Raw genomic sequence first — 53,334 nt, forward strand, 5'->3', positions numbered from 1 at the left:
GCAATCGCATGTTATACAGGGTGGTTATGCTACCGTATGGCTGTAAAAAGGTATTGTGTGTTATTAAGCATACGGAACACACACATTACGCGCGCGCCAGCAAAAGGTTAACAAAGGACTCAAATTAAACGGAAATTTTTTGTAACAATTGATTTTGGCCGGAAACTAATATAAGTAAAAAATGGTTTGCGGTTCGGTATCTAACAATATCTGATAAAATTGCCTGGGGCCCTGATGCCAGATGCAGTATCTATATCATCAAGATAGGAATTCAAAGTATAATAAATCAATAATCTACTGGCCATGAAACGTAGAGCACAATATCAAAAAAACTGGGTGTATACATTGTTAATGGTGATACTATTCTGTGTTTTTTGTGCAGCTGTTCTGATTATCTGCTCTATACTTTTTAAAGGGATTTCGAAGCCTTTGGAGGATATTTTGATGGCAGGCATTGCATCTGTTCTGGTCTTTTTAATAACAATACCTTTTTCAAAGTGGGAAAAGTTGTCGCTTAGTAATATAGGTGTAATTCCTTTTAAGAGATCATTTTTTAAAGTTGTGCTGGGATTGATAATAGGATTGCTGATTTCTGGACTGCATATAACTACGGTTGTTTTTTTTAGCCATATATCATTAAACCGGTTTAACGGTACGTCATTTACCACCACAATAGCAATGCTTCTTTTGTATTTATTGACAGCCCTTCGTGAAGAACTTGCATTTAGAGGTTATCCGCTGCGCAGTCTTGCCTATTCCATTGGTAACTGGAAAGCGCAGGCTATTATCGCCGTATTTTTTGCTTTAGAACATTTGGCCGGGGGGTATACCTGGGGACAGGCAATTTTGGGCGCCGCAATAGGTGCTATATTATTTGGAATTGCCGCCCTTCGATCCGGGGGAATAGCACTGCCTCTGGGGATACATACAGCCTGGAATTTCAGTCAATGGTACGTGGGGTTTAAACTTGAAAAGGGTATGTACGACGCCATAGTTCCGGAAGCATTTCAATCTTCAAATCAAATGGTAATCCAGGTTTCATACATAGTAATTATGTTGGGAGCAATAGCAGCCTTTTATTTTTATAAATCGCCGCAACATACAGTTTGATCTACAGGTAAGGAATTCATTCCAGGTAGCAATGATCTAGGAGATTTTTGAGGCAGAGACGGTTTGAGGTACTAAAACAAATATAACTGAAAACATGTCGTTGCGGGTAACGAAACAGGAATGAGCCCAGGCGTGACGTGGCAATCGCATGCTATACAGGGTGGCTATGCTACCTTGCGATTGCTTCATTCCCCGCAATTACATGTTTTATTTATCACGAAGCTACCGGCGTTGCCGTAAAAATGCTTGCATAATACTTACGATAAGCAAAAAGCAAAAACACCTGTAAAACTATAACGGCCGACCCTACGGGAATACCCGCCGGCGCCAAAATGGCATGGAAAAGAAATATATTAAGCGAAATAGGCAACAGCACCAATACAAATAGCGCAGTAAAGCGATTAATGAGCAGGAAAAAACCGCTTGTTATTTCTATTACTTTCATATACTGAAAAAAATAGCCTGAGCCAAACAATCCGCCGCTAAAAGCCTGTGCTTTATCGGTCATGGGCGGTTGGGCCATGTGCAGGAACTGGAAAAAGAAATTTAAACCAAATACCACGAAGATGAGCCCCAGCAAAATGCGGGCAATTAGTACTGCAATTTTCATAATTAATAGGTTTAATACAAGGTTAAACACTAAGTTTAGTAATTTAATTGACATATTCAAATCGTCCTCATATCTAACCGTTTAAACAGGCATCACTTTTGATAAAACGGGGTATATGAACATTCAAAAAATAACTTTCGGCAACGGTTGCTTTTGGTGCACCGAAGCCGTTTTTCAATCGCTTAAAGGTGTAACATCAGTAACCTCGGGCTATATGGGGGGTAAGGTTTTAAACCCAACCTATGAGCAGGTTTGTACTGGTGCTACCGGCCATGCCGAAGTGATCCATTTGGAATATGATGCCGATGTGATCTCGTTTGATGAACTGCTGCTGGTTTTCTTTAAAACACATAACCCAACAACCCTTAACCGCCAGGGTGCTGATGTAGGCACACAATACAGGTCGGCAATATTTTATTATACTGATGAGCAGAAGCAGGCTTCGGAAGCCATGATCAAAACGCTTACTAACGAGCATGTTTATGACGATCCGATTGTTACCGAAATAACCCCGGCAAGTGAGTTTTACAGTGCTGAAGATTATCATCAAAACTATTTCAACGATAATCCTAACAAGTCGTACTGTGCGTTTGTTATCCAGCCAAAACTCAATAAATTTGCCAGGGAGTTTAAGGATAAAATAAAACCGGAGCTGTTGTAAAGAGGCTTGTCGTGCTGAGTTTGTCTAAGCATGGTGGACAAGCCCCTCCGCAGGGGGGCTTCGACAGGCTTTATATGACATAATAAAAAACGGGTGTCATGCTGAGCCAGTCGAAGCATAGCGGGTTGGGCCTCTGCGCGCGTCCTTCGACAAGCTCAGGATGACAATCCCTCCACACCGACAGCATTTTTAATCAACCATTATGAAAAAAAGCTATAGCTATCTACTATCAGGGCTGTTATTATTCAGCGCTTGTTCATCCGTTAAAAAAACTGCTACTTCAAGTACCAGCATTGCCAATGATGGTAAGATCTGGGCTTCCTTATGGCAGCAGCGGGCGGCCGAATACAAAGCGCTATGCTTTCAGGCCTATAACATAGCTAAGCTTAGGGTTGATGAAGGAATCAAGAGCCCCGGCGATAAACCGCTGGCCATTGTTACCGACATCGACGAAACCCTTCTGGATAATAGTCCTTACGACGCTCACCGTGCTTTACAAAATTTAGATTACAACGATGCCACTTGGAAACAGTGGACAGATAAAGCCATTGCTGATACCGTACCTGGAGCCCCTGCTTTTTTTAAATATGCGGCATCAAAAGGTATCACTATATTTTACATTACCAATCGTAACGAAAATGAGCGGGCAAGCACATTGAGAAATCTGCAGTTGTATAGTTTGCCTTTTGCTGATGATGAACATTTGCTGTTAAAAACCACAACGTCAAGCAAAGAGGCGCGTAGGCTTACCGTTTTAAAAACACATAACATCCTGCTGCTTTGCGGCGATAACCTGCCCGACTTTGACTTGTTATATGATAATCATCCGGCAGAGGAAAGCAGGGTTGCAACCACCCAAAAGCTCCAAAAGGAATTTGGCAGCAGATACATTGTTATTCCCAATCCCTCATACGGAGATTTTGAAGGTGCGTTATTCCAATATAATTACAAACTTACCCCGGCCCAAAAAGATTCGGTGATCAGGACTAAAATCAAAGCAGATCAGTAAGGTTTTCTATCGCTTAACAGTTGAGGGGAGACCGGCACTGGGGAGAAGATATGCAACTTAATTGCCTGTATTTGCGTATATTTACACAACAATACCTCCGCTGTTTTAATTATTTTAGGTGGCTAAAAGCTTTTTACTTAGTTTAATAAAATAATTAAATGTTTGGATGATGTCATAATGTTGTGGTAAAATGTGCATAAAACGCAAATAAATTGCAAATTTGCATACTGCATTATTCAGTTAACCCCTGTTTAACTATGAGTGATAGAACTATTCTGGTTTGGTTTAGAAATGACTTGCGTATTCATGATAACGAAATATTGTTAGAAGCTGTACGCAAGGCTGATAAAGTACTGCCGGTTTATTGTTTCGATCCTTATTATTTTCAGCATACCGAAGCGGGGGCTTCAAAAACCGGGAATTTCAGGGCGCGGTTTCTGTTAGAGGCTGTAGCTGATCTCCGCAAAAATTTACAGGGCTTTGGTGCCGAACTTATTATCAGAATAGGTAACCCGGCAGAGGTGATCCCTCAGCTTGCCGAAGAGTACCATGTAAATGAAGTGTATCATCACCGTGAGGTAGCCTATGAAGAAACCAATATTTCTGAAGAGGTTGAAGCCGCACTTTGGAAGATGAGGCTTAACCTCAAGCATTTCATCGGGCATACGATGTACCACAAGGAGGACCTTCCCTTCCCGATTAAAGATATTCCTGATAGTTTCGCCATTTTTAAAAAGAAAGTGGAACGCGACAGTAATGTCAGGCAATGCGTGCCAACACCTGATCATATCACTATTCCCGAAATTACTGATGCCGGCGAATTGCCAACTTTACAGCAGTTAGGTTTAAATGAACCTGTTGATGATATGCGTGCTACCGAATATTTTCAGGGCGGCGAAACCGCGGCTTTGGTGCAACTGCATAAGTGTTTTGCCAATATTGACCAGGTGACCAAGCAAAAAAGTGGACGTAATAGTGCTGACTGCTCATCAAAACTTTCTCCATGGATTTCGATTGGATGTATATCGCCAAGGCAGGTTTACTGGGAAATCCAAAAATATGGGAGCAACGGCAACTTGCTGAAACTTGAATTGCTTTGGCGCGATTATTTCAGGTTCATGTTTAAAAAACACGGACAAAAATTTATCAAGGCTAAAGATGAAGCTCAAAACACTGACCTTGCTCCGGATGCCGACCTGTTGCTCCAAAAATGGAAAAACGGCGAAACCGGGGTACCCCTGATAGATGCTGCTATGCATGAGCTTAATGCTACGGGCTTTATCAGCAATCAAAACCGACAAATCGTAGCGGGCTATTTGGTAAACACCCTTAAAGCCGACTGGACACAGGGTGCCGCTTATTTTGAAGAAAAGCTTATTGACTATTCACCTGCCAGTAACTGGGGTAATTGGGCCTTTATTGCCGGAGTTAATGATGCTAAAGAAAGTAAATACACTATAGCCACCAAGCTACCCAAAGAGCTGGAAGCCAAAACCGATTTTGTGAATACCTGGCAACCGTCATCCATTGATGAGGCCGGGGATTTGGTTAGCGCTTAAATATTATCTGTACCAAAATATTTTATATCCGTTTCAAAACAAGATGCCATAATTTGAGTTTTCACCCCAAAGGGTAAAATAAGCCTAATAATGGTTAAATTTCTTTACAATTAATTATGAAGTATATAGCGGTATATCATTACTTTTGTACCGTTTTAAAGATCAGTTTCACATGGATCGTCTCAATTATATAAATAGCGGAAACGCTGCCTACATATCTTCCCTATACGAACAGTACAAACAGGAACCGGAATCGGTTGATTACGGATGGCAAAAATTCTTTGAAGGATTTGATTTTGGTAAAGATACCGACGCTGCCGGAGCAATTGCGCCTGCTGCAGTTGGTGAAGCTACTCCTGAACATTTCTTAAAGGAGATCAACGTATTAAACATGATAGATGGTTACCGCTCGCGCGGGCACTTGTTTGCAAAAACAAACCCAGTTCGCGAACGCCGCCATTATTACCCAGGCAAGGAGCTTGAAACTTTTGGGTTGAGCGAAGCCGACCTTGATACCGTTTTTAACGCTGGTGTTGAAGTTGGTTTAGGCGCTGCCAAATTGCGCGATATCCGCCAGTTGCTTGAGGATACTTATTGCCGTTCGATAGGTACCGAATATAAATATATCCGTAACCCCATTAAAATAAAATGGTTTGAAGAGCGGATGGAAAGCCATCGCAATACACCTTCTTTTACAATTGATGAAAAGAAGGAGATGCTTAACAAACTGAACGAAGCAGTAACTTTCGAAAACTTTTTAGGTACCAAATTCCTTGGTCAAAAACGTTTCTCATTGGAAGGTGCCGAAGCCCTGATTCCATCAATGGATTCGGTAATAAAAAAAGGTGCTGATCTGGGTATCGAGGAGTTCATCATCGGTATGGCACACCGCGGTCGTTTGAACGTGTTGACCAACATCATGGAGAAAACCTATAAAGAGGTATTCTCTGAGTTTGAAGGTAAAAATTATGACTCTGAATCACCTTTTGGCGGCGACGTGAAATACCACTTAGGTTTTTCAACCGACGTGCATACCAAAAGCGGCAAAAAAGTTCACCTGAGCCTTTGCCCTAACCCATCGCACCTGGAGGCTGTTGACCCGGTTGTGGAAGGTATCACCCGTTCAAAAATCGACTTTAAATATGGTGGTGATCATTCAAAAATCGCTCCTATCCTGATCCACGGCGATGCTTCAATTGCTGGCCAGGGTATAGTATATGAAGTTTTACAAATGGAAAAACTGGATGGTTACCGCACAGGTGGCACCATTCACCTGGTTATCAACAACCAGATAGGTTTTACCACCAACTATAAGGATGCCCGTTCAAGTACTTATTGTACAGACGTTGCCAAAACTGTGCTTTCGCCGGTTTTCCACGTAAACGGTGATGATGTTGAAGCTTTGGCCTATGTAGTAAACCTGGCTATGGAATACAGGCAGGTATTTAATGAGGACGTATTTATCGATATCCTTTGCTACCGCCGCTATGGCCACAACGAGGCTGACGAACCTAAATTCACCCAGCCGCTGTTGTACAAAGCTATCGATGCACATCCAAACCCGCTTAAAATTTACAACCAGAAACTGATTGATGAAGGAAGCATTGATGCTGAATTCTTGAAATCTATAGAAAAAACCTTCAAAGATGAGTTACAGCAAAAGCTTGACGAAGTAAAATCTGAAGAAAGGTTTACCGATACCATTGCCATGTTTGAAGGTGCCTGGAGCGGATTGCACCTTGCGAGCCATAAAGAACTGGTAAAACCTATTGATACTTCAGTAGCCGAAGAAACCATATTAGAGATAGGTAATAAGATCACCGTTTTGCCGCCAAACAAAGAGTTCTTCAAGAAAATTGAGAAACTGTTTGAAGACCGCAGCGCCATGGTGAACAAAACCAAAGTGTTTGACTGGGCTATGGGCGAATTACTTGCTTACGGTACTTTGTTAAAAGAAGGCTATCCGATAAGGTTAAGCGGTGAGGACGTAAAACGTGGTACTTTCTCCCATCGTCATGCGGTATTAACACTGGTTGACTCAGAAGATGAATTTACACCACTTGCTGCTGTTAATCCCGAAGCTAAACTGAGCATCTATAACTCTTTATTATCTGAGTATGGTGTTTTAGGTTTTGAATATGGTTATGCCCTTGCAAATCCTAACGCTTTAACCATTTGGGAAGCCCAGTTTGGTGACTTCTTTAATGGTGCCCAGATCATTGTTGACCAGTACATAGCCAGTGCCGAAACTAAATGGCAGCGTGGTAACGGTTTGGTAATGTTATTGCCTCACGGTTATGAAGGCCAGGGTCCGGAGCATTCGTCTGCCCGTGTTGAGCGTTTTATGGAGCTTTGCGCCGATGACAACATCCAGGTTGCTAACTGTACTACCCCTGCCAACTTCTTCCATATTTTACGCAGGCAAATGCACCGCGATTTCCGCAAGCCATTGATCATCTTTACACCAAAAAGCTTGCTGCGCAGTCCTAAATGCGTATCGCCAATTGAAGATTTTACAAGCGGCAAGTTCCACGAGTTAATAGACGATACTTACGTTGATCCTAAAAAGGTAAAACGCGTATTGCTATGTACAGGTAAAGTTTATTACGACCTGCTTGATAAACAACAGGCTGATAACCGTAAGGATGTTGCAATCGTACGTGTAGAACAGCTTTACCCTACTCCGGTTACTCAAATCCTGAAGATTAAAGCTAAATACGAAAAAGCGGAATTTATCTGGGTTCAGGAAGAGCCTGAAAACATGGGTGCATGGCCTTACATTTGCCGCAAGTTCCATAACGATAAATTGATTAACCTGAGCGTTATATCAAGGATTGAGGGCAGTAGCACTGCAACCGGTTTTGCTAAACAGCACGCTGCTCAACAGTTATACATAGTTTCAAAAGCATTTGAAGCTCCTGCAGGTAAAGCGGTTAAAGAATCGGTTAAAAAAACAACAAAGAAAATGGCTGATGCCGGAGCCGATTGATCCGTCAATTTATATCCATTTATCATCCATTAAAAAATATTAAATCTACAATACTACAATATGAGCTTAGCGATTAAGGTGCCTACCGTAGGCGAATCAATTACTGAAGTAACCCTTTCGAGCTGGAAAAAGAAAGACGGCGACCACGTTGAAATGGACGAGGTTATTGCCGAACTTGAGTCAGACAAGGCTACTTTTGAGCTTACTGCCGAAAAAGCCGGTACTTTAAAAATCGTTGCCAGTGAAGGCGATGTACTATCAATTGGCGCTGTTGTTGCCAATATTGAAGATGGCGGCGCTGAAGCTGCTGCTCCTGCTGCACAGCCAGAAGTTGTAGCTAATGCTCCTGCTCCGGCCTCTGTTGCTGCTGCCCCGGCCGCTGCATCAGCATCTGTTGAAATTAAAGTACCGCCTGTAGGTGAATCTATTACCGAGGTTACTTTATCACGCTGGATCAAGAAAGATGGTGAAGCTGTTGCTATGGATGAAGCCATTGCCGAGCTGGAATCAGATAAAGCTACTTTTGAACTTACTGCCGAAAAAGCAGGTACATTAAAAACAATTGCTAAAGAAGGCGATGTATTAGCTATTGGTACTGTAGTTTGCACTATTGAAGGTGCCGGTGCTTCGCAGCCTGCTGTTACCCCGGTAACTCCGGCTGTAGTTAGTGCTGCCGATGAGTCGCCACGTGGTGGTGCAGCTGCCGAGAGTGCTAAAACTTATGCATCTGGTACACCATCACCCGCTGCTGCTAAAATATTAGCCGAAAAAGGCGTTGATCCAAAATCAGTATCAGGTTCAGGTGTTGATGGCCGTATCACTAAAGGTGATGCCCTTGGCGCTCAGGCTCCGGCAGCTAAACCTGTTGCGCCGGCTCCAGCTGCCCAGACTGCCGCTCCGGTAGCAGCTGCCGCAAACGGTGCCAGGGACGAGAAACGCGAAAAAATGACCTCATTGCGCAAAACCGTTGCTAAGCGTTTAGTATCGGTTAAAAATGAAACGGCTATGCTTACCACCTTTAACGAGGTAGATATGCAGCCGATCATGGAATTGCGCGCTAAATACAAAGATAAATTCAAAGAAAAACACAACGTTGGCTTAGGCTTTATGTCGTTCTTTACCAAAGCTGTTACTGAGGCTTTGAAAGATTGGCCGGCTGTTGGGGCTCGTATTGAAGGTGAAGAGATTGTTTACAGCAATTTTGCTGATATCTCTATCGCTGTATCTGCTCCTAAAGGTTTGGTTGTTCCGGTTATCCGCAATGCTGATAGCATGAGCCTTGCCGAAATTGAAAAGGCTATCGTAGTACTTGCCGGTAAAGCCCGCGAAAACAAGCTGACTATCCCTGAAATGACTGGCGGTACATTTACCATTACCAATGGTGGTGTATTTGGTTCGATGTTATCAACCCCGATCATTAATGCGCCTCAATCGGCCATTTTGGGTATGCACAACATTATAGAGCGCCCTGTTGCAGTAAACGGACAGGTTGTTATCCGCCCGATGATGTACCTTGCCCTGTCGTATGACCATCGTATCATTGACGGCCGCGAATCGGTAAGCTTCCTGGTAAGGGTTAAACAATTGCTTGAAGATCCTGCAAGGTTGTTGTTAGGTGTATAACCCTGCAAAAACTTTATAAAAGAGATCCCGGTTGGTTTTCCCTTCCGGGATTTTTTTATGATTAATATTTTATCCGGATATTGGAATCAAACCACAAATGGGAGTAATAACAAGCAGCAGAACTTGTTATACAGGCTTAATCTCTGACCTCCAACCTATAATCTCTAATACGAACTCTTCACCACCCTTTTAAGCACCAACAGGTTTTGCCCGTTGAGGCTGTAACCGCTGATGTTGTTTTGATATAGATTTACCAGTTTATCGTAATATAACACCACAACCGGCGATTGTTCCATCATCAGGTTATCCATTTGGCGGTAGATGGCAAATCGTTTTTCATCATCTTTTACCTGGTAGGTTTGTTCAAAAAGTTCATCAAACTTTTTATTGTTGAAGCCGGTGTAATTGGGGCCGAAGGGGATTTTGTTTTTAGAGTAAAACACCGAAAGGTAGTTTTCGGCATCAGGGTAGTCTGCAATCCAGGAGCCGTAAAAAAAGTTGATGCCGTTTTTGGAGATCAGCTCACGTAAGCTTGCTCCCTGGGTTATCTCCACATTTGTTTTTATGCCGATACGTTCCAGCTGGCCTTGTACATACTCAATTAAACTGCGGTAACCAATAGTTGTAGCCAACGTAATTTCGGGCATGTTTTTGCCATTGGGGTAGCCGGCATCACGAAGCAGGCAGCGGGCTTTTTCAGGATCATAAGTATAGCCTTTTACGCCTGTGCCGTTAAAGCCGGGCATGCCTTCGGGCACAAAACCTTCGTATCCCGGTGTGCCCATGCTGTTGCGCAGGTATTTGATCATCTTTTCGCGGTCGATAGCGTAATTGATGGCTTGCCTGATTTTTAATAGTTTTAAAGGGGATTTTTTTACGATGGGCAAAGTGGTATCCACCAGCATGCCCAGGTAAATGGTGTTTAGGTATGGTGCGGTATTCAGTACGAACTTTCCTTTATATTTTTGAGTTATTTTGCCCGCCTTGGTAAGGATATCATCGCGGTAGCTGCCATCGATATCATTTAAAAAATCGATATTCTTTTTTACAAACTCCAGAAATGAGGTTTGCTTGTCGGCAATAAAGGTAGAGCGAATAGCATCCAGGTAGGGGAGGCGGTTACCTTTTTCATCTTTCTCCCAGTAATGGTCGTTTTTTAAAAACACCAATACTTCGCCCTCTTTCCAGTATTTAAACCTGAAGGGGCCGGTGCCTATCGGATGACTCCTGAAATCCTTGCCGTAAAACTCAACCACTTCTTTGGGTACTACAGAGCAATATTGCGCCGTAAGCAGACTTAGAAATGGCGCGAAGGGCTGCTTTAACCTGACCTGAAAAGTACTGTCATTAGGGGCCATGAAGGCGCTTTTGTCCTTTACCTTATCGCTGAAGATCCATGAGCCGGATGATGCTACTTTAGGATCGATCAACCGGCCGAAACTGTAAACGAAATCAGATGCAACTGCCCTGCGACCTGTACCATTTGCAAAATGAGGGTCGTCATGAAAATAAACATCATTGCGCAGGTGAAAGGTATAAAGCAAACCATCTGCCGATGTTTCCCAGCTTTTGGCTATGCAGGGGATGGTTTTTAAGCTATCGTTGATTTGTACTAGCCCATTGTAAAGCTGGTTATCCATCCAAATGGTGTAATGGTTACGGCAAAAAGCGGGATCAAGCGAAGTAAGACCTTCTTCCAGGTTGATATTAAAAACTGTTTTATGCTGATTAGAAGAGGTATCGGTATGGCAGGAACAAAGCTGAATGGAGTATAGTACAAAAAGGTAAGTGATCAGCTTATTCATTCATGCTAATATATCAATTATTGAAGTAGCAGGATAATTGAATAGCTGATTATTGCGCAGGGATGATTGATTACCGGCTATAACTAAAATTAAAACAGGAAAGTAAAACCACTTCCTTTTGATGGTTTTTTCATTTCTTCAAATTTCCCAATTTCCTGGTTGAGTAAAAAAGCGTATTCGCCGGCCATGAACTCGCGGAATATTTTAATGTTTTCTTGTTCGCGGGTGTCAATTAAAGCTTGAATATAAGCTGCTTTATTTTCACTTCGTACAATTGCTAAGGGAAGATTGAAATAAGCCTGGATATAATTCATTAATAACCGTGACGTCCGGCCATTGCCATCATAGTACGGATGTATGCTGACAAGATTAAAGTGAGCATCAAAGGAGAGATTCAATTGCTCAGAAACAGATAGAGGAGAGTTAATAGACTCGTTCAGTTTTTTTACGAGTTCAGTCGTTAAGCGTTCTACCTTATCAAAGTTTGGAAAATAAGAGATCCCGGTAGAGACATTGCCTTTTCTAAATGCGCCGGTACTGGAATCTATGGTGCCAAGCATGGTATTGTATGCCTTACCCGTGTTTTTCATCACTAACGCGTTGATGTTTTGCAGCAGAGTTACAGATAATGTTTTTTTTTCTTTGGCGTTCGCAATTGTAAAAAGAAGAGCTGCATGATGATCTGTTACCATCAGGCTTTCCTCTAATGGTTTTCCGTTAGGGGTACGGCCTTCGTTGATCAATACCTGGGCTTCTACCTCTGTCAATGTCGATCCTTCTATCCGGGTTGAGTGATGGTCGATAGAGATCAGGTTAAACCGGTCGTGATCTATCACATCGGCTATGCCAAGATCATTATATTTTTCTATCAGGTTAAGTATTTCCATCGTTCCTACAACGCGAAAATACTTATAAGTTTTTATATAGTGATTCAGTTGCCCGAAGCTGATGAACCCGGGCAACTGAATTTAACTTTACTATGCATCACTACCAGTCAATCCTTTATAAAAGTGTTTGGCATATCCTGCTATTAAAACATCCTGGTCGTTACCATTAATGATGCGGCGGGCATTGATCCAGTCGGCATGTGTGTCGTCAAAATATTTGCCTAAGCCAACACCAGTAAACATGCCTTTGGTCATGCCGTCAATCATGATCTTTGCTGCTATATCGGGTTGCAAAGCCAGCTCCGGATGATTGAGGAGATCGACATTCAAATGTTTGCCAAAAGCTTCATAGTTCTCGTACCAGGTTAGTTGTACAAAACCGCGGCCATAATATAACTGATCGGGCGTAGTATAAGGTACCCGGTGACCGGGGCCTGCACCCATTTTGAACTTTTCGCCATAAGGATGGCCTTTGCCTTTGCCGTTCTCATTTACCGGCTGCATGGTTCCGGCACATTCATGGTAAACTGTGCCCAGCATATAGGCCACCTTGCGCTGATCGGTAATGCCGGCATCTGCTGCGGCTTTTAAAATAGTTTCGATGCCATCAATCTGGCTTTGTGAAATGTGACCTTTAAATATGGTGTCACGAATGGTGTCATAAAATTCTTTTGTACCTGGCATAACAGTAAAATTTAGGTTTTATTAATAAAAATTAATTGCTGTAAACGAACGTTTCAGATTAAATAGGTGTAGAAGAGTTGGATAAAGATAGATATTCGTATTTGGAATATCAACGAGCTAAGGTGCTCGTAATGAGAATTAAAAGCCCTTTATAAGCTAAAGGGCTTTTAATTTTTTATGAAAGAAGAATTACCAGCTTGAGCGGAATATTTTATGTGCACCAGATGCATTATAGGCACTGATATAGATCCATGAGCCTAATTCTATACCGCCTAAGGTGTAACCGGCGGGCAATGCAAAGCTTTTAAAAGTAGTGCCATCATTTGTTGATAAATTGAAAGTTCTGCTGCCATAAGCCACACGTAAGCCGGCTGTTTTTACAACATTACATGCTTCATTGCTCACCAGGGTCCAGAACTCACCTTGATACATAGATCTATACAAACGTTGATTGGCTATGCCTGGAGTTGATACAGGACTAAAAGCGCAATAAACACTATAGTCAGTTATCTTGAAGAAGTCTTTGTAACCTTCGTCGAAATGGTAGATCCCGGTAAAAGAACTGTTTGAAGGATACCAGGATGTCCCTTTATCAATTGACGTGTAAAATTTAGTAGCGTTGTGCGATGCGGTGTTTTTAGCAGTATCAATAGCGAACATATACTTGCTGCCGGGAAAACTAATAAAGTAATCCAATTGAGTGGGTTGGGAATTGGTTGTCGCGGTCCATACTCCCCCTGCATTTAATGAAGTGTACGCAGTTGAGCCGGAAACCAGCATAAGCCTTTCGCTGGTGCTTACAATGCCGGTGAAGCCTTTATCCGGATTGCTTTTATCCGGCTTAAGTTTTATCCAGTTTATACCGTCGGTTGATTTGGCTACACCAAGGTTGCTGGTTACATAGAATGCCGTTCCGTCCTGGCTTAATAAGTTAATCACCAGTTTTTTACTTTTGTTAAAAGGCAGGTTGTTATAAACGTTGGTGAATGTTTGGTTGTCACTACTGTAATAAAGATAGGCGGAGTTTAGACTGCCGGTGAATAATAAACCAGTCCTCAATGAGGCCATTTGATTAATGTTTTGAAGGCTTGAAGAAGAATAGATTTCCTGCCATTGAATATTAGGATATGGCTCGTTAACAGTAAACGGCGCATTATCAGTTGATGTTTTGCCGCTAACAGTTACTGTAACCCTGCCGGAAGTAACACCCTGGGGGACAATTACCTTTAGGTTAGTTCCTGTTGCGGTAAGTACATTTGCCTGTATTCCGTTAAATCTTACAATGTTGGCAGCTGGTGTACCGGCAAAATAATATCCTTGAATAATGATCGTGTCGCCGGTCCTTCCCTGGTAAGGCAAAAGGAATTGTACCTGCGGAGTGTTCAGGTAAGTAAATACCGGGCCTGTAACTGGAGCAGACGAACCTACGGCAACCGTTACGTTACCTGTTGAGCCATCCAACGCCGCTTTAACCTTAATTTTTGTTGGGGTTGCCGAAATTACAACAGCTCCTGCATTGTTAAAGCGAACTCTGTTGCCGTCAATTGAGCTGTTGAAATTGGTCCCGTTAATGGTAACAGTATCGCCGGCCCTGCCGCTGGTTGGGCTGATTGAAGTTATTGTTGCCGGCGATGAAATTGTAAATACCGGTCCGGTTATTACCTCATTGTCTTTTACTTTTAAGGTTACTACACCTGTTGTTGCCCCGGTGGGTACTATTACTTTAATAATGGTAGCTGTAGCCGATGCAACTCTTGCATCGGTGCCATTAAATTTTACAACATTGTCTGTTAAGATGGTACTGTAATTAGTACCGGTAATGGAAACCGTATCAGCAACGTATCCGCTTAGCGGACTTATATTTTCAATAGTTGGTTTGCTTACAACAGGTGTTGGATCGGTGATTTGTGATTTTGGTTTTGTATTGGTTGTGAAATCGTTTATGGTGTATGAGCCGGTGGCTGTGAATGATTTACCTGCAGCGTCCATAAAAGTAACATTGAATTTTATGGTAGCTGTATTACCGCTTAAAGAAACAGTGATACTCCCGGAAACAGCATAATAAGTATTGCCTCCGCTGATATATTGCACATAGCTTTGTACTACGGAGTTAGTAACAGCATTGACTTTTAAACGAGGGTTGCCGGGATTTGAAGACGTGCCGGTTTTTTTGTTGATAACAGCAGTCCCGGATTTAAAATCGTTAACAAAAAACATGATTTTGCTTCCATTGGTGTTTAACGTTGCCGTGGTGAGCAGGGCATTTATATCGTCGCCACTTGTGTTGTAGTAAATTGAAGAAAAATTAGTAGCATCAAATGCATAATCAGTGTCATCAATTTTTGCGGTAAAATCTGCTGTAGGCTTGGTTGTTATATCATCTTCTGGTTTTTTGTATTTGGAGCAGGATACGCCTAATACAACAAGTAAAAGCAAAAGACATGAAGCTTTGAAATAGGTTTGTAGAGATATATTCATATTTGTGATATTTCGATAACTAATAAGGGTTAGGTTGGCAATCTTTGGGAAGATTACCGCAACTATTTAAATACAAATAGCTGATATTGCTTATGATACGTAAAAGCGCGGACACATGTTACAAGAGCAAAGCGTACCGAAGGTGTATTGTACGCTTTGCTCTTGTGTTGGTAAGTATATTTTACAGAAATTTAATTAAGATATAATATTGATGTTAATCATCAAATCGCTCTTTTAAGAACTTGCCGGTGTAGCTATCCTTTTGTTTCAAAAGATCCTCGGGTACACCTTCAAATACAACTTTGCCACCACGGTCGCCACCTTCAGGGCCGATGTCTATCACCCAGTCGGCACACTTGATCACATCCATATTATGCTCAATAACAATAATTGTATTGCCATGATCAAGCAATGCATCAAATGATTTCAATAGTTTTTTAATATCAGCAAAGTGCAGGCCGGTAGTAGGCTCATCAAAAATAAACAGCGTTTTATTGGTGTTATTGCCTTTTACCAGGAATGATGCCAGCTTGATGCGCTGCGCCTCACCACCCGATAAGGTATTTGACGACTGTCCCAATTGTACATATCCCAGGCCAACATCAACCAGTGGTTTTATTTTAGCAATGATCTTAGGTTCTTTGGCAAAAAACTCAACAGCTTCATCAATGGTCATGTTCAGGATATCCGATACATTTTTTTCTTTGTACTGGATATCTAAAATATGCTGCTTGAAACGATGGCCTCCACAGGTTTCGCAGGTAAGGAAGATATCGGCCATAAACTGCATCTCTATCTTAACTTCACCTTCACCCTGGCAAACATCACAGCGACCGCCTTCAACGTTAAATGAAAACGCAGATGGTTTTAACCCCGCAGCTTTTGCTGCCGGTTGGCCGGCATACAGGTTACGGATTTCATCCCAGGCTTTAACATAGGTGACCGGGTTTGAGCGTGATGAGCGGCCTATCGGGTTTTGATCAACCAGTTCAACCTGTTCAATTTTGCCGTAATCGCCGTCAATGGCATCGTATGAACCTGTTTGCTCGCCCGAATAATTGCCCAATGCTTTTTGAACAGCAGGGGCAAGGATCCGTTTTACCAAACTGGTTTTACCTGAGCCAGATACACCGGTAACAACAGTTAGCACACCTAACGGGAACTTGGCATTTACATGCTTAAGATTGTTTTCGCGCGCGCCTTTTATTTCAATAAAATCATGCCATTTGCGGCGGCTTGCGGGGATGGCTATCTCCTCCCGGCCGCTCAGGTATTTGCCGGTTAAGCTTTTATCATCCTTTATAATTTCATTATAAGTGCCGGTGAAAACCAGTTCGCCACCATGGGTACCGGCTTCTGGGCCAATATCTATGATATGGTCTGCTGCTTTCATAATCTCTTCCTCGTGCTCAACAACCAATACAGTGTTGCCTACATCGCGGAGAGATTTTAATACGGTGATCAATCGTTGGGTATCGCGGGGGTGTAAACCGATACTTGGTTCATCCAATACATAAACCGAACCTACAAGGCTGCTGCCTAATGAGGTAGCCAGGTTAATACGCTGCGATTCGCCACCCGATAATGTGTTGGATAAACGGTTGAGCGTTAAATAGCTCAAACCTACATCATTTAAAAAGCCAAGGCGGTTAGTTATTTCCATCAGCAGGCGTTTGCCAATTTTGGCATCGGTTTCGCTCAGTTCAAGTGATTTAAAAAACTCGAATGCTTTATCCAATGGCATCAATACCACGTCGGTAATTGATTTTTCGCTGATCTTTACATAGGATGCATCTATCCGTAAACGGCTGCCCTTACATTCCGGGCAGGTGGTTTTGCCTCTGTATCGCGATAGCAAAACACGATACTGGATCTTGTATGTTTGCTCTTCCATCTCCTTGAAAAACTCATCAAGGCCACGGAAAAACTTATTACCAGTCCAAAGCAGTCGTTGTTCTTTTTCGGTTAGCTGGTTATATTGACGATGGATAGGGAAGTCGAACTTTAAGGCATGTCTTACCAGTGCATCGTTCCATTCGCGCATTTTTTCACCGCGCCATGGGGCAATAGCACCCTCGTAAATGGATTTGCTTTTATCTGGTATTACCAAATCTTCATCAATGCCAATTACCTTGCCGTAACCTTCGCATTTTTTGCAGGCACCGTAAGGGTTATTAAAGCTGAAGAAGTTTGGAGTTGGCTCCTCAAACTTAAGCCCGTCAAGCTCAAAACGGTCGCAAAAAAAGCGCTCGTGCTCGGTATCTTCGTCGGGGGCCTGGAAACGCACAAAGCAATCGCCTTTGCCTTCAAAAAAAGCAGTTTGTATGGAGTCGCCTAAACGGCTAACGGTTTCATCTTCTACATTTTTGGTAACACGGTCAACAACAATGCGTACAACAGTTTGCTGATCGGCCTCTGTAGTTTCTACTATAGCTTTTTTTGCTTTAGTCTTCTTGATTTCAACTACAGGCTCGGCGGCCATCAAAGGAACGTTTTCTACCGTTTCGTCCTCTAACAATGATTCGATGCGTGAAAGCTTACCATTATATTCAACACGCACAAAACCTTTTTGCATCAGCACCGCAAGCTCCTCTTTAAGGCTCCGGTTATTGTGCGGGTGCAATGGGGCAAGGATGGTTACCTGGGTTTCATTGGGCAACGAAAGCACAAAGTTCACCACATCGGTAACCGAATCTTTTTTTACAATGTTGCCCGAAATGGGCGAGATGGTTTTACCGATACGTGAAAAAAGCAACTTCAGGTAATCGTAAATTTCGGTTGATGTACCAACGGTTGAGCGTGGGTTTGAGGTAATTACCTTTTGCTCAATGGCTATGGCAGGTGCAATACCTTTAATATAATCAACATCAGGCTTATTCATACGGCCCAGGAACTGGCGGGCGTATGATGAAAGGCTTTCCACATAGCGGCGCTGGCCTTCGGCATATAAAGTATCGAAAGCGAGCGATGATTTGCCCGAGCCCGACATGCCTGTAACCACCACCAGTTTATTTTTGGGGATAGCCACATCAAGGTTTTTAAGGTTGTGTACCCTTGCGCCTTTTATGATAATATGTTTTTGCGGATCTTTTTCTGCTTCTTTACTCATTCTGTTGCATTAGTTCATCGTTCATGGTTGATAGATCATAGCTTGTTTGTGAGGTTTACAACAAATAAAATACCATGAACTATGATCCGTTATCCATGAACTTTTTGCGAATGCAAAAATCCTAAAAAATTTAGCAGAATCCAAATGAGTTTTGATTGTTTATTGGATTAAACTACGTGAGATATTGGAGTTTACAGTTGGCTGACTTTTGAAAGTTTAATGTTGTTTTAACAACTACTTTTTAAAAAATTTATTTTGGTGAATGATTAAACCTTCGGTATTAAAAGTCAGTCTAAAGAGAGCTAACCAAATAAATGATTGTTTATTCACTGGTTTTGCCGATTAAATAGTAAAGTTGAGCTTTTAAAAAAAAATTTATTTGTTTTTTTGCCAATAATTTATTTTATTTGGAGAAACAAATCTTTAACCCCTAAGGAGCACGCTATAGAATACACTTTACTTTAAAAGGTTTTAACTAAAAATTAAGTTTAAGTAGTACTTTCTATGGATTTTCAATTGAAAAGTGATCAGGATCTAATCCATCTTTACGTAGCCGGCGACGAAGCCGGTTTAGTAGAATTGATAAGGCGTTACCAATCAAAAATATATACCTCAATTTACCTGCTGGTAAAAGATGAATACCTTGCTGAAGATATTTTTCAGGATGCATTTATAAAGGTGATCAATACCCTTAAAGCCGGTAAATATAACGAAGAAGGTAAATTTTTGCCCTGGGTAACCCGTATTGCACATAACCTGGTGATTGACCATTTTCGCCGTGAAAAACGTGCGCCAATGATCAGCAATGGCGATGATTTTGACATTTTTGAAGTACTTGGCAACTACGATGAAAGTACCGAAGATAAAATGGTAAGGGATCAAACCCATAAAGACCTTAAAGCGCTGATTCAGTTGCTTCCGTCCGAACAGAAGGAGGTACTCATTATGCGCCACTTTGGTGATATGAGCTTTAAAGAGATTGCCGACATTACCGATGTAAGTATCAATACTGCACTTGGCCGTATGCGTTATGCGCTTAACAATCTGCGCAAAATGATGCAGAGCAAGGAGCTTAGTCTCAAAAATTAAGGTTAACCAAACCTATATAAAAGGTTAGCGTATTATTGTTTAGGTTAAATTGAACAATAATATGCTAACCTTATTTTTTGTCCCAAATTTTGATAAGTTTTCATTAACTGTTGATATAAAGTCGCTTACTGTTGCAAAAGCGTGATCCCGGCCTCTCAGGCCTGAATTTCTCGAAATAAAAATTTCATTTAATTTTCATTTAACAAAATATTATCTTTAAGCCACCGTTATAAACCATATAAAAATTATAGTAAAATAAGCTTATGGATGAAACCTTTACAAAAACGTTGAATGCATTAGCTAACGAAGCTGAAATGAACAGGAATGCACAAGAAAATTTGGACGCCGACGAAGTGATTTTTTACAATTCAATTCGTATTGATTTAGACCTGCTGATCAGGAAACCTAAAGTGCAAACCATACACCAGATCCTGGATTATTCAAAAAGCTTACGTTAGTATTTATTGCAGATTCCCCCACTGGTTCATAGATCATAATTGTTGAGAAGGTTGCCGATGCGAATCGTAAGAGCCGAAACCCAATGAATGATTTATGAACCTTTCTATTTTAAAAGCGGTTCAGTAGTTCACTGATTCATTCGTTCATTGGTGAAAAGTTTGATAATTTTGACGCTTAGTTTAGTATGGATCGTTCTATTCATAACAATAAGCAAGGCACCAATAAACTAATGAACAAATGAACCAGTGAACTATGTTAAAAGCCGAACGCTACCGCCATTTTGTTGATTATTTTTCTAAAAACCAGCCTAATCCGGTTACCGAACTTCATTATAATAATCCATTTCAGTTATTGGTGGCTGTGATACTTTCGGCACAGTGTACCGATAAGCGCATTAACCAGGTAACACCTGCACTATTTGAACGTTTCCCTACCGCGCAGGACCTGGCCGCGGCAACATCCGACGAGGTTTTCTCATACATCCGTTCTGTAAGTTATCCTAATAACAAGGCCAAACACCTGGTGGGTATGGGTAAAATGCTTATAGAGGTTTTTAACGGTGAAGTACCTGCTGGGATAGAAAATCTGCAGAAGCTTCCTGGTGTAGGCCGTAAAACAGCCAATGTTATTGCCTCGGTGATTTTTGAAGAACCCGCTATGGCAGTTGATACACATGTTTTTAGGGTGGCTAACCGCATTGGTTTAACCAATAATGCCCGTACGCCGCTGGCTGTTGAAAAGCAACTGGTTCAAAATATTCCCAAAGAGTATATAGCGGTGGCGCACCACTGGCTGATACTACATGGCCGGTACATTTGTTTGGCACGTAGCCCTAAGTGTGATGTTTGTCCGCTTACCTGGTTTTGCCGGTATTATGAGCGTAACAATACAGAAGCCGCGCTGCAAAGGGCAGAAGCTGCTAAAATTAAAAAAGCCAAAGAAGCTAAAAAGAAAAAAGAGCTTAATACTATAGCTAAGGAGTTAAAGAAGAGGAGTGTTAAGGAAGGTTGATTGGGTGAGTGGTTGATTAAGTGAATGGTTATTATATTTACTTAATACAACCTAATCAACTAATTCACCCAATCAACCACTCACTTAAATAATAATTACTAAAAAAATTAGTAATTATAAAAAATGTAATTATATTTGCTTAAGAAAATAAAACGATGGCTAATACAGATAAAAACAGCGATAAATTAAAGGCATTACAGCTTACGTTAGATAAGCTGGAAAAATCATACGGTAAGGGCACCATCATGAAACTGGGCGAATCCGTAGTGGAGCAAACTGAGGTTATATCAACAGGCTCATTAGGCCTTGATATTGCTTTAGGCGTTAATGGCTTACCTAAAGGCAGGATCATTGAGATCTACGGTCCGGAATCATCGGGTAAAACAACCCTGGCTATTCATGCTATTGCCGAATCGCAAAAAAATGGTGGTATTGCCGCGTTTATTGATGCAGAGCATGCTTTCGACCGCTTTTATGCCAAAAAATTAGGAGTAGATGTCGAAAACCTGCTGATCTCTCAACCGGATAATGGTGAGCAGGCACTGGAAATTGCTGATAACCTGATCCGCTCGGGTGCTATTGATATTTTAGTTATCGACTCTGTTGCGGCGTTGGTTCCTAAAGCCGAGATAGAAGGTGAAATGGGCGATTCAAAAATGGGCTTGCATGCACGTTTAATGTCACAGGCGCTACGTAAGTTAACCGGTACCATCAGCAAAACCGGATGCTGCTGTATTTTCATTAACCAGCTGCGCGATAAGATTGGTGTTATGTTTGGTAACCCTGAAACTACAACCGGTGGTAACGCATTGAAATTTTATGCTTCGGTACGTTTGGATGTACGCCGGATCTCACAGATTAAAGATACTGATGAGGTTTCTGGTAACCGTGTAAAAGTTAAGATAGTTAAAAATAAAGTTGCACCTCCGTTCCGAGTAGCCGAATTTGATATCATGTTTGGAGAAGGTATTTCAAAGGCTGGTGAGATCATTGACCTGGGTGTTGAATATAACATCATTAAAAAAGCAGGTTCATGGTTTAGCTATGGCGAAACCCGCTTAGGCCAGGGCCGCGATGCTGTTAAACAACTGATCCTGGATAACCCTGAACTACAGGAAGAATTGGAAAATAAGATCAAAGAAACAGTTACCGGCGAAAGCATGGAAGAAGTGTAAGCTGTATTGCTACAATTTTAAAAGTGATTTAAATCTATCTACCTATGAGAAGAGGCTCCCTGCAAGGGGAGCTTTTTTTATAAGTATCTGCCGCGGGTTTAGCGCAGCGTAACCCGCGGTGTAGCATCATTTAAGCTTCCAGCTTAAATAAATAATTAAATCTAAATCTGAAAATCCATGAGCCGCAATTACAAATTCCACAACCAGGAATTTCTTTATTTTGTAACTTTTACGGTTTACAATGGATAGATGTGTTTACCAGAACAGAATACAGGGATATCTTCGTCGAGAGCCTGAGATATTGCATAAAACACAAAGGTCTTAAATTATATGCCTGGGTAATAATGAGCAATCATGTGCATTTAATTATCGGTACCGCAGATAAACCTATGCAGGATATTTTAAGAGATATCAAAAGGCACACTTCTAAAACCATTATCAAAGCAATTGAGGAAAACTTGCAAGAGAGCAGGCGTGCATGGCTATTGTGGTTCTTTGAACGCGAGGGGCGTAAGAACCCCAGCAATGAACATTTTCAATTTTGGCAGGCGGGTAGCCATCCCGTAGAATTGTTTGGTAACAAGATGATAGATCAAAAGCTTGACTATCTGCATAATAATCCTGTTGTTGCTGGCTGGGTTGATAGGCCGGAGCATTTTCTGTATAGTAGTGCCAGGGGTTATGCAGGTGATAAAGGCTTAATTGATATTGAATTGATGTTTTAAGCTGAAAGCTTAAAACATAGTAAACCACAGGTTACGCTGCGCTAAACCTGCGGCAGTCACAGTAGTTTTTTTCCTGTTTTCGACAAAAAGAATATCTTTATCACCGCATAAAACCGAAAGATAAAAAACTATGGGATCATCAAAAGAGATTGTTACGAATACGTTTGCCGCAGGAGGTATTACCATGAATGGTACTAATCCCTGGGATGTACAGGTACACAATCCTAAATTGTATGATCGCCTGCTTGCCGGTGGCTCATTGGGCTTTGGCGAAGCTTATATGGAAGGCTGGTGGGATTGTGATGCGTTAGACGAATTCTTTTTCCGCGTGCAATATCATCGGGTTGATAAAGCAATTCCCCGCGATTTAAACACCCTTAAATATTTCCTAAAAGCAAAGTTTGGTAACCAGCAAACCAAATCGAAAGCTATGGAAGTTGCTTACAAACATTACGATATTGGTAATGATTTGTTTGAGCATATGCTTGATAAACGCATGATGTATTCTTGCGCCTATTGGGAAAACGCTGAAACTTTAGATGAAGCCCAGGAAGCCAAGCTTGATCTGATCTGTCGCAAATTAAAATTGGAGCCAGGCATGCGTATGCTGGAGATTGGATGTGGTTGGGGTGGTTTTGCCAAATATGCAGCCGAGAAATATGGAGTATCTGTGGTGGGCCTAACTATCTCTAAAGAACAGGCCGCGCTCGCGCGTGAAATCAATAAAGGCTTGCCTGTTGAAATCAGGTTGGAAGATTACAGGGATATTAATGAAAAGTTCGACCGGGTGGTATCCATTGCTATGCTGGAAGCCGTAGGGTATCGTAATTACAGAACCTATATGGAAACGGTCGCCAGGAACTTAACCGACGACGGCATTTTTCTGCTGCATACTATAGGTGGCAATTACTCTACCAAAGTTACCGATCCCTGGATTGATAAATATATTTTCCCTAACGGTATGTTACCATCTGCCGCGCAGCTTTCAACCGCCTGGCAGGGTTTGTTTGTACTTGAAGACTGGCATAACTTCGGCGTATATTACGACCGTACCTGTATGGAGTGGCGTAAAAAATTTGAGCAAAGCTGGCCGCAGCTTAGTGCTAAATACGGCGATACTTTTTATCGCATGTGGCGCTATTACCTCAGTGCCAGCGCAGCATCCTTCCGTTCAAGAAAAAACCATTTATGGCATATTGTTTTAACTAAACCCAAACATTTGGGATTATACAAATCAATAAGATAAAACTACTCTTCAAGTTGCCTTTAAAAATGGCGTAAAAATACGTATTCAATAAACGTGTTTTTACTTATTTGAAAATCAGGTATTTAGATTTACTTTATTTCTATTCAGTAAAATCCTAAATACTTGCCCTATGCTGCCATCATATCTGAAGCGGTCTTCACGCCTTTATATAAAATGCGTCCCCGTTTTATTGCTCTCATTATTATTAAGTAGTTGTTATACAGCCCGCGTTGAAACCAAAGCGCAGGCAGGTTCAGAGGTATCGTACCAAAATGTAAACTTTTTTTTCTGGGGGGCTATTCAAAGCCCTAAGCGCATAGTTACGCCAATATGTGATTCCCTTGGCTCCAATGGTATGGCCGAAGTAACGGTAAAGAATAATTTCGGTTATTCATTGCTTACGGTAGTAACCCTGGGTATCTGGAGCCCTGCGAGAGTTGAGTGGAAATGCGGTAAACCTTGTGCTAAAGAAGGCACCATAAAATAAGCAGCTATGAAAGTTATTAAAACAGGAGTTAGCAGTTGGGAAAACCGGCACGAAACTTTTATTGAACAAATAAAAGATTTGTATGAACTGGGTAATGAAGATAATCTCGACGCGCTTGAGGGTTATAATGATGCCACTAAAGGACTGCAAAACATCATCAAACAAGCGATAGAAACCGATACTCCACTACGATCGTTGGGAGCAGGCTGGTCATGGACAAAAATAGCCACCGTTAAAGATGGTGTAATGCTGGATACCAAGCCCCTTAATACAAGGTTCACTGTTGCTGATACTGCAGTAAACCCAGCCTACACAGGTAATAAAGAGCATTTACTTTTTGCACAAAGCGGCAATGGCATTTGGGAACTTGGCGCTTTCTTGAAAAACAGGGGTTTGTCGCTCAAAACTTCGGGAGCCAGTAACGGGCAAACTATAGCCGGGGCAGTTAGCACAGGAACCCATGGTTCGGCGTTTGATTTTGGCGCCACGCCGGATTTTGTTGTGGGGTTACATATTGTTGTGAGTCCCGACAGGCATATCTGGTTGGAAAGGGCTTCGGCACCGGTGGTGGCACAACGCTTTATAGATTTGTTGCAAACCGAGTTGGTGCAGGATGATGAGCTTTTCAATGCTGCTTTGGTAAGTTTTGGAAGTTTTGGCATTATCCATGGGATGTTGATGGAAACCGAGCCTTTATTTTTATTAGAAACTTATGTACAGCGATTGCCTTATGATACCGAGCTGCAAGGCATGATGGAAACATTGGATTTTAGTAATACTGATAAGCTGCCTTGTGGTAACGAACGCCCGTTTCATTTTTCGGTATTGCTTAACCCGTATGAGCTGGATAAGGGGGCCTTTGTAACCACTATGTATAAGCGGCCATATCGCACCAACTACCAGCCGCCGGTTGATAACGCGGCGGGGATTGGGCCGGGAGATGATGCTGCCAGTTTTATAGGTACTATTACTGATGCAGTGCCCGCCCTGGTTCCTATTGTAGTTACCAAGGTATTAAACACCAGTATGACCACGAATAGTGATCCGCATTTTGGTACGCTTGGCGAAATATTTAGCAACACTACTTTAAGAGGCAAATTGTTAAGTTCTGCCATAGGTTTTCCGGCCGAACTTTCACCAAAGGTTGCCGATCTGATGCTGAAGATCAATAAGGATATCGGGCCTTTCAGCGGCGTGTTTTCGTTCAGGTTTGTTAAGCAAACAAAAGCCACAATGGGCTTTACCAGGTTTGATCATACCTGTATCATGGAACTGGATGCGCCACTGTCCGACAAGTCTTACAACTTTTATACCCAGGTGTGGCTGATGCTTGAGCATGAAAATATCCCCTTTACTTTTCATTGGGGCAAGGCCAATGAAGTTACCCCGGAGCGCGTGCAAAGAATGTATGGCGACGCTGCTACCCGTTGGATCAATGCCCGTAAAACCCTGCTCAACGCCGATTGTCAAAAAGTTTTTACCAATCAAATTACACAGCAATGGGGGCTGGCCTGAAATATCGAAGTTGTTTGAAGGCAGTAATAATATGTTGCCTGTTTTTGTGCTGCGTAACAGCGGAGGTAAAAGCCCAAACTACGGCGCAGATCATCGATGAGATAAAGGCGATAAACAGTAAAGTAATCAATTGGCCTAATAGTAACGGGCAGGGAATGCTGATCTCTAACAAGGCGATGAATATTTTCCTGTCTAACAAAGTGAGTTCTTACCTCTCAGGTAACGAAGATCTCTCTTTATACAAAAACTATGTGAACATCAACGCGGCGGAAGGAATGATTAACATCAATCACAATTTTCATCAGCCGGTGGATAGTGACGATTGGGTGAGATCGTTTGTAATAGTAGGGGCAAGGGTAAATATTGCCAACGCTTATTCAGCAAAAATTGCCAACAGGTATTATGATAATCAGCTGGGTTTTACCATTCAAAAAACATGGATGGGAAAACCCAGAACTTACTATGCCGCTAATGGCAATTTTAAGAAAGAAATGGACGCTGCCCGTGCCTTGATAGTAAATACACTTGCCCAAAACATCAATAAGAAAGCTGAAGAGTTTGAGCAATCGCTCAACGGACTGAAGCAGGATGAAGTACCCGGGCAAAATTTAGCTGACGTTAAAAGCAAACTCCGAAAAGCCTTTTACGCCACGCTTCGGGCAGATTATCTGCAACAGTTTTCCGGGCAGCAGTCGGAACTTTTGGTTAATACGGCCAATTTTAATCTTGTTACAGATAACTGGACAAGTTTAGGCGTTTACATCCCGGTTATACCTCAAAAATTTATGGTGAGTGATGATGTTAACGCGCAGGTTAACAAACATTATAACTATCCGTTCGAATTATTTGTGACCCATACCCGCTTTTGGGAAAGCCCTAAACTTGGGCGGTTCTTTTTAACATTTGCAGGTAAAGGTTTTGTGAATAATGCGGTACAAAGCGGTTCCTTATTTAGTGCCGATGTAACAGGAGCACAGGGACTGGACGGAACAAATACGGTCACCATTAATAAAGGCGACCGTTACATTGGCCAGTATAAAAACTTTATAACCCCGGTTGCGGCGGGTAAGTTGGTGTATATCCCCTCAACATCGCATGTTGGTATTAGTTTCCGCATCGAAAAAAACTGGGGAAGTTATAAGGCGCTTAACTCCATTATAGGAATCCCCATTGTTTTGATCGATAAAAAAGGTGTGCCCGCCATAAACTTTGAAGCGCAGCTGTTACTTCAGGATATGAATAACTTCTTAAAAGATACCCACCTGCCTTATAATAAAACTGCTGTGGGTTTAACAGTTGGGATTCCGTTTAGTAAGATTGTTTATTAAACCGTCTTACCCATCTCTTCCAAAACTGCTCTTTTCAGAGCCATGATATAACCAACATGCAAGCCCTCATGAAAAGGTAGGAAACGGATACCTTCTTCAATATTGCTTAATGTAACGCCGTAGCGGGTGGTCATCGGTTGATAGTTTGCGAAAACGCCTGCATGGTAATCTTCCTCAAGCTTATCAATGGTTGAAATAAGCAGCTCTTTAACCTCGGCAATATCATCGGCATTAATAAAACCCTGGGGTTTGGTTTCGGGGCGATAAGGGGTATAGTATTTGTCTTCAACCACAATAGGCACACCCGCGCGGGTATAGCAAATGCCCTGCTGCCCCGAAATCATGTGCGCCAGGTTCCAGATCAGGTTGTTGACATATCCCGAAGGGATATAGTTAAGTTGTTCGGGAGTAAGTTCTTTAACAACATTAAGTAATGTCAGACGTGGTTTTTTAATAACCTCAAATTCTTGTTTCATTTTATATTGGAAGGGTTAAGGCTTTGCAGCATGCTAAATTATGAAGATTGTGGTATGTTTTTCGTCAAATTATCACATCGCTGCCGCCAACGTTTTATGGCTTATATCTTTTATCATACCTTTGGCAATTCATTTACTCATCCATTTTAATGCAGGATACCTCTTTAAATAGCGCGCCGGTAAAATATAACAAGCCAATAATTTATTTTTTACTGTTGTGGGCTTTGCTAAATGCTGTGCAGGCATTTACGCTCGAGATTCATGCAGATGAAGCTTATTACTGGGTTTACTCGCGTTTTTTAGATTGGGGGTATTACGATCACCCGCCTATGGTGGCCGTTTTTATTAAAGCCGGTTACAGCCTCATGCATAATGAGTTTGGCGTAAGGCTTTTTACGGTGATCAGTACTACGGCATCCCTGTACCTGATGTGGATGATGTTAAAGCGTTATAAGGTTGATGCTGTTAACTTTATACTGGTGGTTTCGGGCATCTTTGTATTCCATATTTACGGTTTTACCACCACTCCTGATGCTCCTTTGCTGTTTTTTACTGTGCTGTTCCTTTATTTTTATCAGCAGTATATTGAAGAGGACAGTTTAAAACTTGCCCTTATACTCGGTGTAGTGATTGCCTGCCTGCTGTATAGCAAGTATCATGGTATTTTACTGGTTGCTTTCACGCTTGCATCTAATATAAAATTACTCAGGCGCGGATCTTTTTATGGGATAGTGCTGCTGGCGCTGGTTTTGTATGCGCCGCATATCCTGTGGCAGGTAAACCACGACTATCCTTCGATAAGCTATCACCTTAGCGAGCGCTCGGCCGATGATTACCAGTTGGACAACACTTATCTATATCCATTGGGGCAGTTGATAATGGCCGGGCCGCTGATTGGCTGGTTTTTGTTTTATAAAGGGTTTACAACCAAAATACAGGATGTTTTCACCCGCACCCTGCTTGTGAACAGCGTGGGCATTTTAGCATTCTTTTTTCTTACTTCCTTTAAAGGCGAAGTACAGCTGCATTGGACGCTGATTGCCTATGTACCACTAAGCATGCTGGTACTTATCAGTTTTGCAAAGCCGGGAGGCAAACCTGCCTGGTTTAATCGTTTGGCTGTTATAAACGCAAGCCTGATTTTGCTTGTCCGCCTTTGTATTATCTGGGGGCCTCCATTCTTGCTAAAGATTGATGCCATGAAAAGCTTTTTTGGCTTTAAGGATTGGGCTCACCAGATCAAACAAAAGGCAGGCAATAATTATGTGATATTTTATGAAGGTTTTCAGGATCCGTCCAAGTACAATTTTTATAATAATACCACTCGCGGGCTGGCCTATGATTCACGCCATTATCGCCGTACGCAGTATGATATCTGGCCTATAGAAGACAGCCTTCAGCATAAAAAAACTTATTATGTACTGGATGTTTGGTTGCCTGGTGTAACAACCGACTCCATTAATGTATTTGCCGGTAAATGGTATGGAGGCTGGGTTGATGATACGCGCACCTATCAGCGGGTTGAATTTGAAACACTTGCCCCTAAAGAAGCCGTTAGTCCGGGGCAAAAAATCGATTTCGATCTTACGGTTAAAAACCCTTATCCATTCGCCATTAATTTCGGCAATAAAGATCAAAAGCATCCTGTATTTTTTGAGGCGTGTTTCTTTAAAAAAACCGATCAGATCACCAATCAAAAGGCAGATGAATCTTTTCATAATATTTCGTTGAAGCCGGGTGAGAGCACGCGTTTTAAATTTAACGTAAAGGTGCCCGATCAACCAGGTAGATATCAACTCATTTTTTCATTGCGTACCGAACCGTTTTTTGGCGGACGTAACAGCAAGAGCATCAACATTACAGTAAAATAATAATCAGCTATGTTTAAACGCATATACCTTTTAGTTCTTTTTTCGATCATAACCACTACCGCCGCACTTGCACAAGGCAGCCTTGATATCCATTTTAACGGTTTAGGTTTCATGGATAACCGCGAGTATAAGGACTTCGTGGCCCGCTCGCGTACCTATTCGGGCGTACGTACCGCACTTGACCTTGGCCTAAACGTTGACAGTCTGAACCACTTTATAGTAGGGGTTAACGGCATTCATGAGTTTGGCGCTAAACCGTATTTTTTAAAAGTGAACCCGGTTGTCTATTACAGTTTCACCGGCAAAAACTGGTTATTCAATGCCGGTGCTTTCCCGCGGGAAGGTTTGCTGGATGATTATCCACGGGCTTTACTGAATGATACTTTACGCTACTACCGCCCCAATGTTGAGGGTTTGCTTACACGTTTCCATAATGATCACTTGACAGAAACTGTTTGGATTGATTGGGTAAGCCGTCAAACGGTTACTGACCGTGAGCAGTTCCTGTTCGGCTTTTCGGGTAAGTACCGCCCAAGCTTAACCGGGCCATTTTATATATCACACTATTTTTTGCTGATGCACGATGCCGGTGCCGAAGTACTGTTGCCTAATGACCATATCCAGGATAATGGCGGCGGACAAATAAGATTAGGTTTAGACTTCAGTCATAAAACCATATTAGATTCGTTATCTATTGAGACTGGTGCCATGACATCATTTGAGCGGGTACGTGGTGTTGATGGTTTCAGGACACCGACCGGCTTCGTAGCTAACGCCTACTTAAGCTGGAAACGTTTTGCCTTGTTTGATGAATTTTACAAGGGCCAGGGCAGTCATATTATTTATGGTGATGCCTTTTTTGAAAAGAAAACCTACAACAGGCTTGATATCATTTACACGCCGTTTTTATACAAGCGTGTAAAAGGACAGTTTATATTGAGCCTGCACCAAACGCCGGGCTACAGCAGCAACCAGGAAGCCTTTAGGGTGACGGTTGACCTGGGCCGCCAGACATTGGTGAGGTTTAAGGATTAGTGAGTGGAGAGTAAGTTGAATAGGTGAATGGTTGCCTGTCTGCTACTACCTCTGAGTTTTTAAAGACAGATCCTGCAAATTTCTGTCTTTGAAAAAAACGCATGTAACGCGTCTCTATAATAAATGTTAACCTTTATAACACACATATATCATCCATGCAATTAAAAAAACAACTATTAATTTTTGTTGTACTGTTGCTTGCGGCACCTGCAAGGCTGCTGGCTCAGGACAACCAGTTTTCGGGTTGGGCGGCTATATTTCATAGCCATAAATTATCCGAACATTGGGGCTATTCGTTTGATGGGCAACTACGCTCACATGATGAAGTAAGTTACCTTAAGCATATCCTGCTTCGCCCGTCGGCTAATTATTATTTTGCCAAGAACAAGGTGGGGGCTTTAGGTTATGCCTACATTGCTACTTACGGCCGTACACCGAGCAACGAAACAACCTTTCGCCCGGAGCACCGGATCTGGCAGCAGTACACGTACACCCATAAACTAACCAAACATGTACAGCTGGCGCATCGCTTACGATTGGAGCAGCGCTTTTTAGGAAACACTGCCGATAATAAAAACGACCGTTATTTCGCCCAGCGTTTCAGGTATTTTGCCCGCGCAGTGATACCGATGAAACCGGATTCGGACGTATTTACAGAAGGTACTTTCCTCGCCCTGCAAAACGAGGCCTTTGTAAACGTGCAAAACAAGAATAAAGTAAACAAACACTTCTTTGATCAAAACCGTGCCTATGTGGCGGTAGGTTACCGTTTCAGCAAAGCATTTGATGCGGAGGCAGGATATCTTAATCAATACATTAAACAAGCTGATGCTTATGTGGTAAACCATGTGGCGCAATTAGCTTTTTATACGAGGTTTTAACCTCATCTAAATTCTCTCCAAGGGAGAGGACAAGAAAATCCCCTCTTGAGAGGGGGCGCGGAGGAATGTGTGGTAGCAGGGGTGTGTTTCTGCGATTGATTTGCAAAAGAGAAACACACCCCTCCACCCCTCTCAAGAGGGGAATCGCGCAGTCCCCGCTTTTTAAAATCTTGCTTACAACAAAAAAACCTTGCCAATATCATTGGCAAGGTTTTTTTGTTAAACGATGATAGGCGATTAAATCATCATTTCTTCGCCTGCGCAATTACCTCGTTATTTAAACGTACATACTCATCCGTTTTCATATCAGTGGCCATTTTCACGCCTTCCTGGGCTGTTGTTATGGCTGCAGCTTTGTCTCCTTTTCTTAATAAGATCCGCGCTTTCCATAGTTTAGGCACAAACGGAGGGAAGTTCTTGTCTTTTTCCAGTTCGGTTGCCCAGGCCAGGGCTTTGTCCATGTCTTTATTGTTGTTGTAGTAATATATCAGCGCTTCGTAGTATGGCTTTTTATCGGTTTTCATAGCCGAATCAATCCGCGCCATTACCTTGGCGTCAATATCGGTTGTCATGTGGATGGTGAAGCCGCTGTGCTCCCACATCATTTGTAAATCGCAGGTTGTTGTTGTTACGTTTGTAAAGGCGAGTGTCATTGTTTCTGTTAAAGTCTTAAGGTGCTCGGTTTTAACTTTGAAACGCAGAAAATCATCAGCTTCCTTATACATATAAGCGCCCCATTGCTTAGGTTGTTTGCTGATGATGATTGTCCACTCGTTTTCGCCGGGGATACTGAACAGGCCGTACTCGCCAGCCGGGATCTTGTTGCCTTCCATGCTTACCTCATCGGTAAATTTAATTACCGTGGCCGAATTAGCACCCGTACGCCAAACAGCTCCGTAAGGTTCCATGCCTCCAAATATTTTACGGCCTCTTACATCCGGACGGGAGTAAACAAGGCTTATTTTGCCGAGGCCAAGGTCCTGAACAATACTTTGGGTTGAGCTGGGTTGAGGGGTTAACTGCGCAAACGTATTCGCGGCAGTAAAGGTCATCATAGCGATGGCGCAGATCAGTAACTTTTTCATGATTTACGGTTTTAATAGTGGTGGAATATAAAACGCTGTGTTATAATTGGTGTGCTATTTTTTATCTGCAGTAAATGTACCCGCGTCAACGTCTTTTAAAAAGGCAATGAGGTTTTTGAAATAGTTCTGCTGATCATCATACATACTCATGTGACTACCATCCGGACACAGATAGGTACGACTGTTAGGTAGTAAATGTCCTTCTTTTTTCATGTCTTCGGGGTTCATTTCATCATGCATGCCGCCTAAAACCAGCGTTGGTACTTTGATATCCTGCAGTTTATCCCAAAATTCCCATCCCTTGAAATTACCGGTTACATGAAACTCGTCAACACCCTGCATTTGGATGTAAATGGTATGATTGGCTTTTTTAAAAGAACGCCAAATTGGTTCGGGCCAGTTTTCTAATGGAATCCGGCAGATTACCTGCGAATACAGCTTGTTCATCAGGAGGTCATTGTATTGCGGCGAGTCGTATTGCTTAAGCTTGTCTAAAGAATCAAACACTGCGATATCCCGTGGAGAGAAAAATTTCTTCTTCAACTCAGCGGCATAGGCAACATAGCCTTTCATACCCGCTGTCATGTTCGATAGCACTGCTCCTTTAACGTGCGATTGGTATTTATGCAAATATTCCATGGCCAGCATGCCGCCCCACGAATGGCCAAGTATATAAAAATTATCCAGGCCTAAACCCTTGCGCACTTCTTCAACCTCTTCAACATAACGCGGAATGCTCCATAATGAAGTATCGGCAGGAGCGTCAGAATTACCACAACCAAGCTGGTCATAATAGTAAATTTCCATTCCTTCCTTCGGCAGGAAATCATCAAAGCATTCCATATAGTCATGCGAAAAACCAGGACCTCCGTGTAGCAACAAAACTTTTATTTTACCGTCGCCAACTTTTTTGGTCCATACATTATACTTTCCGGCAACTTTAATGAGCCTGTTGCCGCCCGTTTTAACTTCGTAAGGCTTGTTTGACGGTTCGGCAGTGGTATCTGCCGCTGGTTTTGATGGATTATTGCATGCACAAACGCAGGCAGCAATCATGATAAAAAATAGCTTTTTCATGTGAGCGATAGGAATGGCTGATTGTTATCTTTTATATAAAGATACTAAGAAGCCGGTTAAATTTTTTTGTTAATAGTGTAAAAAAAAACGCTGTTGCTTTAAACTAAACAATCCCCAAATTACACAATTACCTGTGTAATTTGGGGATTGTTTAGCACATGATCGTGCTTGTATTTAACTTGAAAAGACTGTAGCTACAAGTGAGCTATTGGATTATATCCTCTCAATATCGCCACTACCAGCTTTTGAGCTTGAGATGTTTTTAGCGCCGCCGGTATAATGTACATCGCCCGAACCGCTTACTGAGGCATCAATTTTATTGCTGGCGTTGATGGTGGCATCGCCAGAGCCTGCTATATGAACTTCGGTATTAACTGTGATCAGGTCGCGGGCGGTGAAATCACCTGAGCCCACAACGTTCACTCTCGAATTATCGGCACGGCCCGAAAGCTTCATGTCGCCGGAGCCCGAAATGCTGCTATCCAGGTTTTTAGCATTTACTTTGCCCAGCATATCGCCAGAGCCAACTACTTTTAGTTTTAACGAGGTGGTGGTGATACCCTCTTTAAAATAAACATCGCCCGAACCGGCAACGTTAATACTGGTCATATCTTTAGCCACAACATGAACAATCATTTTACGGTTACGGCCAAAGCTCCAGCTGTCCCAGTTAGTACCTTTCTTACTATAGATCTTCAGTACACCGCCCTGAACCTCGGTAATGATCTTGTCGATCACATCTGAAGGCGCTTCAACTTTTACTGATTCGTTTGAGCCTTGTGTAAAGTAAACATCGAATGAGCCGGCCAGGTCAATAGCGCTAAAGCCCGATAAATGACGGTCTTGTGTGGTTTGATCGGCATGCTTAACAATAGGGTTTACTGGTTTTGCAGTGCTGTATGCTGTAGTTCCTGCTGCCAACACGGCGGCTAATAATATTTTTGAGATCGATTTCATGATGGTTGTTTTAGTTTCGTTTTCAAATTAGACGCCGGTAGGGAGAGGAAAGTTGCACCGGATTTGACTTTTTTTGTGGAGTTGGTTTTGGTGAGTGGTTGATTGGGTTGATTGAGTGAGTGGTTGTTTTGATTAAGTGAGTAGGCGAGTGGTTAAATAGGGTCTGTCAGTCTGAGCCTGTCGAAGACTCGGGCGTGGGGATCCTATGCACTATGCTTCGACGCGCTCAGCATGACACCCTTTTTAATTATGCTATGGGGCGAAAAGCAAAAGACTTACGAAGTTTTTAAAACTTCGTAAGTCTGGGTTCTAAAACTTGTCATTCCGGCAAATCAACTATTTACCCACTCGCCCTCAACCATCAATCAACCTTAATATAATAATTAAAGGTATCTACCTCCACATTGTCCTTAGTTATACCATCAATCTTAACCGGGGTAAACTGGGTGGTTGGTTTAATAAAGATATATCCGCCGCCTTTAACGCGTACCCTTACCGGCATGTTAAAACCTTCGGCATTGGCAATCCATTTAGAGTAAAGCTTACCATCTTTAACCACAAATTGCAGGGTTGGGATATCTTTATAATGCAGGTACTGGTCAAAAACAGGGGCCAGGTTCATGCCTGCCTGTTTGCAGATGTAGCCCACAATATCATCATAAGTAACGGTTTTATGGTAGAAGGTTTTGTTAAGTCCACGGAGGATGCTGCGCCATTTATCATCGTTGTTGATGATGGTGCGCACCATGTTTAACAGGTTGCCGCCTTTATAATACATATCGCCCGAGCCTTCCATGTTTACCCCGTAGGGGCCTACAATAGGTTTATCGTTACGGATGTTTTTGCGGGTGCCGTTCACATATTCCTGCCCGGCTTGTTTGCCGTAATAAGTTTCGATAAACAACGATTCGGAATAATTAGTAAAACTTTCGTGGATCCACATATCGGCCACATCTTTAGAAGTGATGTTATTGCCAAACCACTCGTGCCCACTTTCGTGTACTACAATGAAATCCCATTTCAAGCCCCAGCCGGTACCTGATAAATCGCGACCGAGATAGCCGTTTTTGTAGTGGTTACCATAGGCTGTACCGCTTTGGTGTTCCATTCCCAGGTGCGGGGTTTCAACCAGCTTGTAACCATCTTCATAAAAAGGATAGGGGCCAAACCAGTATTCGAACGATTTGAGCATTCGCGGCGCGTCAAGTTCCCATTGCTTTTTTGCCTTATCAACATTATAGCTTAATGGCCAGTAATCAAGCGTTAGCGGGCCTTTTTCGCCCTGATATGTGCCTTCAAAGTGGGTGTAATCACCAATATTAGCTTCTATGTCATAATTGTTAATAGGGTTAGCCACAAACCAATCGAACCGGGTGTAGCCGTTGTTCAGGTCGGTTACTTTGCGTAGCCTGCCGTTTGAAACATCTTTTAAACCATTAGGTGCGCTGATACTGATCAGGGCACTGTCCACCTCGTCATACTGATGATCTTTAGTCGGCCACCAAATGCTGGCGCCGATACCCTGACAGGCAGTTGCTACCCATGGTTTGCCTAAGGAATCGGTAGTGTAAACTACGCCGCCATCCCATGGAGCATGTTTGGCAATGGTTGGGTTACCGGAATAATAAACGGTAAACTCATCCTTGCTGCCTTTTTTTATACCTTTTGGAAAGGTTACAAACACGGCATTAAACTCGCGGGAGAAAGGTATTTCGGCTCCCTCGTAAACTACCTTCTCTATTTTTAAATTGGCAAACAGATCGAACTGGAGTTTGCTGAAGTTTTGAGTAGCAGTGAATTTAAACAGGTTGCTGCCGCTGATGAATTTTTTATCGATATCAAACTTCACATCAAGGTGATAATAGTTGATATCGTAGCAGGTACGCAGCGGAGTTAAGCTGCCCCGAAGCGAATCGGCACGGGTAAACGTTTCCTTATTGGTGCCTAATTGCGCCTGGGCTGTTGCCGCACCGGTTATTGTTAGCCATAAAGCAATTGCACAAATATTTAAGAACTTATTTTTCATTTATCTGGGGATTAATCCATGAGCGAACCCACGTAGTAGTTTAAATAATCAATTTCGATATTGTCTTTAGTAGCACCTGCGATTTCAACAGGACTCAGCTGTCTTGTAGGGGTAATGAATTTATATTCGCCGCCCTTTACGCGCACCCTGATGGGCATGTTGAAATCTTTAGCTTCGGCAATCCAGCGGCAGTAAAGCTTGTTTTCGTGACTGGTAAATTCAAGAACAGGAAGACTGCGGTAATGCAGGTACTGATCAAATATGGCCGAAAAGTTCATGCCCGATTGCGCATTGATGAAACCTACCACATCATCATAAGTAACCGTTTTATGGTAAAAAGTTTTGTTAAGCCCGCGCAGGATGCCACGCCATTTTTCATCATCGTTAATAATCGTACGGATCATATTAAGAAAAACAGCGCCCTTGGAATACATATCGCCCGAGCCTTCTTTGTTCACATTATAAACGCCAACTATCGGGCTGTCATTATTGATAGTAAGTCTTAAGCCGTAGTTATAATCCAGCCCTGCTTTTTTGCCCCAGTTATCCTCTATAAAAAGCGACTCGGAGTAGCAGGTAAAACTTTCATGGACCCACATATCGGCAAGATCTTTACCGGTAATGTTATTGCCAAACCATTCGTGCCCGCTTTCGTGTACAATGATATAATCCCATTTAGTACCCCATCCTGTGCCTGACATATCATAACCGAGGTAGCCATTTAAAAAACGGTTGCCGTAGGCCGTGGCGCTTTGATGCTCCATACCTAAGTGAGGTGTTTCAACCAGTTTGTAACCATCTTCATAAAAAGGGTAGGGGCCAAACCAGTGTTCAAATGCCTTCAGCATAGGTTTTACGTTGGCGGGGAAGTGCTTTTTTGCTTTTTCGAGGCTGGTTGGCAATACCCAGTAATCGAGGCTGAGTTTACCTTTTTCGCCCATGTAGGTATCTTCAAAATGTACATAATCGGCAATGTTGGCAACTACGTCATAATTATTAATGGGGTTGGCCACAAACCAATCGAACCGCGTGTACCCATCTTTAAGCTGGGTTACTTTACGCAGGCGACCGTTAGAAACATCTTTTAAACCTTTAGGCACACTGATGCTGATCATCATGCTGTCAACCTCATCGCTCAGGTGATCTTTAGTAGGCCACCAGATGCTGGCGCCTATGCCTTCGCAGGCTGTGGCTACAAATGGTTTACCTAACGAGTCTTTTTTGAAGACCACCCCTCCATCCCAGGGAGCGTTTACAGCTATTGTTGGGTTGCCCGAATAATAAACGGTAAACTCATCTTTACTGCCTTTAGTTATCGTTTGAGGGAAAGTAACAAATGCTGCATTACCATCGCGGGTAAAGGCAACCTCTTTACCTTTGTAAACAACCTTTTCAATTTTCAGGTTAGCAAACAGATCGAACTGGAGTTTGGTAAAATCCTGCGTGGCGGTAAATTTAAATTGATTACTGCCGCTGATGAATTTTTTATCGATATCAAATTTCACATCAAGGTGATAGTAATTGATGTCATAACAGGTGCGCAAAGGTGTGAGCATACCACGAAGCGAATCGGCATGGGTAAACTGCTCTTTTTCTTTCAATAGTTGTGCCTTTGCCTGCTGGTTAATTATTGCAGTGCTTAGTAAGGTAAGCGCTGCGAGATATAGTTGTTTTATTTTCATGTACTTAATTGTAACAGGTTAAAAGGTATCCATGATGTTTTTCTGCCAGGTATCGGCAGCATATTTCCGGAAAGCAGTTGGGGCGGCTTTAAAAGCTGCATCAAAAATATAAGTGCCACCTCCATAATCTTTACCAGATATTTTTACTTTGTTAGTGCCTCGAACGGCGTATTTTTTATCTCCCTCGTGCATAATAATTTTCATATCACAGGGACTTACATCACTACGGCAAACGGTACGATAAACCAACCATACTTCGGCTACGCCATTATTATCTGCGTCCGTAACTGTAAATGCTCCCGGAACATAATTTGCCGTTATATCAAAGGGACAATCAGCAACAAAATCATAAGTCTGCCAGCTCAGCTTAAACTGATCGGTACCCGTAATATTGTAATGGTAGGCATATAAAGCGGCATCGCGGCCGTCACTGTTTTCGCTGTTTTTTGCTTTGGTCTCCCCGGTTTCTGTGGTGATTACTATATGCTCGCCGGTTTTATCAGTGTATTTAACTGCGTCAATAATATGCCCCTTGTAACTAATGGATTTGGGAATATCAGCTTTGCTAAGTTTAAGTACTTTAATTTGAGCAAATGTGGCCTGCGCGATGAAGAGCGATATTATGAAAAACGGTAGTTTCATATTGCATTTATTATTTCCCGGTTTTGTGATGCCGTGTATATTTACTAAATATGTTAATGTATTCTGTATCAAAAGCAACCCTGGTAATTGATTGATAGTCGATGCTGGTTGGCGAATCGTCAAAGAAACCTTCAATATCGAAATCAGTGATATAAACGTATTTTTTGCCTGCTTTTGTTATGGGGCCAATAGTAAAAGTATCGATATCCTCTGCCTCACATTCCGTTATTACACTTAGGCCGAGCGTTTTTAGCGATTTGAAAACTGAATGCCAATCATCGAGATCGACCTGGTATTTTATCCCAACTTTTTCAATAGCTTTTTCCCATCGCATCATTTTATCAAAGTATTTATCTCCTTTGTTAAAACGTACTTTTTTTATCTGATCGATACGTATTATCGCATAACCTGCAAGTCTAAAGTCATCGGTTTCATTAAGCAGGAGTAACTTATCCGAAAAGCCAAGAATGTAACCGTTTCGCAGTTGAATTTTATTCTCCGAAACTTTACTGTAAATCCTTACCCGGTGATTTGCTTCTTTATGACTTCTTAATTTTTCTAACATTTACATGAAAGTTATGAATTTAATATTGTTTAAAGATTGCCCGGCGGATAGTTCAAGATGGTTGATGGCAAATTAAGGTTGAAAGTAAAAGGAAGCCATAACTAACCTCTTATCTCCAACCTCTAATCTCTAAATAACTACTTCAAAACCTGCACATCAATAAAACTATCGTTATAAACTGTTTCGGTAGCCTTGATGTAATCACTTTCATCAGCCTTATATGGGTTCTCCAGATATTTTTGTGGATTACGAGCCACTATCGGGAACCAGGTGCTTTGTACCTGGATCATGATGCGGTGACCTTTTTTGAAAGTATGCAGTACATCCTGCAGGCGAAAGTTCAAATCTGTTTTCTGATTAGCTACCAATGCCTCTGGTTTTTCAAAGCTGTTACGGAAACGTGCCGGCATCACCTCCGAACGTACCATTTGCCAGTAATTGCTCAGGATGATGTTTTTGTTGGGCATGTATGGATTGTTCGGTTCGTCGGCCGGATAAACGTCAATCAGCTTCACAACAAAATCGGCATCGGTACCTGTGGTTGCAATTTTAAGGTGTGCCATGATCTCGCCGCCAAGGGCTACGTCATCATTTAATACTTCGCTCTGGTAAACCAGTACATCCGGGCGGCGACCGGCAAAGCGCTGATCTTCGCTCATGTAATTGTGCGGTGTAAAGCCCATGGTGGTTGTATTATCCTCAGTATAAGGAACCGGTTTAAGCGGGTCGCTTACAAATGAAACCGAACCGGGAGATGCGGCTTGGGTGGTTGACAGTTTGCCATCGGCACCTAAAAACATTTTTTCGTGTACAGCATTTGGGGCGGGCCATTTATCAAATGTTGCCCATTCCTTTTTACCGGTATTAAACATGTAGGCATTTGGCAGACCAGAGTTTTTATCGCCATTACCTTTCAGGAAGTGGTTAAAGAATTTAGCCTCGATATTTTTTTGGTAGAAGGTAGCCACGCTATCGCCAAAGTAAACATTGCTGTGCATGGTATGCCCGGTTTCGCGCGACCAGCGGCCGTGGCCAAATGGCCCCATCACAATGGTATTGTAAGCGTTCGGATCGGTTTTGTTAATGGTTTTATAAATAGCCAGCGGACCGGTTAAGTCTTCGGCATCAAACCAGCCACCTACCAGCATTACGGCAGGTTTTACTTTGCCATAGTGTTTCAGCAGGCCGCGTTTTTGCCAAAACTCATCGTAATTAGGATGATTAATGGTTTCCTGCCAAAAGAAATTATCCTTGTAAAATTTATCGGCGTTTTTAAGCGGGCCCAAATCTAACAGGTATTGATAACCATCTTTGCTGTCGGGTTTAATCATGGTGTACCAGGCTTTGCTGGTTGTATCGGTTTTTTGCACACCAAATACGGGGAAGGTGAAAAAGTAGCCCTCAATAAAAGCACCATTATGGTGGAAATCGTCAAAAAAGAAATCGGAGATAGGTGCCTGCGGTGATGAGGCCTTTAGCGCCGGGTGGTTTGAAAGGATGCCCGCAGCGGTGTAAAATCCCGGGTAAGAGATGCCATACTGCCCAACTTTGCCATTGTTATTGGCTACGTTTTTAACCAGCCAGTCGATAGTGTCATACGTATCAGAACCTTCGTCAACATCTTTTTTGCTTTTTTTGTTGTCGATAACCGGGGTCATATTGGTCCAGGTGCCTTCGCTTTTCCAGCGGCCGCGTACGTCCTGGTAAATAAAAATATAGCCTTCTTTCATCATAATTTCAGATGGGCCAAGCCTTGCGGGGTATTTGTCCTCGCCGTAAGGGGCAATGCTGTAGCAGGTACGCTGCATCATCATCGGGTACTTATTTTGAGGCGAAGCATCCTTTGGAGTATAAATAGAGGTGAACAGTTTTACACCATCGCGCATGGTGATGTACACATCTTTTTTGGTAAAATGCTCCTTTACATAATTGCTTTGAGCATTAACGCTGGTGTATAGCAATACCAGCACAAAAAATAAGTTAGTTTTCTTCATGAGATCAGTCGTGTTAAATTGGGCTAATTTAATAAACAGTTCAGGATAAACCGATTTATCAACGGTTCTGTTACAAAACGGGATAAAATACAGGGTGTTTAGGGTAATTTGTTAAAGGTGAGAGAGAAGCTTGGAAGGCACGGAACAGGAAACGAATAAACTTGTCTATAACAGGAAATGTGTTAGGGATGGTAGCGAGCACCTTTTGACACCCTTTAATTATATTATATATTGCGTCTTTAAATCCTAAGACCATGCGCAAGTTTACTAAAGCCAATCTTGAGATCAGGCGTTTAAGTGTTACCGATATTTTGTGGCTATTTGTATACTTAGTTTTGGTTTCTTTCTCGTTATATTTTAATTTTTTAAAAGATAAAATGTCTTTTTTGATGGTATTGCTTACCTCGGCATTTTTTGCATTTATAATTCTTACTACTCCGTTTGGCTTGCGGTTCAGGAGCATTTATTTTTCCATTATATGGATGGTTTTTAGTTTGCTGTTTATGCTAAATATGGTGTCCGAAGCATTCGAACCTTTTCTTCTCTTTGTGCTGTACCATGTGATAAGATTGATTTTTTGGCGAACCTATGATAGGGAATTTATTCCTTTTACTGTTGCTAAAGGTCACATGTACCGTTATGTAAGTAAGATAGAGCATAAGGGCGGCACTGACATTGATAAATATTATATGAAACTGCTTGGGGTTGGAGGCCTGGTAATTACAATATTATGCTTTGTAAGGCTTATTGGGTAAGGTAGTGGTGATATCCTTTTATTTTGACTCATAAGCTATATATTATTACCTAATTACGCTTAACTTTGCCCTCCATAAAATACACACTACTATGCAATATGATGTTATAGTTATAGGTTCGGGCCCCGGTGGTTATGTAGCCGCTATCCGCTGCGCCCAGCTGGGTTTAAAAACCGCAATTGTTGAAAAGTATAACACCCTTGGTGGTACCTGCCTTAACGTAGGCTGTATCCCGTCAAAGGCGCTGTTGGATTCGTCTGAACATTACCACAATGCTGCCCATGCTTTTAAAACACATGGCATCAACCTGAAAGATCTTTCGATAGATTTTGGACAGATGATCAAACGCAAGCAGGAAGTTGTTGATGCCAATACCAGCGGTATCAGCTACCTGATGAAGAAAAATAAGATCGACACTCACTTTGGTGTAGGATCATTTAAAGATAAAAATACCATCATCGTTAAAAAGAGCGATGGTACTGTTACTGAGATCACCGGTAAAAATGTGATCATTGCTACAGGTTCAAAACCATCGGCACTGCCATTTTTGCCTATTGATAAAAAACGCATTATCACTTCAACCGAGGCTTTAAGCCTGAGCGAAGTGCCTAAACACCTGGTATTGATCGGTGGCGGCGTTATTGGTTTGGAGCTGGGGTCGGTTTATGCCCGTTTGGGTGCCAAAGTATCTGTAATTGAATTTATGGACGGCATTATCCCAACTATGGATAAAGGCCTTGGTCGCGAATTGCAGAAAGTATTGACCAAACTGGGTATGGAATTTTACCTGGGCCATAAAGTTACCGGCGCTGCTGTAAAAGGCAAAGAAGTAACCGTTAGTTTTGATACCCCTAAAGGCGAAAAGAAAGAATTGAAAGGCGATTACTGCCTGGTAGCTGTTGGCCGTATTGCTTATACCGATGGTTTAGGCTTGGAAAATATCGGAATTACTGTTGAAGAACGTGGCCGTAAAATCACGGTTGACGAGCACCTGGAAACCAAAGTTAAAGGTGTATACGCTATTGGCGATGTGATCAAAGGAGCTATGCTTGCCCACAAAGCCGAAGATGAAGGTACATTGGTTGCTGAAATTATTGCAGGCCAAAAACCGCATATTGACTACAACCTGATCCCGGGAGTAGTTTATACCTGGCCGGAAGTTGCTGCTGTTGGTCAAACAGAAGAGCAATTGAAAGCTGCAGGTGTTAAATATAAAACAGGTTCGTTCCCGTTCAAAGCCAGCGGCCGTGCCCGTGCCAGCGGTGACCTTGATGGTTTCGTAAAAGTATTGGCCGATGCCACTACCGATGAAATTTTAGGTGTACACATGATTGGTCCGCGTGCTGCCGATATGATAGCCGAGGCTGTTGTAGCTATGGAGTACCGCGCAAGTGCCGAAGATATTTCGCGCATGAGCCATGCCCACCCAACCTATACCGAAGCCATGCGTGAAGCATGTTTAGCAGCTACTGAAAACAGGGCGATACATATTTAATAATCTCGGATTTCGGATTTTCGATTTCGGATTTTTAATTTGAAATATTTAAAAGCGGTTATCATTTGATAGCCGCTTTTTTAGTTTAAGTTAGTGGTAAATACTTCTGTTATGAAAGTGATAACCTATTCCTTATTCGCATTTTTAATTTTGATCGGCTTCACGGTTAATGGGCAAACTAAAAAAATCAAGTCGATACCGGATATTGATGTTTATGATATCAACGGAAAGCATACTACACTAAAAAAATTGGGGCAAAACAAAGTGCTGTTTATTGATTGCTGGTTTGTGCCGTGCCCGCCTTGTTTTCGTGAAATGGGGATGCTGCACAAGCTTTACGCTAAGTATAAAGACAACCCCAATTTTAATTTCATAACACTATGCCAAACCGATAGCGGGATAGTTAAGCGGTTTATTGCGCAGGATAAATCGATAGATAATTTTGTTAGAATGTATAAGGATTTTAGCAAGCGGCAGGATTTTAAATTACCTGTTTACTTTATACCCGGTTGCAATGAAAAAATTTATACGGGTAAAACTTTAGCTAAATATACGCCTGATGATAAAACCAAATGTCCCGACAGGCAGTTTGGTTTTAGGGGATATCCAACAGTTATTATCTTCAATAAGAAAGGAAAGCTGATTTTCAAGAAGACCGGATATGGTGATCATGAAGATGAAAATAACCTAAAAATGGAAAACCTGATAGTGCAGAACATTGCCGCTAAATGATATGAAAATATTAGCATATATAGTTATTGTGCTATCAACGATTGCATTGATGGAACTCATCTCCTGGGCTATGCATAAATACCTTTTCCACGGGCCGTTGTGGTTTATCCACAAAACACACCATCAGCAAAGGCACGGCTGGTTTGAATTGAACGACCTGTTCAGCATAGGCTTCGCGACTTTTGCTTTATGGCTGATGTGGATAGGGCATTTAAGTTTAGATTATCGTTTTTGGATCGGGGCTGGCATCAGTATTTACGGGATCATCTATTTCGTTTTTCACGATTGGTTTATCCATAACCGCTTTAAAGCTTTTAAAAGCGATAACCGCTACCTGGCGGGGATCCGCAGGGCGCATAAGATCCATCATAAATCAACGGAGAAATATCCATCAGAAGAGTTTGGGTTATTGGTAGTGAGCAGGAAATGGTTTAAGAAGCAATTAAAGGAGAATTTAGATCCTAAGTAATAGGAGTTACATTTACCAAATCCCCATCATCAAAGCCCACAGAAACAAAAAGCGATTGCCTGTACTTTAGAAAGTTTTCTTTTTTTAGCCTGAAATTAATTATATCACTTATAGCTAACGATGTATAAGCCAGTGGTAATATCCAATCCGTAAAAGCATAGTTCTCCTGATCGGATTTAAGTAGATCGTCAACTAAATTCAATATATCGGGAATAACATATTTGTGTTGTGGATCATAAACAGGCTCTACAGCCCATTCGGCGTCGTCGGGGGCGTAATTTTCAGATCCGGTTAGATAAATGGCATAAGCTTCTTTTTCTGTTCCGTTATCATCTTCGTTTAGGATCTTGATTATTCCTATCCAAATAGCTGATACATTTTCGGGTAAAGGAGATTGTGTAACAAGGCGCTCCATCCATAAGGCCAGCCCGACTTGGTTGGCTTCAATATCAATTTGTTTTAGCTTGTCCCAATAGTCAACTTTTATTAATTCCGAACAGGAAATGATGATTTTATCCCATGAATCCCTAAGTGGCAAACTTAAATTGATTGTAGAAATGAGATTATTCCAGGCCGCATCATGAATGGTTGACATATTAATAGTATAAGGTTTTGATTTTTTATCGAAGATAATACTTGTACAATAAAATTATAAATCTTAAAGATTTCTCGTACTATCTTTGCCAAACATCTATGAACATCCTCATCGTAAACAATACCCCAATCCCGGCAACTAAATACGGCGGTACCGAGCGTATTATCTGGTGGCTTGGCCGCGAGTTAAACCGCCTTGGTCACAAAATCACTTACCTGGTAGGCGAGGGATCAAGCTGTCCGTTTGCAAAGGTGTTAACTTATGATCCAACTAAAGATTTGGATCAACAGGTGCCCGATGATATAGATGTGGTACACTTCCAGTTCCAGGTGAGTGGTTTTACTAAAAAGCCTTATATAGTTACTGTGCATAATAACCCGGGTGGGGCACAATTGGATCTTAATTCGGTATTTGTATCGGCCAATCATGCGCAAAGGCATGGCTCAACGGTGTTTGTGCATAATGCGATTGATACAGCCGATTACCAAATTCCCGATCTGAATAATAAACGTATCCACACCCACTTCCTTGCTAAAGCAGCCTGGCGGATCAAAAACGTAAAAGGTGCTATTGATGTAGCTACGATGAGCGGTAATAAATTGGTAGTGCTCGGCGGTACCCGGCTTAACTTAAAAATGGGTTTGCGTTTTACACCCAATTTAAATGTGCGTTTTAAGGGAATGGTTGGGGATGAAGCAAAATCGATAGTGATGAACAGCTCGAAGGCTTTGATTTTCCCTGTATTGTGGCACGAACCATTCGGGATAGCCATTATTGAAAGTCTTTATTTCGGATGCCCGGTTTTCGGCACTCCTTACGGATCATTACCCGAACTGGTACCCGCAGAGGTTGGCTTGCTTTCGGCAAGTAAAACTGAATTAGCCGCCGGACTCAGAAACGTTGAAAGTTTTAACAAACATTACTGTCACCAGTACGCGGCCGATAACTTTAATATCGCTAAAATGGCTGCCGAATACATTGTATTGTATGAGCGCATTTTGAATGGGGAAACTCTAAACTCCGCCAAGCCTGAGTTGATCAATAACGATCAGCCCAAATACCTGCCGTGGAATAATTAAAATTCAGCTATTTTTGAGCATAAATATTTTTAGTGGATAGTACAGCAGCTTCAATTTTTTCATCGCAAAAACGGCCTTATTTTATTGTGCTGTTATTGGCTATCGTGCTTAATGTAGCCGGTATCGGCATCAAATTTTTTACCGATGATGGGGCTTTGTATTCGGCCCTCGCGCGCAGCATGGCGCAAAGCAATAACTTTACCGACCTGTTATATCATGGTGCCGACTGGCTGGATAAGCCGCATTTCCCTTTCTGGATTATTGCTATCAGTTTTAAGATTTTTGGCATCAATACTATAGCCTATAAGCTACCTGCCTTGTTATTCTTTTTCATGTCGGTGGTGTACACTTACAAGCTTGCCAAAAAGTTTTATGGCGATGAAACAGCTCTTATCGCTATCCTGATATTGCTTACAGCCCAACACAGCGTAATGTCAAATACCGACGTACGTGCCGAGCCTTATATTATGGGCCTGCTTATGGGGGCTGTTTACCATTTTTATAAAGTAAAAGAGCATACCAGCATTGCCGATATACTACTGGCTTCCATATTTACTGCCTGTGCGGTAATGACCAAAGGTATCTACCTGCTTATCCCGATAGGCGCTTCTATTATTGGAGATTATTTATTTAAGGGGAATATTAAAGGCGTTTTCCACTGGAAATGGCTGCTCTCATTTATATTGGTCGTGATATTTACCTTGCCCGAAATCTATTCGGTATACACGCAGTTTGATCTTCACCCCGAAAAAGTTGTTTTTGGCCGCACCGGAATTTCCGGGATCCACTGGTTTTTATGGGATAGCCAGTTCGGGCGTTTCAACAATAACGGATACATTACCAATACCCACGGCGATAAGCTGTTTTTTGTGCACACGCTGCTTTGGGCCTTTGCGCCATGGGCTATTCTCTTGTTTTATGCGCTTTACGCTACCATCAGGAAAATGGTTAAACGTATTGCCCAGCCCGAATATCTGTGTATCTCAGGCGGGGTATTGCTGTTGCTGATCTTTTCACTTTCCAAATTTCAGCTGCCATTTTATACCAATATCCTGTTCCCGTTTTTTGCTATTATAACGGCTGTTTTTATTAGTTCATTAAAAGTTGATGCAGAATTTAAGTTTTTCAAGATCGCTCAATACATTATTACATCTCTTTTATTGGTTGCTGTTATAGCGCTTAACTTCGTTTTCGCACCGGAGTGCTGGCCCGTATTTACCGTATTGATTATCGGGTTTATTGGCTTGGCTATTTACATTTATAAAAAGCCGACGCAAGTTTACCAGCCGGTATTTTTATTTACCTGTGCCGTATCGGTTTTGGTGAATGCTTACCTTATAACCGTTGCTTATCCTATTATTGTTGACTACCGGGGGGATCTTTCAGCTGCCGAATATCTTAATCAGAACTACCCGCAGCAAAAAGTAAGCGCTGCGGTTTTGTCAAATACTTTCGATTTTTATTACAAAGGGCAGATAACTTATACCAACCTTGATGCCATACTGAAAACAGACAGCCTGAAAAGCCGAATCATTGTAGCCGATGAAAAGGCTATAGCTGAATTAAATGCAAAGGAAATTACCTATAAAACGGTCAAAGCATTTCAGGATTTTCCTCATGAAAACCTGAGTTTGCCTTTCATCATCAAAAAGAAGAGAGCCACTACTTTGGATCAGTTTTATTTGATTAAGATCAGGTAGAGAGGTGTTAGCTATAAACCGACAAATGTAATGATGTTGTTGAGGTATTGTTTTGATGGACTGTGTGACGGCCGCGTTAGGGATAGGAGCGGAAAGCCCGGAGCGTGCATGTGCCACTGTGCGCCAGGAAAGCGAGGACTTGCAGCGGATAGCCCGGCCCGTTAGCTAACGGGAACGCCCATATTTTAAATAAAAAGAACAAGCAATTTACTTACAATTACGTCATTATAAAGAACAAAGACAACGCCCTAAGGAAGCTCATTAATGCTTAAAATATAATTTAATCATTAATAATCTTAAACTATACAGAGCGGCCCTGTAAGTAGGGGATTGCTTCGTACCTCGCAATGACGCCTTTTAAACTAACAGTAAGGATTATTTCTGCAACGTTTGGTACTTATTCCCATTAGCGGGATCGAGCTGTAAAAACAGGTTCATGGCAGTCAGGCGTTCCTGATTATCTGCCTTGCTGTAAATAGAAACCAGTTCGTCGCTTTTTGCAGTATAAAATATAAGCGGAAGCATTGCGCCCACACGCTGACGATCTATCTGCTGCAATAAGGGTAACAGTGCATCAATAGCTTTGCGGCCTTTGCTTACATTGTCAGACATGATATCAAGGCCGTTGCGGTGATAGTCATACAAAAAGCTGCGTAGCGGGTTATATAATTTATTATTCAGGTTTTCGGATAGCCAGTAGCGGTTCACATTACCGTCGAAAGCCTTCCACCCGCTGTATGATGACGTTTGCGCGTTGGTTACAATGGTTTGCGCTGCCAGAAAATAAGGCGTGCCCCCAAATTTAGAAAAGCTGTCATAATCAAGCCCTACAATAATGTTGGCGTAAAAAGCCATGATAGAACTCAGGTTGCCCTGAAAGTTTTGATCGGTATAATCGATAGTCTGGCCTTCGGTATAACTAAAGTTGATGTCTTTATCATTAAGGTTTAACAGGGTAGAGGTATAAGACGAGCCATATACCGGTCTTGACGACTGAACTTGCAGTTCGCCGGTAAAATTGCTGCTGCCATCCCAGTTGGTAACGTTCAACACAAAATTGCAATCTATCCTTTCCTGTGGCAAAATAGGGTCGGCGCTCCACTTGCGACCGTTCAGAAAGTCCTTCATCGCAGTTTCCAGGGTTTGGAAAACGCGTTTATTGGCAACCTGTATCTTGGGCGATAAAACCTGCACACGGGCATTCAGGTCCTGGGCCATAGCCTGGCCACAAACAATCATCAGTACCGTGTAAAGCAGCAGTTTTTTCATCCGTTTATCATTTGGGCAACTTTATCGCAAATATCGCGGGCTACAGCTTCCTTAGTTTTTAACTCGAAAGAGGTTTGTTTAAGCTCCCGATCAATTATGGTTATTTTATTGGTATCGCCCGCAAAACCGGCACCCGCGTCATTGAGCGAATTTAGTACAATAAAATCAAGATTTTTCTTTTGCAGCTTGGTTATTGCGTTCATTTCCTCATCGTTGGTTTCCAGGGCAAAACCAACCAATATCTGCCCTGCGCCTTTTGCCTCTCCCAGGGTTTTTAATATATCGGTGGTTTTCTTCAGTTCGATGGTTAAACCGCCATCCTGTTTCTTGATCTTTTGAGTGGCCACATCTGCCGGGGTATAATCGGCTACCGCAGCGCTCATAATGCAGGCTTTTACATCGCTGTAAACAGACAGACAAGCTTCAAGCATTTGTGCTGCCGAAGTAACATTTACCCGTTTTATGTTTTGTTGTTTACTTGTTTGAGCGGTAGGCCCTGTCACCAAAGTAACATCGGCCCCCATCGATGCCAATACATCCGCGATAGCGAACCCCATTTTACCCGATGAATGATTGCCGATGAACCTCACCGGGTCTATGGCTTCATAGGTTGGTCCGGCAGTTACCAGTATTTTATGACCGGTTAAAAGGAATTTTTTTTTTGATTCGGCTTCCAAAAAGGCAACAATCTCTTCAGGTTCGGCCATCCGGCCTTCGCCGTGCAGACCACTTGCCAGTTCGCCGTTTCCCGGCGGGATCATAATGTTACCGAACGACTGCAACCTACTTACATTTTGACGTGTAGCAGGATGTAACCACATATCCAGGTCCATTGCAGGAGCAAAATAAACGGGGCACTTGGCCGATAGGTATACTGCGCTAAGCAAATTGTCGCAGAGGCCATTAGCCATTTTTGCAAGGGTATTCGCAGTTGCAGGGGCTATGATCAGCATATCGGCCCAAAGCCCAAGTTCAACATGGTTGTTCCATTCGCCGGTATCTGCCTTAAAATAATCAACCAGCGTCGGGTTTTTTGATAGCGTTGAAAGTGTAAGCGGTGTAATAAAATGCGTTGCATCGGTAGTCATCACTACTTTAACGTTGGCTCCCGCCTTAACAAGCAGTCTTACCAGTAGTGCCGACTTGTAGGCAGCAATACTGCCGCAAACTCCCAAAACAATGTTTTTGTCTTTAAGCATAAGCTCGGATCCGCCTATCGGCGAAAGAATAAATATAGGCTAAAATAGAAAAAACTCCCGAGAGGGGAGTTTTTCACAATATAAATAAATTTCCAAAACTCCCCTTTTAGGGGGCCGGGAGACTAAACTTCTTTAGTTGGATTACGATAGTAAACTTTACCGTCTAAAAATTCCTGAACCGCAACTAATGATGGTTTAGGTAATTTTTCGTAATATTTTGAAATTTCAATTTGCTCACGGTTTTCAAACACTTCTTCAAGGTTATCATTTGATGATGCAAACTCAGAAAGTTTCTGGTGAAGTTCTTCTTTAATGTTGTTTGATATCTGGTTCGCTCTTTTTGACATAATCACAAGCGATTCATAGATATTGTCTGTTTTGGTATCCAGCTCGCGTAAATCGCGGGTTACAGTGCTGCTGGCTGCTGCTGGTTTATTACTGTTGTTAGCTGTCATATCTTAATTTAAACTCTTTAATATATCTTAATTAATATGGTATTTTTTGCGGCTGATTTTTTTCAGACGGCGCTGTTGTTGTTACAGTATCTTTAGATGCAAGTTTTTTTGCAAGTTTTGAGTTTGTAGTAGCTTCGGCAATAAGGCGTTGAGCTTGTTTAATACCTTGTTGGCTGTCTTTTACATAAGTTTGCGTTTCGTGCAGGTATTTGCTGTTTGGATATTTTTCAGCAAACTGGTCGGCATAGGCTATAGCCTGGTTAAAACGTTCTTCCTGTTTGGTTTCAAAACTATGGTAGGCATACTGATATTGTGCTTTAACAATAAGGTACTCCATTTCCTCTCCGTATTTGGTATCTGGATAATCGCGCAACGCGTTGTTGAACGCAATCACCGCCGATTGATAGTCACTGATAGTTAAATAAAGTTTGGCATTGGCATAAGCTTTAGTTTCCAGTTTATCGCGCAGGTTCTGGATCAGCTTGCTGGCCTCGGCTACACGGTCGCTTTTTGGATAAAGGTTAATAAACAACTGCAAAGCGTCAATAGCTTTTAACGTGTTATCCTGATCTAGCGAGTATATTGGTGAATCAAGGTAGTAGCAATAAGCTGAAAAGAACCTACATTCCTCGGCCCTTGGGCTTGAAGGATAAGTATCGGCAAATGTTTTAAAGTGATACCTGGCCGATGTATAGTCTTTTTGTTTGTAGTACGTGAACGCGTAATAGTAAAAAAGATCCTCGGCACCTTCACGACCGCGGTAACGTTCAACCAGCACCTCAAATAAACCTAAAGCTTTGTTATAGTCCTTTTTGTTATAGTACTTAATAGCTTCCTGGTATTTTTTGGCGTAATCGTTACTGGCTTTTAACTTTTCGTATTTGCTTTTACAACTGCCAAGCGTAATAATTACGATAGCTAAAACACTGGCTAATAACGTTAGTTGCTTTTTAAACATTCTGCAAAGATAGTTAATAATATAAATCAATCAATTTTTATTTAGCCGCTAATATATAACGAGGTATTGGCTCGCTACCTATATATATAGTGTATTTAACATCTTTTAACTATTGCCGGTTTAGGAGTAATGTGCCCGTTAAACTAATACGCTTAAAACGGTTATTTCTTATACAATGTATATGGTATTTGAGGGCCGAAAGTTGAAGCATAACAAATCTCTCCAGGTAATTTAAATAATGACATTGGATAATGATAAACTCAGGCGTGTTGTATATTATTTACCGGGAGCGATTTCGATTTATTGCGCCGTTGGATTTTTAAAACGGTTATGGTGTTGCCTGCGGCCCGGGCTATCCGCTGCAAGTCCTCGCTTTTCTTGCTCACCTTCCCCACACACGCTGCGGGCTTTACGCTACTATCCCTAACACGAATGTTGTAATGAGTAACGCCTTCGTAGATAAACTATAGTTAGTTATTCGGAATTCGCGTAGTATAATATAATAGTAGTTTGCTTTGCTTGTCGGAAAACATGCGGCTTGGTATATATAATGTAAGATAGGGGAAACTCGGGTATTGGCATATTATAAACGTTACCCAGGAAAGCCGAACGATAGTATAGAAGGGGAGGGGTAGCGGAATAAGGCCAGAACTGGGGTTTTAAGGAGTTGCTTGAAACTTTTTCTGATTGAGGAATAGGGAGTTAATGCGGATAGTTGGAAAAGAGTTAGAAATAATTTGGAAGTGGGTTAAAAGTGGCTACCTTTGCAGCCCGCAAA

44 protein-coding genes are annotated in these 53,334 nt (G+C 42.0%); 24 read left to right on the forward strand and 20 right to left on the reverse strand.

The window, feature by feature from the left end:
- Window positions 1-336 precede the first annotated feature (336 nt).
- Window positions 337-1,110, forward strand: coding sequence for a CPBP family intramembrane glutamic endopeptidase (locus tag BMX50_RS28920; protein WP_167668134.1), 774 nt, complete (start codon window positions 337-339; stop codon window positions 1,108-1,110).
- A gap of 214 nt (window positions 1,111-1,324) precedes the next feature.
- Here BMX50_RS28920 and BMX50_RS28925 read toward each other — a convergent pair whose 3' ends face one another.
- Entirely contained in the window at window positions 1,325-1,720 is a 396-nt protein-coding gene (locus BMX50_RS28925; RefSeq protein ID WP_167668135.1) for a DoxX family membrane protein, read from the reverse strand.
- A 115-nt stretch (window positions 1,721-1,835) separates the two neighbouring features.
- Here BMX50_RS28925 and msrA point away from each other — a divergent pair, with 115 nt between their 5' ends.
- The 5 genes from msrA (at window position 1,836) to odhB (ending at window position 9,561) form a co-directional block, all read left to right on the forward strand.
- The gene (msrA, locus tag BMX50_RS28930) at window positions 1,836-2,381 is read left to right on the forward strand and encodes a peptide-methionine (S)-S-oxide reductase MsrA (RefSeq protein ID WP_091219174.1); all 546 of its coding nucleotides are present in this window, start codon (window positions 1,836-1,838) and stop codon (window positions 2,379-2,381) included.
- Between the two features lie 202 nt (window positions 2,382-2,583).
- The gene (locus tag BMX50_RS28935) at window positions 2,584-3,390 is read left to right on the forward strand and encodes a 5'-nucleotidase, lipoprotein e(P4) family (RefSeq protein WP_091219177.1); all 807 of its coding nucleotides are present in this window, start codon (window positions 2,584-2,586) and stop codon (window positions 3,388-3,390) included.
- Window positions 3,391-3,647: 257 nt separating this feature from the next.
- Complete coding sequence (locus tag BMX50_RS28940; protein ID WP_091219181.1) at window positions 3,648-4,949, forward strand: DASH family cryptochrome; 1,302 nt, start codon at window positions 3,648-3,650, stop codon at window positions 4,947-4,949.
- A 172-nt stretch (window positions 4,950-5,121) separates the two neighbouring features.
- On the forward strand, window positions 5,122-7,938 hold the full coding sequence (locus tag BMX50_RS28945; protein ID WP_091219184.1) for a 2-oxoglutarate dehydrogenase E1 component: 2,817 nt from the start codon (window positions 5,122-5,124) through the stop codon (window positions 7,936-7,938).
- A 60-nt stretch (window positions 7,939-7,998) separates the two neighbouring features.
- Entirely contained in the window at window positions 7,999-9,561 is a 1,563-nt protein-coding gene (gene odhB / locus BMX50_RS28950; protein WP_091219190.1) for a 2-oxoglutarate dehydrogenase complex dihydrolipoyllysine-residue succinyltransferase, read from the forward strand.
- Window positions 9,562-9,725: 164 nt separating this feature from the next.
- Here the strand turns inward: odhB and BMX50_RS28955 are convergent, their stop codons facing one another.
- The 5 genes from BMX50_RS28955 to uvrA form a co-directional block, all read right to left on the reverse strand.
- Window positions 9,726-11,366, reverse strand: a complete 1,641-nt coding sequence (locus tag BMX50_RS28955; RefSeq protein ID WP_091219195.1) for an ABC transporter substrate-binding protein — start codon at window positions 11,364-11,366, stop codon at window positions 9,726-9,728.
- 89 nt (window positions 11,367-11,455) lie between these two features.
- Window positions 11,456-12,253: a Fic family protein gene (locus BMX50_RS28960; protein ID WP_091219199.1), complete on the reverse strand. Its 798-nt coding sequence runs from the start codon at window positions 12,251-12,253 to the stop codon at window positions 11,456-11,458.
- A 90-nt stretch (window positions 12,254-12,343) separates the two neighbouring features.
- Complete coding sequence (locus BMX50_RS28965; protein ID WP_091219203.1) at window positions 12,344-12,937, reverse strand: glycoside hydrolase family 19 protein; 594 nt, start codon at window positions 12,935-12,937, stop codon at window positions 12,344-12,346.
- A gap of 189 nt (window positions 12,938-13,126) precedes the next feature.
- Window positions 13,127-15,415, reverse strand: coding sequence for an IPT/TIG domain-containing protein (locus BMX50_RS28970; RefSeq protein ID WP_091219208.1), 2,289 nt, complete (start codon window positions 15,413-15,415; stop codon window positions 13,127-13,129).
- A 214-nt stretch (window positions 15,416-15,629) separates the two neighbouring features.
- Window positions 15,630-18,524 carry an excinuclease ABC subunit UvrA gene (gene uvrA / locus BMX50_RS28975; protein ID WP_091219211.1) on the reverse strand — a complete coding sequence of 965 codons (2,895 nt, stop codon included), beginning with the start codon at window positions 18,522-18,524 and terminating at the stop codon, window positions 15,630-15,632.
- A 504-nt stretch (window positions 18,525-19,028) separates the two neighbouring features.
- On the opposite strand from uvrA, the gene BMX50_RS28980 reads away from it, so the two are divergent.
- The 9 genes from BMX50_RS28980 to BMX50_RS29020 all read left to right on the forward strand — a co-directional run bounded on the left by BMX50_RS28980 (window position 19,029) and on the right by BMX50_RS29020 (window position 27,559).
- The gene (locus tag BMX50_RS28980) at window positions 19,029-19,613 is read left to right on the forward strand and encodes an RNA polymerase sigma factor (protein ID WP_090534404.1); all 585 of its coding nucleotides are present in this window, start codon (window positions 19,029-19,031) and stop codon (window positions 19,611-19,613) included.
- A gap of 263 nt (window positions 19,614-19,876) precedes the next feature.
- The gene (locus tag BMX50_RS28985; protein WP_091219215.1) at window positions 19,877-20,071 is read left to right on the forward strand and encodes a hypothetical protein; all 195 of its coding nucleotides are present in this window, start codon (window positions 19,877-19,879) and stop codon (window positions 20,069-20,071) included.
- Between the two features lie 253 nt (window positions 20,072-20,324).
- A complete protein-coding gene (nth, locus tag BMX50_RS28990) occupies window positions 20,325-21,083 on the forward strand; it encodes an endonuclease III (protein ID WP_091219219.1) in 759 nt (252 codons plus the stop codon).
- A gap of 155 nt (window positions 21,084-21,238) precedes the next feature.
- Window positions 21,239-22,258, forward strand: a complete 1,020-nt coding sequence (gene recA / locus BMX50_RS28995) for a recombinase RecA (RefSeq protein ID WP_091219222.1) — start codon at window positions 21,239-21,241, stop codon at window positions 22,256-22,258.
- A gap of 251 nt (window positions 22,259-22,509) precedes the next feature.
- The gene (locus BMX50_RS29000) at window positions 22,510-22,983 is read left to right on the forward strand and encodes an REP-associated tyrosine transposase (RefSeq protein WP_244281138.1); all 474 of its coding nucleotides are present in this window, start codon (window positions 22,510-22,512) and stop codon (window positions 22,981-22,983) included.
- Between the two features lie 130 nt (window positions 22,984-23,113).
- Window positions 23,114-24,229, forward strand: a complete 1,116-nt coding sequence (gene cfa, locus BMX50_RS29005) for a cyclopropane fatty acyl phospholipid synthase (protein ID WP_091219226.1) — start codon at window positions 23,114-23,116, stop codon at window positions 24,227-24,229.
- Window positions 24,230-24,359: 130 nt separating this feature from the next.
- Window positions 24,360-24,716 carry a Bor/Iss family lipoprotein gene (locus BMX50_RS29010; protein WP_091219230.1) on the forward strand — a complete coding sequence of 119 codons (357 nt, stop codon included), beginning with the start codon at window positions 24,360-24,362 and terminating at the stop codon, window positions 24,714-24,716.
- 6 nt (window positions 24,717-24,722) lie between these two features.
- Entirely contained in the window at window positions 24,723-26,231 is a 1,509-nt protein-coding gene (locus BMX50_RS29015) for an FAD-binding protein (RefSeq protein WP_091219234.1), read from the forward strand.
- 14 nt (window positions 26,232-26,245) lie between these two features.
- Entirely contained in the window at window positions 26,246-27,559 is a 1,314-nt protein-coding gene (locus BMX50_RS29020; RefSeq protein ID WP_143065287.1) for a hypothetical protein, read from the forward strand.
- Here BMX50_RS29020 and BMX50_RS29025 read toward each other — a convergent pair.
- On the reverse strand, window positions 27,556-28,035 hold the full coding sequence (locus BMX50_RS29025; protein ID WP_091219242.1) for a DinB family protein: 480 nt from the start codon (window positions 28,033-28,035) through the stop codon (window positions 27,556-27,558). The genes BMX50_RS29020 and BMX50_RS29025 overlap by 4 nt on opposite strands.
- 149 nt (window positions 28,036-28,184) lie before the next feature.
- Here BMX50_RS29025 and BMX50_RS29030 point away from each other — a divergent pair, with 149 nt between their 5' ends.
- From BMX50_RS29030 to BMX50_RS29040, 3 genes are all read left to right on the forward strand, one after another.
- Complete coding sequence (locus BMX50_RS29030) at window positions 28,185-29,906, forward strand: ArnT family glycosyltransferase (RefSeq protein ID WP_143065288.1); 1,722 nt, start codon at window positions 28,185-28,187, stop codon at window positions 29,904-29,906.
- A 9-nt stretch (window positions 29,907-29,915) separates the two neighbouring features.
- Window positions 29,916-30,941, forward strand: a complete 1,026-nt coding sequence (locus BMX50_RS29035) for a hypothetical protein (protein ID WP_091219250.1) — start codon at window positions 29,916-29,918, stop codon at window positions 30,939-30,941.
- A gap of 155 nt (window positions 30,942-31,096) precedes the next feature.
- Entirely contained in the window at window positions 31,097-31,822 is a 726-nt protein-coding gene (locus BMX50_RS29040) for a DUF2490 domain-containing protein (protein ID WP_091219254.1), read from the forward strand.
- Between the two features lie 245 nt (window positions 31,823-32,067).
- Here the strand turns inward: BMX50_RS29040 and BMX50_RS29045 are convergent, their stop codons facing one another.
- The 8 genes from BMX50_RS29045 to BMX50_RS29080 form a co-directional block, all read right to left on the reverse strand.
- Window positions 32,068-32,907, reverse strand: coding sequence for a DUF2911 domain-containing protein (locus BMX50_RS29045; protein ID WP_091219258.1), 840 nt, complete (start codon window positions 32,905-32,907; stop codon window positions 32,068-32,070).
- Window positions 32,908-32,961: 54 nt separating this feature from the next.
- A complete protein-coding gene (locus BMX50_RS29050) occupies window positions 32,962-33,984 on the reverse strand; it encodes a proline iminopeptidase-family hydrolase (RefSeq protein WP_091219261.1) in 1,023 nt (340 codons plus the stop codon).
- Window positions 33,985-34,197: 213 nt separating this feature from the next.
- Window positions 34,198-34,941, reverse strand: a complete 744-nt coding sequence (locus BMX50_RS29055; RefSeq protein ID WP_091219264.1) for a head GIN domain-containing protein — start codon at window positions 34,939-34,941, stop codon at window positions 34,198-34,200.
- Between the two features lie 361 nt (window positions 34,942-35,302).
- Window positions 35,303-36,967 carry a M1 family metallopeptidase gene (locus tag BMX50_RS29060; protein WP_091219268.1) on the reverse strand — a complete coding sequence of 555 codons (1,665 nt, stop codon included), beginning with the start codon at window positions 36,965-36,967 and terminating at the stop codon, window positions 35,303-35,305.
- An 11-nt stretch (window positions 36,968-36,978) separates the two neighbouring features.
- Complete coding sequence (locus tag BMX50_RS29065; protein WP_091219273.1) at window positions 36,979-38,649, reverse strand: M1 family metallopeptidase; 1,671 nt, start codon at window positions 38,647-38,649, stop codon at window positions 36,979-36,981.
- A gap of 18 nt (window positions 38,650-38,667) precedes the next feature.
- Complete coding sequence (locus BMX50_RS29070; RefSeq protein WP_091219277.1) at window positions 38,668-39,291, reverse strand: M949_RS01915 family surface polysaccharide biosynthesis protein; 624 nt, start codon at window positions 39,289-39,291, stop codon at window positions 38,668-38,670.
- 10 nt (window positions 39,292-39,301) lie between these two features.
- Complete coding sequence (locus BMX50_RS29075; protein ID WP_091219280.1) at window positions 39,302-39,856, reverse strand: hypothetical protein; 555 nt, start codon at window positions 39,854-39,856, stop codon at window positions 39,302-39,304.
- A gap of 137 nt (window positions 39,857-39,993) precedes the next feature.
- The gene (locus BMX50_RS29080) at window positions 39,994-41,850 is read right to left on the reverse strand and encodes a CocE/NonD family hydrolase (protein ID WP_091219283.1); all 1,857 of its coding nucleotides are present in this window, start codon (window positions 41,848-41,850) and stop codon (window positions 39,994-39,996) included.
- Between the two features lie 254 nt (window positions 41,851-42,104).
- Between BMX50_RS29080 and BMX50_RS29085 the strand changes: the two genes are divergently transcribed.
- From BMX50_RS29085 to BMX50_RS29100, 4 genes are all read left to right on the forward strand, one after another.
- Window positions 42,105-42,605 (forward strand): hypothetical protein, encoded by a 501-nt coding sequence (locus BMX50_RS29085; RefSeq protein WP_091219288.1) that lies wholly within the window; start codon window positions 42,105-42,107, stop codon window positions 42,603-42,605.
- 91 nt (window positions 42,606-42,696) lie between these two features.
- Window positions 42,697-44,100, forward strand: a complete 1,404-nt coding sequence (gene lpdA, locus BMX50_RS29090) for a dihydrolipoyl dehydrogenase (RefSeq protein ID WP_091219292.1) — start codon at window positions 42,697-42,699, stop codon at window positions 44,098-44,100.
- A 111-nt stretch (window positions 44,101-44,211) separates the two neighbouring features.
- On the forward strand, window positions 44,212-44,832 hold the full coding sequence (locus BMX50_RS29095) for a TlpA family protein disulfide reductase (RefSeq protein ID WP_091219295.1): 621 nt from the start codon (window positions 44,212-44,214) through the stop codon (window positions 44,830-44,832).
- 1 nt (window position 44,833) lies between these two features.
- Complete coding sequence (locus tag BMX50_RS29100) at window positions 44,834-45,301, forward strand: sterol desaturase family protein (RefSeq protein WP_091219299.1); 468 nt, start codon at window positions 44,834-44,836, stop codon at window positions 45,299-45,301.
- Here BMX50_RS29100 and BMX50_RS29105 read toward each other — a convergent pair.
- A complete protein-coding gene (locus BMX50_RS29105) occupies window positions 45,294-45,896 on the reverse strand; it encodes a hypothetical protein (protein WP_091219302.1) in 603 nt (200 codons plus the stop codon). The two genes, BMX50_RS29100 and BMX50_RS29105, sit on opposite strands and share 8 nt — an antisense overlap.
- A gap of 98 nt (window positions 45,897-45,994) precedes the next feature.
- Here BMX50_RS29105 and BMX50_RS29110 point away from each other — a divergent pair, with 98 nt between their 5' ends.
- Window positions 45,995-46,975, forward strand: coding sequence for a glycosyltransferase (locus tag BMX50_RS29110; protein ID WP_091219307.1), 981 nt, complete (start codon window positions 45,995-45,997; stop codon window positions 46,973-46,975).
- A gap of 32 nt (window positions 46,976-47,007) precedes the next feature.
- The gene (locus BMX50_RS29115; protein ID WP_091219312.1) at window positions 47,008-48,675 is read left to right on the forward strand and encodes an ArnT family glycosyltransferase; all 1,668 of its coding nucleotides are present in this window, start codon (window positions 47,008-47,010) and stop codon (window positions 48,673-48,675) included.
- Window positions 48,676-49,050: 375 nt separating this feature from the next.
- Here the strand turns inward: BMX50_RS29115 and porD are convergent, their stop codons facing one another.
- The 4 genes from porD to BMX50_RS29135 form a co-directional block, all read right to left on the reverse strand.
- On the reverse strand, window positions 49,051-49,944 hold the full coding sequence (porD, locus tag BMX50_RS29120; protein WP_091219316.1) for a type IX secretion system protein PorD: 894 nt from the start codon (window positions 49,942-49,944) through the stop codon (window positions 49,051-49,053).
- Complete coding sequence (coaBC, locus tag BMX50_RS29125; protein WP_091219319.1) at window positions 49,941-51,143, reverse strand: bifunctional phosphopantothenoylcysteine decarboxylase/phosphopantothenate--cysteine ligase CoaBC; 1,203 nt, start codon at window positions 51,141-51,143, stop codon at window positions 49,941-49,943. The genes porD and coaBC overlap by 4 nt, the downstream gene beginning before the upstream one ends.
- Before the next feature lie 122 nt (window positions 51,144-51,265).
- Complete coding sequence (locus BMX50_RS29130; protein WP_091219326.1) at window positions 51,266-51,598, reverse strand: DNA-directed RNA polymerase subunit omega; 333 nt, start codon at window positions 51,596-51,598, stop codon at window positions 51,266-51,268.
- 31 nt (window positions 51,599-51,629) lie between these two features.
- Window positions 51,630-52,556, reverse strand: coding sequence for an outer membrane protein assembly factor BamD (locus BMX50_RS29135; RefSeq protein ID WP_091219332.1), 927 nt, complete (start codon window positions 52,554-52,556; stop codon window positions 51,630-51,632).
- Window positions 52,557-53,334 lie beyond the last annotated feature (778 nt).

It is taken from the genome of Mucilaginibacter gossypiicola (genome assembly GCF_900110105.1).
Classification (GTDB): domain Bacteria; phylum Bacteroidota; class Bacteroidia; order Sphingobacteriales; family Sphingobacteriaceae; genus Mucilaginibacter; species Mucilaginibacter gossypiicola.

Bases quoted from the DNA above. Each gene is read 5' to 3' on its own strand.
- BMX50_RS29110 (WP_091219307.1), top strand. From the start codon at position 45,995: ATGAACATCCTCATCGTAAACAATACCCCAATCCCGGCAACTAAATAC.
- uvrA (WP_091219211.1), bottom strand. From the start codon at position 18,524: ATGAGTAAAGAAGCAGAAAAAGATCCGCAAAAACATATTATCATAAAA.
- BMX50_RS29040 (WP_091219254.1), top strand. From the start codon at position 31,097: ATGCAATTAAAAAAACAACTATTAATTTTTGTTGTACTGTTGCTTGCG.
- BMX50_RS29095 (WP_091219295.1), top strand. From the start codon at position 44,212: ATGAAAGTGATAACCTATTCCTTATTCGCATTTTTAATTTTGATCGGC.
- BMX50_RS29080 (WP_091219283.1), bottom strand. From the start codon at position 41,850: ATGAAGAAAACTAACTTATTTTTTGTGCTGGTATTGCTATACACCAGC.
- BMX50_RS28985 (WP_091219215.1), top strand. From the start codon at position 19,877: ATGGATGAAACCTTTACAAAAACGTTGAATGCATTAGCTAACGAAGCT.
- BMX50_RS28955 (WP_091219195.1), bottom strand. From the start codon at position 11,366: ATGAATAAGCTGATCACTTACCTTTTTGTACTATACTCCATTCAGCTT.
- BMX50_RS29085 (WP_091219288.1), top strand. From the start codon at position 42,105: ATGCGCAAGTTTACTAAAGCCAATCTTGAGATCAGGCGTTTAAGTGTT.
- porD (WP_091219316.1), bottom strand. From the start codon at position 49,944: ATGAAAAAACTGCTGCTTTACACGGTACTGATGATTGTTTGTGGCCAG.
- BMX50_RS28980 (WP_090534404.1), top strand. From the start codon at position 19,029: ATGGATTTTCAATTGAAAAGTGATCAGGATCTAATCCATCTTTACGTA.
- coaBC (WP_091219319.1), bottom strand. From the start codon at position 51,143: ATGCTTAAAGACAAAAACATTGTTTTGGGAGTTTGCGGCAGTATTGCT.
- BMX50_RS29055 (WP_091219264.1), bottom strand. From the start codon at position 34,941: ATGAAATCGATCTCAAAAATATTATTAGCCGCCGTGTTGGCAGCAGGA.
- BMX50_RS29030 (WP_143065288.1), top strand. From the start codon at position 28,185: ATGCAGGATACCTCTTTAAATAGCGCGCCGGTAAAATATAACAAGCCA.
- recA (WP_091219222.1), top strand. From the start codon at position 21,239: ATGGCTAATACAGATAAAAACAGCGATAAATTAAAGGCATTACAGCTT.
- odhB (WP_091219190.1), top strand. From the start codon at position 7,999: ATGAGCTTAGCGATTAAGGTGCCTACCGTAGGCGAATCAATTACTGAA.
- BMX50_RS29015 (WP_091219234.1), top strand. From the start codon at position 24,723: ATGAAAGTTATTAAAACAGGAGTTAGCAGTTGGGAAAACCGGCACGAA.
- BMX50_RS28960 (WP_091219199.1), bottom strand. From the start codon at position 12,253: ATGGAAATACTTAACCTGATAGAAAAATATAATGATCTTGGCATAGCC.
- lpdA (WP_091219292.1), top strand. From the start codon at position 42,697: ATGCAATATGATGTTATAGTTATAGGTTCGGGCCCCGGTGGTTATGTA.
- BMX50_RS29070 (WP_091219277.1), bottom strand. From the start codon at position 39,291: ATGAAACTACCGTTTTTCATAATATCGCTCTTCATCGCGCAGGCCACA.
- BMX50_RS29035 (WP_091219250.1), top strand. From the start codon at position 29,916: ATGTTTAAACGCATATACCTTTTAGTTCTTTTTTCGATCATAACCACT.
- BMX50_RS29135 (WP_091219332.1), bottom strand. From the start codon at position 52,556: ATGTTTAAAAAGCAACTAACGTTATTAGCCAGTGTTTTAGCTATCGTA.
- BMX50_RS29065 (WP_091219273.1), bottom strand. From the start codon at position 38,649: ATGAAAATAAAACAACTATATCTCGCAGCGCTTACCTTACTAAGCACT.
- BMX50_RS28935 (WP_091219177.1), top strand. From the start codon at position 2,584: ATGAAAAAAAGCTATAGCTATCTACTATCAGGGCTGTTATTATTCAGC.
- cfa (WP_091219226.1), top strand. From the start codon at position 23,114: ATGGGATCATCAAAAGAGATTGTTACGAATACGTTTGCCGCAGGAGGT.
- BMX50_RS28925 (WP_167668135.1), bottom strand. From the start codon at position 1,720: ATGAAAATTGCAGTACTAATTGCCCGCATTTTGCTGGGGCTCATCTTC.
- BMX50_RS28945 (WP_091219184.1), top strand. From the start codon at position 5,122: ATGGATCGTCTCAATTATATAAATAGCGGAAACGCTGCCTACATATCT.
- BMX50_RS29100 (WP_091219299.1), top strand. From the start codon at position 44,834: ATGAAAATATTAGCATATATAGTTATTGTGCTATCAACGATTGCATTG.
- BMX50_RS28940 (WP_091219181.1), top strand. From the start codon at position 3,648: ATGAGTGATAGAACTATTCTGGTTTGGTTTAGAAATGACTTGCGTATT.
- BMX50_RS29050 (WP_091219261.1), bottom strand. From the start codon at position 33,984: ATGAAAAAGCTATTTTTTATCATGATTGCTGCCTGCGTTTGTGCATGC.
- BMX50_RS29075 (WP_091219280.1), bottom strand. From the start codon at position 39,856: ATGTTAGAAAAATTAAGAAGTCATAAAGAAGCAAATCACCGGGTAAGG.
- BMX50_RS29045 (WP_091219258.1), bottom strand. From the start codon at position 32,907: ATGAAAAAGTTACTGATCTGCGCCATCGCTATGATGACCTTTACTGCC.
- BMX50_RS29025 (WP_091219242.1), bottom strand. From the start codon at position 28,035: ATGAAACAAGAATTTGAGGTTATTAAAAAACCACGTCTGACATTACTT.
- BMX50_RS29105 (WP_091219302.1), bottom strand. From the start codon at position 45,896: ATGTCAACCATTCATGATGCGGCCTGGAATAATCTCATTTCTACAATC.
- BMX50_RS28965 (WP_091219203.1), bottom strand. From the start codon at position 12,937: ATGCCAGGTACAAAAGAATTTTATGACACCATTCGTGACACCATATTT.
- nth (WP_091219219.1), top strand. From the start codon at position 20,325: ATGTTAAAAGCCGAACGCTACCGCCATTTTGTTGATTATTTTTCTAAA.
- BMX50_RS29130 (WP_091219326.1), bottom strand. From the start codon at position 51,598: ATGACAGCTAACAACAGTAATAAACCAGCAGCAGCCAGCAGCACTGTA.
- BMX50_RS29060 (WP_091219268.1), bottom strand. From the start codon at position 36,967: ATGAAAAATAAGTTCTTAAATATTTGTGCAATTGCTTTATGGCTAACA.
- BMX50_RS28970 (WP_091219208.1), bottom strand. From the start codon at position 15,415: ATGAATATATCTCTACAAACCTATTTCAAAGCTTCATGTCTTTTGCTT.
- msrA (WP_091219174.1), top strand. From the start codon at position 1,836: ATGAACATTCAAAAAATAACTTTCGGCAACGGTTGCTTTTGGTGCACC.
- BMX50_RS29010 (WP_091219230.1), top strand. From the start codon at position 24,360: ATGCTGCCATCATATCTGAAGCGGTCTTCACGCCTTTATATAAAATGC.